The sequence below is a fragment of the Puniceibacterium sp. IMCC21224 genome, assembly GCF_001038505.1.
Classification (GTDB): Bacteria; Pseudomonadota; Alphaproteobacteria; order Rhodobacterales; family Rhodobacteraceae; genus Puniceibacterium.
Genome location: NZ_LDPY01000001.1, coordinates 4,017,361 through 4,072,999 on the forward strand (window position 1 = coordinate 4,017,361; position 55,639 = coordinate 4,072,999).

54 protein-coding genes and 8 pseudogenes (2 of these 62 running past the window's edge) are annotated in these 55,639 nt (G+C 61.1%); 30 read left to right on the forward strand and 32 right to left on the reverse strand.

Annotation, left to right across the window (positions count from 1 at the left end; genetic code table 11):
- The 6 genes from araD to IMCC21224_RS18810 all read right to left on the reverse strand — a co-directional run.
- Positions 1 to 361, reverse strand: the beginning of a protein-coding gene (gene araD / locus IMCC21224_RS18785) for an L-arabinonate dehydratase (protein ID WP_047996651.1). Its footprint begins 1,382 nt before the window's first position; only the first 361 of its 1,743 coding nucleotides appear in the window; it begins with the start codon at positions 359 to 361; its stop codon lies beyond the left edge, outside the window.
- Position 362: 1 nt separating this feature from the next.
- Positions 363 to 1,142 carry an HpcH/HpaI aldolase/citrate lyase family protein gene (locus tag IMCC21224_RS18790; protein WP_047996652.1) on the reverse strand — a complete coding sequence of 260 codons (780 nt, stop codon included), beginning with the start codon at positions 1,140 to 1,142 and terminating at the stop codon, positions 363 to 365.
- The gene (locus IMCC21224_RS18795; RefSeq protein WP_047996653.1) at positions 1,139 to 2,641 is read right to left on the reverse strand and encodes a tripartite tricarboxylate transporter permease; all 1,503 of its coding nucleotides are present in this window, start codon (positions 2,639 to 2,641) and stop codon (positions 1,139 to 1,141) included. Before IMCC21224_RS18795 ends, IMCC21224_RS18790 begins: the two co-directional genes overlap by 4 nt.
- 15 nt (positions 2,642 to 2,656) lie before the next feature.
- Positions 2,657 to 3,142, reverse strand: a complete 486-nt coding sequence (locus IMCC21224_RS18800) for a tripartite tricarboxylate transporter TctB family protein (protein WP_197089224.1) — start codon at positions 3,140 to 3,142, stop codon at positions 2,657 to 2,659.
- 61 nt (positions 3,143 to 3,203) lie between these two features.
- A complete protein-coding gene (locus tag IMCC21224_RS18805; protein WP_047996655.1) occupies positions 3,204 to 4,148 on the reverse strand; it encodes a tripartite tricarboxylate transporter substrate binding protein in 945 nt (314 codons plus the stop codon).
- A gap of 49 nt (positions 4,149 to 4,197) precedes the next feature.
- Positions 4,198 to 5,433, reverse strand: coding sequence for a mandelate racemase/muconate lactonizing enzyme family protein (locus IMCC21224_RS18810; protein ID WP_047996656.1), 1,236 nt, complete (start codon positions 5,431 to 5,433; stop codon positions 4,198 to 4,200).
- A 178-nt stretch (positions 5,434 to 5,611) separates the two neighbouring features.
- Between IMCC21224_RS18810 and IMCC21224_RS18815 the strand changes: the two genes are divergently transcribed.
- Positions 5,612 to 6,301, forward strand: a complete 690-nt coding sequence (locus tag IMCC21224_RS18815) for a FadR/GntR family transcriptional regulator (protein ID WP_197089225.1) — start codon at positions 5,612 to 5,614, stop codon at positions 6,299 to 6,301.
- A 68-nt stretch (positions 6,302 to 6,369) separates the two neighbouring features.
- On the opposite strand, the pseudogene IMCC21224_RS18820 reads toward IMCC21224_RS18815, so the two are convergent.
- Both IMCC21224_RS18820 and IMCC21224_RS18825 read right to left on the reverse strand, forming a co-directional pair.
- Positions 6,370 to 7,079: pseudogene (locus IMCC21224_RS18820) on the reverse strand (IS6 family transposase).
- A gap of 128 nt (positions 7,080 to 7,207) precedes the next feature.
- Positions 7,208 to 7,570, reverse strand: coding sequence for a hypothetical protein (locus IMCC21224_RS18825; protein ID WP_047996657.1), 363 nt, complete (start codon positions 7,568 to 7,570; stop codon positions 7,208 to 7,210).
- A gap of 29 nt (positions 7,571 to 7,599) precedes the next feature.
- On the opposite strand from IMCC21224_RS18825, the gene IMCC21224_RS28575 reads away from it, so the two are divergent.
- Positions 7,600 to 7,773, forward strand: a complete 174-nt coding sequence (locus IMCC21224_RS28575) for a hypothetical protein (protein ID WP_231582120.1) — start codon at positions 7,600 to 7,602, stop codon at positions 7,771 to 7,773.
- A complete protein-coding gene (locus IMCC21224_RS18830) occupies positions 7,751 to 8,113 on the forward strand; it encodes a hypothetical protein (RefSeq protein ID WP_231582121.1) in 363 nt (120 codons plus the stop codon). Before IMCC21224_RS28575 ends, IMCC21224_RS18830 begins: the two co-directional genes overlap by 23 nt.
- A 699-nt stretch (positions 8,114 to 8,812) precedes the next feature.
- Here the strand turns inward: IMCC21224_RS18830 and IMCC21224_RS18835 are convergent.
- Both IMCC21224_RS18835 and IMCC21224_RS18840 read right to left on the reverse strand, forming a co-directional pair.
- Positions 8,813 to 9,760: a LysR family transcriptional regulator gene (locus tag IMCC21224_RS18835; protein ID WP_047996658.1), complete on the reverse strand. Its 948-nt coding sequence runs from the start codon at positions 9,758 to 9,760 to the stop codon at positions 8,813 to 8,815.
- A gap of 43 nt (positions 9,761 to 9,803) precedes the next feature.
- Positions 9,804 to 10,733, reverse strand: a complete 930-nt coding sequence (locus IMCC21224_RS18840; RefSeq protein WP_047996659.1) for an N-carbamoyl-D-amino-acid hydrolase — start codon at positions 10,731 to 10,733, stop codon at positions 9,804 to 9,806.
- A 547-nt stretch (positions 10,734 to 11,280) separates the two neighbouring features.
- Here IMCC21224_RS18840 and IMCC21224_RS18845 point away from each other — a divergent pair.
- The 5 genes from IMCC21224_RS18845 (at position 11,281) to IMCC21224_RS18865 (ending at position 16,189) form a co-directional block, all read left to right on the forward strand.
- A complete protein-coding gene (locus IMCC21224_RS18845) occupies positions 11,281 to 11,622 on the forward strand; it encodes a DHCW motif cupin fold protein (RefSeq protein ID WP_047996660.1) in 342 nt (113 codons plus the stop codon).
- A 260-nt stretch (positions 11,623 to 11,882) separates the two neighbouring features.
- Entirely contained in the window at positions 11,883 to 13,166 is a 1,284-nt protein-coding gene (locus tag IMCC21224_RS18850) for a TRAP transporter large permease (RefSeq protein WP_047996661.1), read from the forward strand.
- 28 nt (positions 13,167 to 13,194) lie between these two features.
- On the forward strand, positions 13,195 to 14,175 hold the full coding sequence (locus tag IMCC21224_RS18855; protein WP_047996662.1) for a TRAP transporter substrate-binding protein: 981 nt from the start codon (positions 13,195 to 13,197) through the stop codon (positions 14,173 to 14,175).
- 10 nt (positions 14,176 to 14,185) lie between these two features.
- Positions 14,186 to 14,719: a TRAP transporter small permease gene (locus IMCC21224_RS18860; RefSeq protein WP_047996663.1), complete on the forward strand. Its 534-nt coding sequence runs from the start codon at positions 14,186 to 14,188 to the stop codon at positions 14,717 to 14,719.
- Between the two features lie 54 nt (positions 14,720 to 14,773).
- Positions 14,774 to 16,189, forward strand: a complete 1,416-nt coding sequence (locus IMCC21224_RS18865) for an amidohydrolase family protein (protein ID WP_047996664.1) — start codon at positions 14,774 to 14,776, stop codon at positions 16,187 to 16,189.
- 405 nt (positions 16,190 to 16,594) lie between these two features.
- Here the strand turns inward: IMCC21224_RS18865 and IMCC21224_RS18870 are convergent, their stop codons facing one another.
- Positions 16,595 to 16,918 (reverse strand): type II toxin-antitoxin system RelE/ParE family toxin, encoded by a 324-nt coding sequence (locus tag IMCC21224_RS18870; RefSeq protein WP_156178330.1) that lies wholly within the window; start codon positions 16,916 to 16,918, stop codon positions 16,595 to 16,597.
- Between the two features lie 8 nt (positions 16,919 to 16,926).
- A complete protein-coding gene (locus IMCC21224_RS18875) occupies positions 16,927 to 17,196 on the reverse strand; it encodes a type II toxin-antitoxin system prevent-host-death family antitoxin (RefSeq protein ID WP_047996666.1) in 270 nt (89 codons plus the stop codon).
- Between the two features lie 237 nt (positions 17,197 to 17,433).
- On the opposite strand from IMCC21224_RS18875, the gene IMCC21224_RS18880 reads away from it, so the two are divergent.
- Positions 17,434 to 18,135 (forward strand): IS6 family transposase, encoded by a 702-nt coding sequence (locus IMCC21224_RS18880; protein WP_047997273.1) that lies wholly within the window; start codon positions 17,434 to 17,436, stop codon positions 18,133 to 18,135.
- A 156-nt stretch (positions 18,136 to 18,291) separates the two neighbouring features.
- On the opposite strand, the pseudogene IMCC21224_RS18885 reads toward IMCC21224_RS18880, so the two are convergent.
- A pseudogene (locus tag IMCC21224_RS18885) lies at positions 18,292 to 18,978 on the reverse strand (Fic family protein); the annotation flags it as partial.
- A gap of 1 nt (position 18,979) precedes the next feature.
- Here IMCC21224_RS18885 and IMCC21224_RS28580 point away from each other — a divergent pair.
- Positions 18,980 to 19,033, forward strand: a pseudogene (locus IMCC21224_RS28580) (hypothetical protein); the annotation flags it as partial.
- A gap of 47 nt (positions 19,034 to 19,080) precedes the next feature.
- Here IMCC21224_RS28580 and IMCC21224_RS27935 read toward each other — a convergent pair.
- A pseudogene (locus IMCC21224_RS27935) lies at positions 19,081 to 19,215 on the reverse strand (SDR family NAD(P)-dependent oxidoreductase); the annotation flags it as partial.
- Positions 19,216 to 19,235: 20 nt separating this feature from the next.
- Positions 19,236 to 20,438, reverse strand: coding sequence for an aspartate transaminase (locus tag IMCC21224_RS18890; RefSeq protein ID WP_047997274.1), 1,203 nt, complete (start codon positions 20,436 to 20,438; stop codon positions 19,236 to 19,238).
- Positions 20,439 to 20,819: 381 nt separating this feature from the next.
- On the opposite strand from IMCC21224_RS18890, the gene IMCC21224_RS18895 reads away from it, so the two are divergent.
- The 13 genes from IMCC21224_RS18895 to iolB all read left to right on the forward strand — a co-directional run bounded on the left by IMCC21224_RS18895 (position 20,820) and on the right by iolB (position 34,248).
- Complete coding sequence (locus IMCC21224_RS18895; RefSeq protein ID WP_047996668.1) at positions 20,820 to 21,356, forward strand: NAD(P)-dependent oxidoreductase; 537 nt, start codon at positions 20,820 to 20,822, stop codon at positions 21,354 to 21,356.
- A complete protein-coding gene (locus IMCC21224_RS18900; RefSeq protein WP_047996669.1) occupies positions 21,281 to 22,312 on the forward strand; it encodes a LacI family DNA-binding transcriptional regulator in 1,032 nt (343 codons plus the stop codon). Before IMCC21224_RS18895 ends, IMCC21224_RS18900 begins: the two co-directional genes overlap by 76 nt.
- A gap of 160 nt (positions 22,313 to 22,472) precedes the next feature.
- Positions 22,473 to 23,285, forward strand: coding sequence for a TIM barrel protein (locus IMCC21224_RS18905; RefSeq protein WP_047996670.1), 813 nt, complete (start codon positions 22,473 to 22,475; stop codon positions 23,283 to 23,285).
- Positions 23,286 to 23,364: 79 nt separating this feature from the next.
- A complete protein-coding gene (locus IMCC21224_RS18910) occupies positions 23,365 to 24,309 on the forward strand; it encodes a sugar ABC transporter substrate-binding protein (protein WP_047996671.1) in 945 nt (314 codons plus the stop codon).
- Positions 24,310 to 24,395: 86 nt separating this feature from the next.
- On the forward strand, positions 24,396 to 25,481 hold the full coding sequence (locus tag IMCC21224_RS18915; protein ID WP_047996672.1) for an ABC transporter permease: 1,086 nt from the start codon (positions 24,396 to 24,398) through the stop codon (positions 25,479 to 25,481).
- A gap of 11 nt (positions 25,482 to 25,492) precedes the next feature.
- Complete coding sequence (locus tag IMCC21224_RS18920; protein WP_047996673.1) at positions 25,493 to 26,269, forward strand: ATP-binding cassette domain-containing protein; 777 nt, start codon at positions 25,493 to 25,495, stop codon at positions 26,267 to 26,269.
- Between the two features lie 146 nt (positions 26,270 to 26,415).
- Positions 26,416 to 27,408, forward strand: a complete 993-nt coding sequence (iolG, locus tag IMCC21224_RS18925; protein WP_047996674.1) for an inositol 2-dehydrogenase — start codon at positions 26,416 to 26,418, stop codon at positions 27,406 to 27,408.
- 59 nt (positions 27,409 to 27,467) lie between these two features.
- Positions 27,468 to 28,589 (forward strand): Gfo/Idh/MocA family protein, encoded by a 1,122-nt coding sequence (locus tag IMCC21224_RS18930; protein WP_047996675.1) that lies wholly within the window; start codon positions 27,468 to 27,470, stop codon positions 28,587 to 28,589.
- The gene (iolC, locus tag IMCC21224_RS18935; RefSeq protein ID WP_047996676.1) at positions 28,586 to 30,490 is read left to right on the forward strand and encodes a 5-dehydro-2-deoxygluconokinase; all 1,905 of its coding nucleotides are present in this window, start codon (positions 28,586 to 28,588) and stop codon (positions 30,488 to 30,490) included. Before IMCC21224_RS18930 ends, iolC begins: the two co-directional genes overlap by 4 nt.
- Positions 30,487 to 32,319 carry a 3D-(3,5/4)-trihydroxycyclohexane-1,2-dione acylhydrolase (decyclizing) gene (gene iolD, locus IMCC21224_RS18940; protein WP_047996677.1) on the forward strand — a complete coding sequence of 611 codons (1,833 nt, stop codon included), beginning with the start codon at positions 30,487 to 30,489 and terminating at the stop codon, positions 32,317 to 32,319. Before iolC ends, iolD begins: the two co-directional genes overlap by 4 nt.
- 11 nt (positions 32,320 to 32,330) lie before the next feature.
- A complete protein-coding gene (iolE, locus tag IMCC21224_RS18945) occupies positions 32,331 to 33,236 on the forward strand; it encodes a myo-inosose-2 dehydratase (RefSeq protein WP_047996678.1) in 906 nt (301 codons plus the stop codon).
- 3 nt (positions 33,237 to 33,239) lie between these two features.
- The gene (locus IMCC21224_RS18950) at positions 33,240 to 33,449 is read left to right on the forward strand and encodes a hypothetical protein (protein WP_047996679.1); all 210 of its coding nucleotides are present in this window, start codon (positions 33,240 to 33,242) and stop codon (positions 33,447 to 33,449) included.
- On the forward strand, positions 33,442 to 34,248 hold the full coding sequence (gene iolB, locus IMCC21224_RS18955) for a 5-deoxy-glucuronate isomerase (protein ID WP_047996680.1): 807 nt from the start codon (positions 33,442 to 33,444) through the stop codon (positions 34,246 to 34,248). Before IMCC21224_RS18950 ends, iolB begins: the two co-directional genes overlap by 8 nt.
- Positions 34,249 to 34,260: 12 nt before the next feature.
- On the opposite strand, the gene IMCC21224_RS18960 is transcribed toward iolB, so the two are convergent.
- Positions 34,261 to 35,292: a LacI family DNA-binding transcriptional regulator gene (locus IMCC21224_RS18960; RefSeq protein ID WP_047997275.1), complete on the reverse strand. Its 1,032-nt coding sequence runs from the start codon at positions 35,290 to 35,292 to the stop codon at positions 34,261 to 34,263.
- 138 nt (positions 35,293 to 35,430) lie between these two features.
- Between IMCC21224_RS18960 and IMCC21224_RS18965 the strand changes: the two genes are divergently transcribed.
- Together IMCC21224_RS18965 and IMCC21224_RS18970 are read left to right on the forward strand one after the other, a co-directional pair.
- Positions 35,431 to 36,543, forward strand: coding sequence for a fatty acid desaturase family protein (locus tag IMCC21224_RS18965; RefSeq protein WP_047996681.1), 1,113 nt, complete (start codon positions 35,431 to 35,433; stop codon positions 36,541 to 36,543).
- A gap of 13 nt (positions 36,544 to 36,556) precedes the next feature.
- The gene (locus IMCC21224_RS18970; RefSeq protein WP_047996682.1) at positions 36,557 to 36,868 is read left to right on the forward strand and encodes a MocE family 2Fe-2S type ferredoxin; all 312 of its coding nucleotides are present in this window, start codon (positions 36,557 to 36,559) and stop codon (positions 36,866 to 36,868) included.
- Positions 36,869 to 37,019: 151 nt separating this feature from the next.
- Here the strand turns inward: IMCC21224_RS18970 and purU are convergent, their stop codons facing one another.
- The 11 genes from purU to IMCC21224_RS19025 form a co-directional block, all read right to left on the reverse strand.
- Positions 37,020 to 37,904: a formyltetrahydrofolate deformylase gene (purU, locus tag IMCC21224_RS18975; RefSeq protein ID WP_047996683.1), complete on the reverse strand. Its 885-nt coding sequence runs from the start codon at positions 37,902 to 37,904 to the stop codon at positions 37,020 to 37,022.
- Between the two features lie 125 nt (positions 37,905 to 38,029).
- The gene (locus tag IMCC21224_RS18980; RefSeq protein ID WP_047996684.1) at positions 38,030 to 39,055 is read right to left on the reverse strand and encodes a Gfo/Idh/MocA family protein; all 1,026 of its coding nucleotides are present in this window, start codon (positions 39,053 to 39,055) and stop codon (positions 38,030 to 38,032) included.
- A 5-nt stretch (positions 39,056 to 39,060) separates the two neighbouring features.
- A complete protein-coding gene (locus IMCC21224_RS18985; RefSeq protein ID WP_047996685.1) occupies positions 39,061 to 39,879 on the reverse strand; it encodes a 3-methyl-2-oxobutanoate hydroxymethyltransferase in 819 nt (272 codons plus the stop codon).
- A gap of 26 nt (positions 39,880 to 39,905) precedes the next feature.
- Positions 39,906 to 41,090 carry an NAD(P)/FAD-dependent oxidoreductase gene (locus IMCC21224_RS18990; protein ID WP_047996686.1) on the reverse strand — a complete coding sequence of 395 codons (1,185 nt, stop codon included), beginning with the start codon at positions 41,088 to 41,090 and terminating at the stop codon, positions 39,906 to 39,908.
- Position 41,091: 1 nt separating this feature from the next.
- Positions 41,092 to 41,403, reverse strand: a complete 312-nt coding sequence (locus IMCC21224_RS18995) for a MocE family 2Fe-2S type ferredoxin (protein ID WP_047996687.1) — start codon at positions 41,401 to 41,403, stop codon at positions 41,092 to 41,094.
- Between the two features lie 12 nt (positions 41,404 to 41,415).
- Positions 41,416 to 42,375 (reverse strand): sugar phosphate isomerase/epimerase, encoded by a 960-nt coding sequence (locus IMCC21224_RS19000; protein WP_047996688.1) that lies wholly within the window; start codon positions 42,373 to 42,375, stop codon positions 41,416 to 41,418.
- Positions 42,372 to 43,376 carry a Gfo/Idh/MocA family oxidoreductase gene (locus IMCC21224_RS19005; protein WP_047996689.1) on the reverse strand — a complete coding sequence of 335 codons (1,005 nt, stop codon included), beginning with the start codon at positions 43,374 to 43,376 and terminating at the stop codon, positions 42,372 to 42,374. Before IMCC21224_RS19005 ends, IMCC21224_RS19000 begins: the two co-directional genes overlap by 4 nt.
- A 102-nt stretch (positions 43,377 to 43,478) precedes the next feature.
- Positions 43,479 to 44,297 (reverse strand): ATP-binding cassette domain-containing protein, encoded by an 819-nt coding sequence (locus tag IMCC21224_RS19010; RefSeq protein ID WP_047996690.1) that lies wholly within the window; start codon positions 44,295 to 44,297, stop codon positions 43,479 to 43,481.
- Positions 44,298 to 44,307: 10 nt separating this feature from the next.
- Positions 44,308 to 45,303: an ABC transporter permease gene (locus IMCC21224_RS19015; RefSeq protein WP_047996691.1), complete on the reverse strand. Its 996-nt coding sequence runs from the start codon at positions 45,301 to 45,303 to the stop codon at positions 44,308 to 44,310.
- 106 nt (positions 45,304 to 45,409) lie between these two features.
- Positions 45,410 to 46,375 (reverse strand): substrate-binding domain-containing protein, encoded by a 966-nt coding sequence (locus IMCC21224_RS19020; RefSeq protein ID WP_047996692.1) that lies wholly within the window; start codon positions 46,373 to 46,375, stop codon positions 45,410 to 45,412.
- 156 nt (positions 46,376 to 46,531) lie between these two features.
- Positions 46,532 to 47,554, reverse strand: a complete 1,023-nt coding sequence (locus IMCC21224_RS19025) for a sterol desaturase family protein (RefSeq protein WP_047996693.1) — start codon at positions 47,552 to 47,554, stop codon at positions 46,532 to 46,534.
- A 217-nt stretch (positions 47,555 to 47,771) separates the two neighbouring features.
- Here IMCC21224_RS19025 and IMCC21224_RS19030 point away from each other — a divergent pair, with 217 nt between their 5' ends.
- The 3 genes from IMCC21224_RS19030 to IMCC21224_RS19040 all read left to right on the forward strand — a co-directional run bounded on the left by IMCC21224_RS19030 (position 47,772) and on the right by IMCC21224_RS19040 (position 50,600).
- Positions 47,772 to 48,809, forward strand: a complete 1,038-nt coding sequence (locus IMCC21224_RS19030) for a LacI family DNA-binding transcriptional regulator (RefSeq protein WP_197089227.1) — start codon at positions 47,772 to 47,774, stop codon at positions 48,807 to 48,809.
- 133 nt (positions 48,810 to 48,942) lie between these two features.
- On the forward strand, positions 48,943 to 49,917 hold the full coding sequence (locus tag IMCC21224_RS19035; protein WP_047997276.1) for an aldo/keto reductase: 975 nt from the start codon (positions 48,943 to 48,945) through the stop codon (positions 49,915 to 49,917).
- The gene (locus IMCC21224_RS19040; protein WP_053079043.1) at positions 49,914 to 50,600 is read left to right on the forward strand and encodes a creatininase family protein; all 687 of its coding nucleotides are present in this window, start codon (positions 49,914 to 49,916) and stop codon (positions 50,598 to 50,600) included. The genes IMCC21224_RS19035 and IMCC21224_RS19040 overlap by 4 nt, the downstream gene beginning before the upstream one ends.
- Positions 50,601 to 50,896: 296 nt before the next feature.
- Here the strand turns inward: IMCC21224_RS19040 and IMCC21224_RS19045 are convergent.
- Together IMCC21224_RS19045 and IMCC21224_RS28585 are read right to left on the reverse strand one after the other, a co-directional pair.
- Positions 50,897 to 51,561 (reverse strand): annotated as a pseudogene (locus IMCC21224_RS19045) (IS6 family transposase).
- Positions 51,562 to 51,671: 110 nt separating this feature from the next.
- A pseudogene (locus IMCC21224_RS28585) lies at positions 51,672 to 51,794 on the reverse strand (SMC-Scp complex subunit ScpB); the annotation flags it as partial.
- Between the two features lie 4 nt (positions 51,795 to 51,798).
- Here IMCC21224_RS28585 and IMCC21224_RS19050 point away from each other — a divergent pair.
- Positions 51,799 to 52,489 (forward strand): annotated as a pseudogene (locus tag IMCC21224_RS19050) (integrase core domain-containing protein); the annotation flags it as partial.
- Positions 52,490 to 52,615: 126 nt separating this feature from the next.
- On the opposite strand, the gene IMCC21224_RS27270 reads toward IMCC21224_RS19050, so the two are convergent.
- Complete coding sequence (locus IMCC21224_RS27270) at positions 52,616 to 52,804, reverse strand: hypothetical protein (protein ID WP_197089228.1); 189 nt, start codon at positions 52,802 to 52,804, stop codon at positions 52,616 to 52,618.
- Between the two features lie 360 nt (positions 52,805 to 53,164).
- On the opposite strand from IMCC21224_RS27270, the pseudogene IMCC21224_RS19060 reads away from it, so the two are divergent.
- Positions 53,165 to 54,250 (forward strand): annotated as a pseudogene (locus tag IMCC21224_RS19060) (IS3 family transposase).
- A 348-nt stretch (positions 54,251 to 54,598) separates the two neighbouring features.
- Here IMCC21224_RS19060 and IMCC21224_RS19065 read toward each other — a convergent pair.
- Positions 54,599 to 55,594, reverse strand: coding sequence for a hypothetical protein (locus tag IMCC21224_RS19065; protein ID WP_047996696.1), 996 nt, complete (start codon positions 55,592 to 55,594; stop codon positions 54,599 to 54,601).
- Between the two features lie 5 nt (positions 55,595 to 55,599).
- Positions 55,600 to 55,639, reverse strand: partial view of a hypothetical protein gene (locus IMCC21224_RS19070; RefSeq protein WP_047996697.1) — the final stretch only. It continues 512 nt past the right edge of the window; only the last 40 of its 552 coding nucleotides appear in the window; its start codon lies beyond the right edge, outside the window; the stop codon is at positions 55,600 to 55,602.

The window sequence follows — 55,639 nt, forward strand, 5'->3', positions numbered from 1 at the left end:
CGTCGAAGGGATGCGACCGGATCATCTCTTCGGTCTCCATCGCCAGCATGTTGCGGTAAAGCATGGAGGTCGGTTTAGTAAAACTTTCGTCTACCGACAGCGATGGCATCTCGACGGCGAAGCCCCCGGCCTGAAAGACGCCGCGTTTCACATCCTGTGCGCGTTCGCGGAAATGACCATGGCAGGAATTGATTTCGGACCAGGTGTTGAGAATGCCGATCAAGGGCCGACCGCGAAATTCATCCTCGGAATACCCAAGCTGCATCATGCGCGAACGGTGCCCGAAACTGCGCAGGTCGTCCGGCCCGAACCACCGTGCGCTGCGAAGATCATCGGGGCTCTTGCGTGTCGTGTCGTTCATCTCAGTCCCTCGTCTGTTGATCTTCGTTCTGCACGGCGCGTAGCATCTGGTCCATCGACTGGGCGAGCAGCCAGGCGTCGCCCGCGACCGCGACGAATTCGATCCCTTCGGCATGATAGCGGCGCGCTGCCGCCTCGCCGTAGCCAAGGATGCCGACTGGCTTGCCCGCTGTATGCACAGCAGTAACCGCGCGCAGGATCTGGGCCTGCACGTCTTCATGGCCCACGTTGCCCACATGCCCCATCGACGAGGCGAGATCGCCCGGCCCGATAAAGATCGCATCGATCCCTTCTACCGCCGCGATGGCGGGAATCTGATCGATGGCTTCAGGGGTTTCGACCTGCACGATCACGCACAACTCGTTTTCGTATGTTTCAAGGTAATCGGCCTGCCGCCCATAGCCATTCGCCCGGATCGTTCCGGAATGGCCGCGCACACCCTTGGGGGGGTAGCGTGTCCACGACACCGCCTCGGCCGCCATTTCTGCGGTCTGGATCATAGGAAACATCAGGGTACGCGCCCCGATGTCGAGCAGACGCTTCGTGATCACCTGGTCCGAAAACGGCGGGCGGACCACCGGTTCTGCACAGCCCCCGCGCGCCGCGCGCAGCTGGTCGGCCATCATCGACAGATCGTTGGGCGCGTGTTCCATGTCCAGCAGAATCCAGTCGGCCCCGCTATGTGCTGCGATCTCGGTCACCGTGGGCGAACACAGCGACAGCCACAGGCCCGGGCAGCGCCGACCTGCCGCCAGATCGGCCTTGAAACGATTCCCTTTCATGATGCTTTTCCTTTCAGGCGCCGACGGTCCTGGCGTTGTTGTATGAAGATGTAGCCAAGAAACAGCACTGCGAGTCCCAGCAGGGTGGCGCTGATCGGGCGCAGCAGGAACTGCGTCCAGTCGCCGTCAAAGATCAGCATCCCGCGCCGCAGGTTGGATTCAGTCAAGGTGCCAAGGATCAGGCCCAGTATCACGGGCGCGGTGCCGAACCCGTACCGGTTAAGAAAGAAGCCAAGCAAACCGAAGACGAACATCAGCCAGAGTTCGAAGATCGAACCATTCACGCCGTAAACTCCGATCACGCAGAACATCAGGATCAGTGGCATCAGCATTCGCGGCGGGACTTTGAGGATGCGCACGAAAAGCCGGATGCCCAGAAGCTGCATGGTGAACATCGCGATATTGGCCAGAATGAAGGCGAAGAAGATGCCATAGACGATTTCAGCCTGCTGATCGAAGAGCGCGGGGCCGGGCCGTACGCCCTGGATGGTTAGACCGCCCATCAGCACGGCGGTGGCGACTTCACCTGGTACGCCCAGTGTCAGCATGGGTATCAGCGCACCGCCTGCGGTGGCATTGTTGGAACTTTCGGACGCGATGAGTCCCTCGGGATGACCGGTGCCGAACTTTTCCGGTGTCTTCGACATGCGTCGCGCCTGATCGTATGACAGGAAGGAAGAGATCGATCCGCCCGCGCCCGGGATTGCGCCCACGATCACGCCAATGATGGTGGACGAGGCGACAACGCGCCACGCGCGCGCCAGGATGCCCCAATGCGGACGGGCATTTTCGAAATTCTGCGTGATGATCACCTTGGGGTCCGCGCCCATGCGTTTTACCACGTCATCAAGAACCTGTGACACGGCGAAAAGGCCGATCAGTGCAGGCAGCAGATTGATTCCGCTTATAAGTGCGGGCTGACCTGCGGTGAACCGCATCACGCCGGTCATGGGATCGGCCCCAACCGTGGCCAGCACGAGGCCCAGAAGCCCGGCCACGGCCCCCCGCAACATCGAACCCGACGATACTGACGCAATGATGACAAGTCCAAAGACCCCGAGAGAGAAGAACTCTGCCGGGCCGAATTCCAGCGCAAAGCTGGCAATTGGAGGGGCGAGCAGGATCAGAAGCGCCGCCCCGATCACGCCGCCCACGAAGGAGGCCGAGATCGACAGGCCCAGGGCCTTGCCCGCCTCTCCGTTGCGCGCCATTGGGAAACCGTCAAGCGTCGTGCAGACAGAAGACGGCGTGCCGGGGATGTTGAGCAGGATCGCCGGGATCGCGCCACCCGCGATGGCGCCGCAGAATGCCCCCAGAAGCATGCCAATGCCGGTAAGTGTGCCCATCCCGAAGGTGAGCGGAATCAATAGCGCAATGGCCATGGCCGCAGTCAGGCCGGGCAGCGATCCCATCACCAGGCCCAGAAACGTGCCGCCGAGGATCGCGAGAAGAACGTTGATATCGGCGACAAGGCTGATGGCGTCGAAGAGGACCGTCATCGGTGCATCCTTTGCTCAGGGAAAGATCAGGCCAAACCCGTAGGTGAAGACCGCGTAGGTGAGCCCCGAACCCGCCAGCGCGAGCACGAGGGCCGAGACAGACAGGCGTCGCCATCCGGCGGCGTCGGCGGGGCGGTCAATCAGCCAACTGCACGACAGCACTGCGACAAAAAGGAAGATCATCGTGGATGCCAGAAAACCCAGCGGTTCCAGCAGCACGATATACCCCAGAAGCAGCGCGCAGGTGGCGGTGACGCCCAGCGTTTCGGCCATGCCGATGTTGTCCGTGCCATCGCTTGGGTCGCGCAGCGCGCGCAGATCGTTTAAGAGCACCGCCAGCAGGAACAGGATCGCGAGGATCATGACGCCCGCCGGAAAATCGCCGGGCCCGACCTGTCCGGGGCCAAAGGCCTCGGGCAGCGATATGGCCTCCATCAGGCCCCAGGCCATCGTCGCAAGAAGCACAAGGTCGAAGACGATCCGCCCCGAAATCAGTCTCATGGGATCTCCAGACTTGATAGGAAAAGACCCCCGCAGCATGGGCGACGAGGGCTTGCAGGGATTACTGTTTTGCGACCGATCGCGTCAGCGGCAGAAAGAGATCGGACCCGTCCTGAACGAACTGCTCAAGCCCTTCGCCGTAGAGCGGCGCAAGCTCGACGCCGAGGTTCTGGACCGCTTTCTGGAAACCTTCGTCCTGGATAGCCTTTTGCAGCGCGGTTTCCCATGCGGCGATCACCGCGGGATCGACGCCCGCCGGTGCGGCAATGCCGCGCCATTGGTCCCCAGTTACCTTAACGCCCAGGTCCGAAAAGACGGGAACGTCGGGCAAGAGAGAGCTGGTGCCGGTGGCGGCTACGGGGATGAGTCCGCCCTCACCCTCGATCGCCGATACGACGTCGGAGGGTGACAGAACGACCCCGTCGATATGCCCGCCAAGCGCGGCTGCCGTCGCTTCGGAACCACCGCCATAAGGTACGAAACTTACCTGAACCCCCAGCGCGTCGGCGATGGCCATCGTCATGATGTGCGAGGACGACCCGACGCCCGCAAAGCCGAGCGTCACTTTGTTTTCCTTGGCGTAGTCCACAAAGGACTGCAGATCCGACCAGTTGTCGGACTGGCCGAGCGTGAGGACGTAAGGTTCGGTCACGAGGCGCGCGATGTAGTCGAAATCATCGACTTCGAAGGCCACGTTGCCCATGCCCACCAGCGTGTAAAAGGCATTGTTGGGGATCGTGACTGTGTAGCCGTCGGGATCGGCGGTGAGGGTCTGCGCAAGGCCGACAGCCCCTCCGCCACCGGCGACGTTGCGCACGGCGACATCGGTGCCGAACGCCGCTTCCAGTGGGCCTTCAAGTGCGCGCACGAAATTATCTGTCCCGCCGCCCGCGCCGTAGGGCACGATGATGGTGATGGTGTCGCTTGGGAAGTTCTCCTGCGCGGCAAGCGGTGCGGTCAGTGCGCCGAATACCAGAACGGCAGTTGCCGTAGTTAGCTTGAGCATGGTGTATCTCCTCCTCGAGATGTAAAAAACAGTCTTAGCGCCGGGGCGCTCAGTCGCAGGTTCGCCCGCTGACGCGCCGTGTCAGATCGCTTCGTGACAGGACCGTGTCGTTCAGCCCGGCGCCAAGACCCGGACCGTCCAGCGAATGGATGTGGCCGTCGACCACCTTGGGGACGTCGGTCATGACCTCCCGGTAGAACCCGTCGAGATGGGAGCGCACGGTTTCTGCCATCAGTGCGTTCGGCATCGCCGCCATGAGCTGCAGGTTGGCCAGAAGCGTCACCGGACCGGTGCAGTCGTGCGGTGCGATGGTGCGGTCGTGGGCCAGGGCCAGATGCGCGATGCGTTGTCCTTCGGTCAGACCGCCGATCCAGGCCATGTCGAAATTGGCCACGTCTATAGTGCCGCGCCCGAACATGTCGCGGTACCAGGGCAAGGAGCCAAGGTTCTCTGACCCCGCGAGTCGGGTTCCGGAGGCAGCAGCATAGCGGGCAAGGTCGTCGCCATTGTCGAGCTTGATCGGGTCTTCCTGCCAGAAGATGCCGTAATCCTCAGTGGCGCGGGCGATTTCGAGCGCGGCGGGCAGTTGCCAGAGGCCGTGATACTCGATCATGATGTCCATCGCGTCGCCGGCTTCGTTGCGGATCTGTTCGATCCCCCACAACGCGTCCTTCATCTGCGCGGCCGAAATCGTCTGGCCGCGGCTTTCGCGGGCGTGGACATCAAAAGGCCAGATCTTCATGGCCGTTATCCCCTCGTCCAGCAGCTCGCGCGCAAGCCTTGCGGGTTCGAACACCTGCATCAAGAGGTCTTCGCTCCGCGAGATGTTGGTGGGCGAGGGATCAGCGCGGCTATAGATCTGGCTATCGTATCCGGTGCGAACCTGATTGTTGTAGTTCGAGTTGGCGCAGGTGTTGTAAAGGCGCAGCCGGTCATGGACCTTGCCACCCAGAAGCGTCGTGATCGACTGTCCGAGCGACTGCCCCCACAGATCCCACAGCGCGATATCTACCGCTGAATTGCCACGGATCTCGACCGAGCGGGTGGGGAAGCCCTGAAAACGGTTGCCGACCTCGTGACGCAGCGCGTGTGAAATGGCAGTGCGCGCCATCGGGTCGCGACCAATCACGGCAGGCGCGCACGTCTCGTGGATATAGGCCACGACGGCCTGCGGATTGCGAAACGTCTCTCCCAGGCCGATCAGCCCCTCATCCGTGTGAAGACGCACCCAGACGAGATTGCTGAACTCCTCGATCTGGATTGTTTCGAGTCCGATTATGCGCATGGCGTGCCTTCCCCCCCTCGTCTTTGCAGCGGTGCCGCGACACAAACCTATTTGTTACTATTAGTCAATATGGGTAATGCGCATTGTCCGATGGTTCCATTCTGTCCGGAGATTTGCCTTGATTTCCAGTGATCTCTGTTCGATGGTACTCAAATCAATATTTACATGTCTGGTCAAAATGCTTCAGGATCTGCCGTCCCATGCCCACGCTATGCTGTCCGATATGCTCGACGCGCCGGAATGGACGTCTGGCGGCAAGCTTCCACCCGAAACGGAGCTTGCCGTCCGTGTCGGAGTCTCCCGTCCGGTTTTGCGCAAGGCGATCGCGCGACTGCGCGAGGAAGGGCGAATCATTTCCCGGCGCGGTTCGGGCAATTTCGTGCAGCCCCGGGTGATAATCGGCACACCGGATGTCGAATTTCGCACGCTGTCGATTCAGACCGTCCACGACATGAAACACTGCATGCGATTTCGACAGATCGTCGAGATTGCGGCGGCCGAGGATGCTGCCCGGATCGCGGACCCTGTGGCGATCGAAGCGGTGGCTGCGGCGAACGCGGCGCTGGCGGCCAATGTGGACACGAGTATCTTCGACGCCGATTTCGCGTTCCATATGGCCATCGCGAACGCCTCGAAGAATGCCTATTATCAAGTTGCGCTCGGCACACTGCGCAACCAGATCGCGCTGGGAATCGAATTCGGCCGAAAACTGCGCGGCGTGTCGCCAAACGAGGTATCCCGGCGCGTCGTCGACGAGCACGAGGAAATCATCGCGGCCCTGCGCACCGGCGATGTGAGCCGCGTGCGGGGCGCGACCGAAAAGCACCTGGCGCAGGGCATAAAGCGACTGTTCGGCGAGGATGGCTGAGGTGGAGTAGTTCAGGCGGCATTGTCAGGTTGTTTTTGTCGGCTGCGCAGGTGCCGACCGGTATCGCTTCAAGCGGTCAGTTTATCGGCATATTCCTTCCATTGAAGAAATCCCGCGGTCCGCTTGTGGCGATAGGTGGTAGCGGTGATCTAGAGGCGGCCGGGCGGAACAGGTTTACGGTTTCGTCGTGGACGGCTAGAAATCTCTGGGCTTGGCGGGCTGATTTGAAACGCCCTTGTATCTGCTCTCGTTTCCGCGTCCGCTTGTGCGACCCTTCGATACGATTCATTAGACCTTTGTGCGCCCGGTGATCCGCGTCCAAAGCGAGCTTACGCAAGGCGGCTCCGTAGCTGCGAAGTTTGTCCGTTACAATGACCCTCGGCACGCCCCAACGTGCAATAAACCTTGAAATGAACCGCATGGCGGCACGGGTATTTCGGCGCGGTTGAACCAGAATGGCGAGCGGTTCACCGTTACTATCCACCGCACGCCAAAGCCAATGCTTCACACCTCGGATCGAAATCACCACTTCATCCAAGTGCCATTTTTCGACGGATTTCCCACGCGCAGCCCTGACCTGCTTTGCAATCTGAAGTCCGAATGCTCCGACCCGGGCCCGGACGGTTTCGTAATTCACGATTACACCTCGCGCGGCGAGCAAATCTTCAACGTCTTGCAGGCGAAGGGCAAAGCGGTGATCCGCCCAAACCGCATAGGAAATGATAGAAAGCGGGAAGCGATAGCCCTTAAGACGGGGCTGAAAAATCTGGCTGATCATGATCACGCGCTAAGCATCTTCGAGATGCCCGCAGCCCGCGCAACAACTTGACGATACCAGCCGCTGATGTCCGCCACAGCTAATCATTCGCTCAGCGCGCATAATCTGACGCGCTTCTGGCAGCCAATTCAAGCATGCTCCCCAATAATCGAGCGAGTTGTCTGCACGGCTGAAGCCAGCGCCGCCGGATTTCCATTTCCGATGCCAAGTTGCGCGAGATCCAGCGCAAGCTGCGACCACAAAGAGTGACCAGCACCAGCCGCCGCGCGGGCAGCGCGCCCACGCGATTGGGAACCACTGGCCTGTTTAAACTGCCGGTTAACACCTCTCGTTACGTGTGAAGGATCTTCTTTCGCCATCCCAGCCGCCTTCAAATTCCTCATCTGACCCGCATGCAGCACCTTCAGCGCTGGGTCGTCGAAATACTTGATCCGCCGCGCCCGGATCGGCATCTGTGCGTCGATCACGAGGACCACTTCGTCAAGATCCATGCGCCGGACCTGATCCTCTGTCAGGAGCGGTGTGTCCTCAGTTCGCTCAGAGACGCTATGGCCCGGAAAGGGGGAGTGGGAAAACCACGCTCTCGCGCGCCTTGATCAGCGCGGCCGTTGCCGCCGGTCGCAGAGTGCTTTTGGTCGATACAGACAGCACGAGGATCCTTGGAGCCTGTCATGCTGTCGACCTCGGATTTTGACGTCGGCGCGCAGACTGCCGATTGGTTCGTGATCCTGAAAACCCGGGTTGACGATCCGAGCAATCTCCCGCGTCACCACGTCGTTCTGAACATGGTCGACCCTAAATCCACCAAGGCTGACGCGGCTCAGATCAAGGAGGCGCTCACCCGGTTTCCTTTGATCGAGACCGTGATGATGCGCCGCAACACGTACAAAGAGATGGATCAGAAAGGGCTTCTTCATGCTCTGGCGCTGGAAAAGCAGTCCGATCCCAACCCGCTGATGCGCCCGCATGTTCGTCATGTCGTCGAGGCCCTCGAGGAGGCAACCGACATACTCAATAACATTCTGGCGGCGTGAGGGCAGTCGATTGCAAAAGAAAATCCCGACCATCACGAGAGCTGATCCAACCTACTCCGCAGCGCTCCGACAGGGCGGCCGGGATATTCCGGAAAGGGGAGAGGTTGAATCCGGACCTGTGACTCCGAAACCCGCAACCGTAGCTGAGCCGGAGATACGAACCATTGATACCCAGATCGAAACGGCGGAGGTACCAAATACAGTCAACTCGGAAAGCACTGGCCGCAGTCCAGCTCCAAAACCTTCCGCGCTACCTCGGACCAAGAGCCCGACCCGGAAGATCGGCATCAGGGTCAATGCCCTCGAACGGCAGGAAGCGGCATTGCAGGCCTGTGGCGTCGAGCCCGCACGTCGCTGGCTGTCGAAGCCGCCACCCTCAGCTCATTTGCCTCGAGTGTCAGACTGCGGAATTTTACTCCGCGACGGTCAGATCATCCGACCGATTCCATGGGTATTTTGTCTCCGGGATTCACAGTTGGCGCGGCGGCGCTTTTGGCATGATGACGACAAGCACGAGATTGTCACATCGGTGTGGATTGGCGGTGCGAGAGTAACCTAAGTCGCGCTGCGTCATGAGATTTGACGACAACAGATTTTTGCATAGCGGCATGAGCGAAAGAAAAAGGGGCCTTTGGCCCCCTGCAAACCAGGCGGCGGTTTTGCGGCTGGCAGGACGCGCGCGATGTCCGCCCCCTCGCCTCAGCCCGAATGTTCCTGCAAGGGGTGTTGCGCGGCATGTCCAAGGGCCAGTTGGCGGCGGAGCTCCTCCATGAACGTCAGCAGCAGGCCGGAATGCGGCACGCCCTTGCGTGTCAGGATCTGCGCGCGCACCTCGCAGGCCGGGCTGAATGGGCGTGTGACGAGCCCGCGGCACAGATAGGGTTCGGCGGAGTAAGGGTCCACGACTGTCATCCCCATGCCTTCCGCCACCAGCGCCGCCGCGGTCTGGCAATAGCGTACCTCGACCCCCGGGCGGTAAGTCCCCCCCCCGAGCGCAAAGCCCCGCGATACCAGCCGACCGAGTTGTGAGGCCTGATCGATCCCGACAATGGGAGTGCCAGACAACATTTTGGCTGTGACGAAGGGTTCAGCTGCAAGCGGATCGTGTTCCTGCATCAGAACAACCATCTGACTGCGTGCCAGAAGTTCGGAATTGACCGTCTCGGGCCGTTCATTGTTCAGCACGAGGCCGATGTCAGCCAGTCCCATCTGCACCGCATCCAGCACGTTTTCCAGACGCCGCACATCATAGCTGACCGTCACATCGGGCCGTGCGGCGTTGAAACTACGCAGTGCCCGGGGTCCAAGAGAGTACCCCAGTGGTGGCGTCGAGATGACGCGCAAGCGTCCAATCTGCCCCGAACGCAAGTTTTGGGCCCGCGTCGAAAACGATCGCAGGATGCCGAAGAGCGGACGGATCTCTTCAAACAGATCCCGCGCCTCAAGTGTCGGGGACAGCCGCCGCCCGGTTCGCTCAAACAGGGAAAGGCCCAGCTGATTTTCCAGCTGCCGCAACCCGGTCGAAACAGCCGGCTGGGATATCCCGAGAAACTCTGCAGTCTCAACGGTGGTCGCACATTGCATCATCCCCGCGAAAATTTCGAGCAAGCGCAGCGAGACATCCGGCAGATCGCCGTTGCGCGTCATGGCGGACCCACGCTGGGGCCGCCGCCTGTGACCGGGCTATAATTCATTCCGTAGGCTCCTTTACACCCGTCTGAGACGCGATCAGCCCATAGTGTTCGATCCGCCGATGGGCGTCAAAGTTGAAGACCGTGGACTTGCCGAAAGCGCAGGTGTCAAAATCCGCTTCGGCCACGATCAGTTCATCCCCTTCGCCTTGCGCCTTTGCAATCACGAATCCGTCCGGGTCAACGATGATGGATCCGGCGAACATGTGGTTGCCGTCTTCCAGACCGCACTTTGCGACCGCGATGGCGTAGGTGGAATTCTGGTAGGCCCCGGAACACACCGACAGTTCGTGGTGATACATGCGCCGCTCGACCCCCTCGATCTTGGATAGGTTGTTCTGTGACGGGGTGTTGTAGCCGATGGAGACCAACTGTACGCCCTTCAGACCCATCACTCGCCAGCTTTCCGGCCAGCGGCGATCATTGCAGATCGACATGCCCATGATGATGCCCTGGCTGCGCACGACGTTGAAGCCCGTGTCGCCGGGCAGGAAATAGCGCTTCTCAAGATGTTGGTGGCTGCGTTCGGGCTCGTACTCGGCATGGCCCGGCAGGTGGGTCTTGCGATAGCTCAGCACAATCTCGCCATCCGGGGACACGATGACCGAGGTGTTGAAATGCTCTCCCTTCGGCGTCAACTCGCAGTAGCCGAAGGTAAATCCCATGCGATAGTCCCGCGCCCGGTCGAACAGGGGCTGCACTGTGGCGTTCGGCATCTCCGTCTCGAACCAATGGTCGAACTCAGCACGGTTCTTGACATAAAAGCGCGGGAAGAACGTGGTCAGCGTCATCTCCGGATAGGCGATGAACGTGACACCTTTGGCGTGGGCGTCGTCCATCAGAGCGATCATGCGGGCGACGACATGCTCACGGGGCTCGTCCTTCTGGATCCCGCCAATCTGGGCGCCCGCTATAATCATTTTGGTCATTTGGCTTCCTTTTCAGTGCCGTTTACGGTGAAATGACGCGGTGAACGAGAAATCACGGACATCAGCGGCGCGGCATTGCGAGCTATTGAGTAAGGCATCCCACCGCTAGCGCAGTCGGGCCAGATCACGCCGACGGATGGTAGATTACATTCGTTTGCACGAAGCCGGGCCATTGTCATGGCGCAGCTCCCGGTCCGTAGTTGATCTGCGTGGCTGATGAATTTCTAGTATAAATCAGGATCAAAAATCGACTAGATGTATCACCAAATTATATACATTGGGGCCGTGTTTGATACGAGTGTCCAGTAGTTCTGCTTGCTTGAAAGCCTGACAATTCCCAACCATCCGCACCGCTCTGACGGCGCTCCGGCGCAGTGAAAATGCGCGCATCCGCCGTCCTTCCATCCTGGGAAGTGCCTTTTCCATCCGCGCACTTTGCGCAAGAACGCGGCAGGGGCGTCCCACCCATGGATTTGTTCCCGGAATCGCAAAACCCCTGCAATGCGTACCTACACAACGCCTTGCCACACCTCAGCGGAGATACAGAATGAAAATGCCCCCTTTCCCGATCGAACTGATCGATTGGAACACCGTCGAACCAGAACGCCACCCGGGCGAAGCGGGTCATGCCGAATGGCGCGTCAAGTCCTTCGGCGAGGGCGACAGCCGCATCCGCGTACGCATTGTCGACTACAGCCCCGGCTACATCAGCGATCACTGGTGTCTGAAGGGCCATGTCATCTACTGCCTTGAGGGCGGGATGGACACGTATCTGAAGGACGGCCGCGTCCTCAGCCTGCGCCCGGGCATGAGCTATCAGGTCGGCGACAATGCCGAGGCGCATGCCTCGCGCACCGCAACCGGGGTGAAGTTGTTCATCGTCGACTGAGCGGGGTGGTTAGACGGGCCAAAGGACCAGTCCTGCCGCGTCTACGATCAATTTTTGATCACTTCCTGAAATCTGACCCATAGCAAGACAGGCGGCTCCTCTCGTCCGGCAGGCCCCAATCCGACACTAAGTATTTATAAAACAACGATATTCCGAGATAAAGTATACGATTTTCTTATATTCGTACAACTAATATTCGATTTTCATTAGGTAGCCGGTCTTTCAGATCTGAAAAGCACCGCCTCAGCAGGGATTCCCTCGTGCCAGTTTCCATTGTCCTCGTCTTCACAGCCGTCGCCCTTGCAGCAGGGACAGCAATAGCCTACCTGATCGGCGCTTCGGCCATTCTGACTTTCTGGGCGGTAGACAAGGCGCAGTACATGGCGGTCCTGCCCCAGCGCCTGTTCAGCCAGCTGGACAGCTTCGCATTTCTGGCAATGCCCCTGTTCATTCTTGCGGGCGATCTGATGAATCGCGGCGGCGTGGCCAGCGCGCTGATCGACCTCAGCATGTCAGTCTTCGGTCGGTTGAAAGGCGGACTCGGCCACGTGAATGTCGTCACCTCGGTCTTCTTCGCGGGTGTCTCAGGTTCGGCCACCGCAGATGCCGCCGCACTCGGCAACTCACTCGTGCCAGAGATGGAGCGGCGCGGCTACACCCGCGAATACGCCTCGGCGATCACCGGCGCGTCGTCAATCATCGGGCCGATCATACCGCCGTCGTCGATCATGATCTTTTACGGCGCCCTGATGGGGACCAATGTGACTGCACTATTTGCGGCGGGCATCCTGCCGGGGTTGTTGCTTGCTGCCGTTCTGATGGCGATGAATACCTATTTTGCTTACCGCGACGACCATCCTGGCGGCACCGGTATGGAACTGCCATCTTTCCTCCCCTCCCTCATTCGCGCCGTTCCGGCGCTGATGCTGCCGCTGATCATCCTCGGCGGAACGCTCTTCGGCTTCATGACCCCGGCCGAAGCCGCCGCTGTTGCCGTGCTGGCCGCGATCCTCGTCGGACTGCTCTACGGCCGTCTGACGCTGGCGGATCTCAGGGCGTCCCTGATCCGGACCGGCGTCATGCTGGGCGGTCTGTTCATCCTGCTCTGCGCCATCTCGACGTTCTCCTATATCGCGGCACTTCTACAATGGCCGCAGGCGATCCAGAGCTTGGTCGAAGGCTGGGGACTCGGCCCCCTTGGCTATCTGATGCTGATCAACGTGATCTTCCTTGGCGCCGGCATGGCGATGGACGTCAAGGCCGCCGTGGCGCTGTTCGCCCCGATCTTCGTTCCCCCCGCGCTGGCAATGGGGGCGGACCCCGTCCACCTCGCCGTCGTCATCTGCTTCAACATCACCACCGGCCTTTTATCGCCGCCTCTGGGTGCCGTTCTGCTGATCCTGTCGACGGTGGTGAAACTTGACTACTGGACGCTGATCCGCGCCACGTTGCCCTTCCTTGCGGCGGAAATCATGCTGCTGATCGTCCTCACCTACGTTCCGAATATTTCACTGTTCCTGCCGCATCTGCTCGGCCTGAACTGACCCTCTTCTCAACCCAAGGAGCCTCCTCATGAAAGCCGTTTCGATCCTCGCCGTCAGCGCGTTGACCCTGTCCATCGCCGTCGCCGCCCAGGCCGCCGACATCAAGATTGCCTTCAATTCGGTCGACGACCCCGCAAGCAGCGGTGAGGCGACCTTTGCCCACGCTTTTGCCGACGCGCTGGAAGGCACCGATTTCAAGGTCGATCTCTATCCCTCCGAGACTCTCGGCAAGGAAAAAGAGCGCCTCGACCAGGTCTCTACCGGCCTGCTGGAGATTAACCTCTCGGCGATCTCTACCGCCTATGCTGTCTCCCCCGCGCTGAAGGGCATCACCTTGCCGTTCTACTTCGACAGCAACGCACAGCTTGACGCGATTGTGGCGCAGGGTCCCCTGATGGAAACGATCAACGCTCCGCTTCTGGCGATGGGCGTGAACATGGTCGGCATCAACTTTATCGGCACACCGATGGGCATCCACAACGCGAAGAAGGATGTCGCCACTGTTGCCGATCTGGCAGATCTGCGCTTTCGCGCCCTCAACCCCGAGCAGCTGGACCTGATGGAGGCGCTCGGCTCAAACGGTACGATCATCGCCTGGGCCGAGGTCGCGAATGCCATCCAGACCGGTGTGGCAGACGGCTATTTCAACCCGCCCAGTTCGGCCATCCGCGGCGGTCACACAGGTTTTCTGACCCATTACACGCCGGCCGACCTGTTCCCTTCGACACGTGCGATCCTGATGTCGGATGACTGGTACAATGGTCTGTCGGACGACGAGAAGTCACAGATTGACGAAGCCATCAAAGCAGGCCTCGACGCGAACCGCGCCTGGCTGGCGGACTGGACCACCGGCGTCGCAGCAGTGCAGACCGAGCTGGGCGTGACCATCACCCCGCTGGCCGCAGGCGAGCGCGACAAGATGAAGGCACTGGCAGAACCGCTCTGGGCCACCACCCTGACCGCTGATCAGCTGGCGCTTTGGCAAGATGCCAAGGCAAGTGTTGAATAACGGAGGTATCATGGCGTCGGTCCGTTCCATCGTCTTGGGCGCCAGCCGCGCCCTTGACCGCGTGGCAAGCGTGGTGACTTGCACTGCGATCGTCCTTTTGACGGTGGTTGTCCTGCTGCAGGTCGTGGCGCGCTATGTCTTTCACCAGCCCCCCGCCTGGACAGAGGAACTGGCGCGCTACGCGATGATCTGGGCCGGTCTGATCGGCGCCACCATGGCGTTCAAACGCCGCTTTGACCCGGCGCTGGTCAATGGCGTCAAGAACGCGCCGACGTGGGTCCAGGTCGGTGCCGAAGCGATCCGCTCGCTGGTGGTGCTGATCTATCTGGTTCCGGTGTTTCTGTTCTGCTTTGTGGGGCCGGGAATGAACGTCGCGCGAGGTTTCCTGCTGCGCCATTCTCACACCATGGCCGAAGCGTTGCCCTTCAGCACCGTCTGGGTCGCCATCGCGGTGCCGATCATGATCGTGGTGATCTTCGTGCATCTGTCGGCCCGCTGGGCTGGGGATGACACCGGCGTCGAGCCGATCGAAGCGCCGGACTGACTGACACTGGTCGGGGCGGTTCCGCCCCGGCATCCCCTTCATGGAAAGACAGCAATGACCTACGACCTGATCCTGCGCGGCGGCCATGTCTGCGATCCGCGCTCTGGCGTGAACCGTGTCGCCGACGTCGCCTTTTCCAACGGCAAGGTGGCCGAGGTCGCTCCCGACATCCTCACCCCAGGCAAGAGAGAAGAAGATGTCACTGGCCTGCATGTCCTTCCCGGCCTGATCGACAGTCATGTCCATGTGTCTGGCTGGATGGGCGGGGCGGCGGGGCACAGGATGCTTGCACTGGCCGGTGTGACCACGGCGCTGGACATGGCCGGCCCCATCGAAAGCGTGATGCAGATTGCCGCCAGTACCGGCACCGGCCTGACGCTGGCCTGTATCGACTATGTCCGCCCCGGCCATACGGTCGACACGACGAATCCGCAGATGGCCGAGTTGCGCGACGTTCTGGCCCGTGCCCGCCGCTCAGGGGCCGTTGGCCTGAAGGTGCTGGGCGGGCATTTCCCGCTGACCTCCGAGGCCTCGGCTCGCGTGATTGAGCTTTGCGGGACTGAGGGCGCCCATGTCGCCTTTCATGCCGGCACGCTGGACACCCCGCAGAACCTGCATGGATTGCGCGAGGCTTGCGCGCTTGCCGGTGGCCATCCCCTGCACATGCCGCACGTCAACTCCTATTCCCGCGGCTTCGAGGGCCCCGCGATCGAGGAAGCCTATGAAGCCACGCAGATCCTTGCCAGATATCCCAACATCTGGTCGGAAAGCTATCTGGCGCCGATCAACGGAAATTCCGCCAAATGCGCCAATGGTATCCCCGAAAGCGTGGCCACTCAGCGCAATCTGATCGCGGGCGGATACGAGGCGACCCTACAGGGTCTCGAACAGGCACTGCGCGATGGCTGGGGCCATATCCACCTGCTGGAAAACGGCGTAACTCGTCTTGCCACTGGCGACGTGGCCGTACAAGCGTGGCGCGACGCCGAAACTGATATCGGGATGAGCTACTATGTCAATCCGGCTGTCTGTTCGATCAACCTGGCACTGCTGAAACGTCCGGACGGACAGTTCCCGATCGATGCGCTGGCCACCGACGGCGGCGGCCTTCCCCGCAACGATCTGTGCGAGCGTGGTTTGGCCCTGGTGCACCTGAACGGTCTGACCCTGTCGGATTTTGTGCACAAGACCTCGACAGAGCCCGCCCGCATGATGGGCCTGTCGGCGCGCAAGGGGCATCTGGCACCGGGCGCAGATGCAGATGTCACCGTGATCGATCTGGAACGTCGCAAACCTTTGCTCAGCTATGGCCACGGTCGCGCCATCCTGCGCCACGGTCAGGTTGTGGGACAGGGCACGACGATGATCGTCCCGCCCGAAGGTATTGCCGCCGCGCAGGCACTGGGACTGGACACGATCATCGCCGTTCCCGGCAGCTTCCATCCCGTGCATGCGCCGACCGGCAGCTGATCACGACGCACACACGGCATCGTCCGAATGGTAGAGATGGGGAACAGAAAAATGTGTGGCGGGGCCGCATTGCACGGGTGGTCTGCACCGTTTCGTTTCCGTTCACTCAGCCACCTGCAACCGCTTTTTCGTCCCGCCTCATCGTCCATAGGCCCTGTCCAACCGGGATCATCGGACAGAGGGCTGTGGTCACGTTAACTTGAATTCCTCTTCGGGCAAAAACCATCACGCACATTGGCCTTCACGGCGCACAGCAGACGGCTTTGGGTCCAAAGGTGGTCATGGGGTAGGGGGGCTGATCCTTGGTCGGTACCCGGGCATAGCGTACCAGGGGCATGAAACCGGGACATTTGCAATTAAATCTATAGCAATAAACGACCCATTGCGCCCGTACGGGAGGTTTCCCTATTCCTCCGAACGCCAAATCAGGGCATCATCATTGAGCCCAGTTTCGGCAATCTGCTGGTTGATGTTCATGCGACCGTCGAAGACGAACAGCACCCAAGCGGTCCTATCATGCAGGGTGTAGAAGATGTTGTGTCGACGTTGGAAGATCAGCCGTCGGATGCCACGTGCAGCGTGCCAAACATGGCCTATTTCCGGGTTCTCACCGATAGCATCGCGGATAAACCGGTCGATGTCGCGCTGAAACGCATCAGCCAGCTGCTCCGAATAGAGCCGGTCATAGTCCCAGATTGCCCAGAGACAGTCCTCTGCCGTCTCAGTCAAAACGACTTTCATGCTTCAGAAGCACGCACCCGGAAACGTGAAAGGCGCTGCTCAAGTGCAGCATCGGTCATTTTCACCACGCGACCAGCAGCTACATCGGCCAAACCCGCTGCAATGCCCCGCTCGATCCGCAAGGACACGAGTTCTTCCCAGTCAGCAACCGAGACGGTGACAGCGACAGGCCGGTCCTTCTTGGTCAGCAGCACAGGCTCTCGCTGTGCTGCATCGAGGAACCGGCCGAACTCTTTGCTGGCAGTTGTGGCAGACATGGTTTTCATGGTGGGCCCCTCAGACTCTTGTTGCTGTTCCGGATTATACGGATTTTCCGGGACAAGGGAAGTCGCGTTCCGCGATTACAGACCCGCAGCTTTGGTCAGGTTCACCCGGAACCGATCTCGACGGCGTTGATAGCGACGGGTCATTTCGGCAGAGGCGTGACCAAGGTGTTTCTGGGGGGTTGTCACATTAACGGGCCTGAGGTTGCTGGTTTATTGATCTGGGCGTAGGCGGTGTCGATGCAGACACAGAAGATCAGCTACAAGCGCCACCGCTCTCCGCCTCAGATCATTGCTCATGTTGTCTGGCTCTACGCCCGGTTCAACTTGAGCCTGCGCGAGGTCGAGGAGCTGATGCTGGAACGTGGCGTGGACGTTTCGTATGAAACGATCCGGCGCTGGACCGTCAAGTTCGGCCCCCTGATCGCCCACGTTCTACGGCGACGGCAGCCTCGTCCTGGTGATGTCTGGCATCTGGACGAGGTCGTCGTGAAGATCGCGGGCCGGTCATGCTGGCTCTGGCGCGCCGTCGACCAACACGGAGTCGTTCTTGAGGAAATCCTTCGATCGAGGCGAGACAAGCGCGCCGCAAAGCGGATTTTGATCAAGCTGATGAAACGTTGGAGCTTCGTGCCAAAAAGGATCATTACGGACAAATTGCGATCCTATGGTGCCGCAAAACGTGCGGTCGCGCCTGGCCTTGATCATTGGTCCCACAAGGGCCTCAACAACCGCGCTGAAAACAGCCATCTGCCATTTCGAAAACGAGAGCGAGCAAAGCAGGGCTTCCGATCACCGGGCGGCTTGCAGCGTTTCGTCTCCATGCAGTCCGCAACCCGCAATCATTTCTCTGTCCCAGCCCGCCGTCGTTCCGCCCTCACTATTCGCTACCACCGGCTCGAAGCTTTCAAGATGTGGAAATCCGCGGCGAATGTCGCTTGATATACCATCGGTACCACGACTTGCCGAATGCGCGAGTTAACGTGTCAACACCCTTCGAGGCAGTATAATTTACATAAATAACCTTACGCGAAATTTGGTAATATTTTGTTTCGAAATGATAAAGTATCATAACTGAGCCCCTTTTGTGCTCAGGGTTCACTCCGCTCTCGCCTCACCCAAGTTCAACCAATAGCGCGTGTGCCGCCGCTCACCTGTTCGTTTGAGCGCACCCTTCTCGACCAGGTCCTGCAAATCCCGGGTCGCGGTCGCGCGCGAGGTGCCGGTGATCTTGAGATAATTATCGGCGCTGAGCCCGCCTTTGAACCCGGCGGGCCCTTCCCTAAATATACGTGAAATCGCTTTGTCCTGGCGCTCGTTGAACTGTCCGCGGTGGCGGTCATAAAACTGCGCCTTGCTGATAAAGAACCCGACCCGGTCGAGCGTGACCTGCTGGGCCTTCAGCACAATCTCGGCGAACCAGACCAGCCACCCGGTCACGTCCAGCGTCTTTTGATGGAATTCGAGCTGGTCGTAATAGGCCTTGCGTTCTTTTTCGATGGTAAAGGCAAGCGATATCAGGCTCGGTTGGCCAATGTTCTGCGCCAGCGACTTTTCAGCCAGGGCGCGGCCCAACCGGCCATTGCCGTCCTCGAACGGATGGATACTTTCAAAGTAAAGGTGGCCCAGCCCCGCGCGTGTCAAGGCGGGGCGCGGTGTTGCGCCGCCGGGTCCGGTCGTGTTGAACCAGTCAACATAACGCTCCATCTCGGGCGCGACCTGATCCGAAGGCGGCGCTTCAAAATGGATCGTCGGTCGGTCAAGGCGGCCAGAGACGATTTGCATTATGGATCTGTTTGATCAAAAAGACAGCCGAGATGAGCTTGGGCTCGGATCAGTCAGGGACGCACTGTCAGACCTTCTATTTTCAGGAACAAGTACAATTCAAACACGGTTAGCGTCACGACCGTTGAGCACCACCGCTGCACCCGCCCGGGCAAGCCCGCGGGCCAGCGTCAGCCCGATGCCTTGCGACGATCCCGTGACCAGCGCCCGGCGCCCGGCGCCCGGACAGCCGAACATGCTTTCGATGACAGAGGCCATCAGTGCAGCGCCTTGCAGGCGACTTCGATGCGGTCACAGCCGTCGTTGAGGATCTTCATTGAGGTGGCGGTAGAGATGCGGAAATGCGGTTCCATCCCGTAAGCCGCCCCGTGGATCGACGCCACCCCGGCGCTTTCAAGCAAATAGATCACAAAATCCAGATCGTTGCCGATGGTCTTGCCCTCGGGCGTCGTCTTGCCAATCATTCCCGAACAGTTGGGATAAAGGTAAAAGGCGCCGTCTGGCTTAACGCAGCTCAGCCCGTCGATGGCGTTCAGCCGCTTCCAGATATGCTCGCAGCGTTCGCGGTAAACCTCGACCGTGGCCTCAACGCTCGACTGGTCACCGGTCAGCGCCGCCGCCGCCTGGCTGATCGAGGACGGGCAGGACGAGGACTGCGACTGCAGCTTGTTGATCGCGTCGATCAACACCTTTGGCCCGGACGCATAGCCGATCCGCCAGCCTGTCATCGCGTAGGACTTGGACACCCCGTTCACCACCAGCGCCCGCCCCGCCAGCTTGGGCACAGCCGAGACGATGGAGCAGACCGGAAAATCCGCATAGCAGATCCGGTCATAGATCTCGTCGCAAAGCACAAAGATCTGCGGGTGGCGTTTGAGCACTTCACCCAGTGCCTTCAACTCGTCGGCGGTGTAGGCCACGCCCGTCGGGTTGGACGGAGAGTTGAGCACCACCCAGCGCGTGGCCGATGTGATCGCCGCTTCCAAAGCTGCGGGAGAGAGCTTGAACCTGGCCTCTTCCCCGCAGGGCACAATCACTGGTGTGCCACCATTGGCGATGACCATATCCGGGTAGGACACCCAGTAGGGCGCCGGGATGATCACCTCGTCACCCGCTTCCACGGTGGCGGTCAGCGCAAGGAACAGGATCTGCTTGGCACCGCCGCCGACACAAATCGCGTCCAGCGCGCAATCGATGCCCAGACGGCTGGAATAATCGTGTTGGATTGCCTTGCGCAGCGCTATTGTGCCGTTGACCGGAGTGTATTTGGTGTCACCCGCGCGGATAGCGTCAATAGCGACGGTCTTGATGCTGTCGGGCGTGTCGAAATCCGGCTCACCCACGGTGAGATCGACGATGTCGCGCCCTTCAGCTTTCAGATCCCGCGCCTTCTGAGCAGCAGCCGTACTCGGAGAAATCTTGATATCTGTGACACGGCGGGCAAGTTTGACGGTGCTCACGGGAACCTCCATTGGTAGATTGTCATGCAGGGTTATCTGCCAAAGAGATTAGCGACAGCCCGCACTGATCCCCTACGCCCGAGTTGATCTGGGGCCGTAACAAAAACCGATGGGATCAGAGAGGTCCGGTCAGATCCAAGGATCGTCCGGTCTTACTTGTTCGCAGGCACCAGTGGGAGGTGTTTGCGAGAGGCTGCCCGATGCTCAGCGATCCCGTTTCCCAAAGTTCAGAAAGCCTTGAGCGTGTTTATGCAGCCAGATCGCCGCACCGGGCATGTTGATGACGCTGGGCATCCCGGCCAACACCGCGACCGCCGTGCTGACAGGGCCTTTCTGATCCAGAGTCACACACCGGGTCGCGCGCTCTGAACCCAGCAGGCAATGCTGACCTACTCGATCATCATCGGTTTCGTGATGATAGACATCGTGATGGCTTCATTGCATTGGGTGGCGCTTGACGAACTGTACAGGCAGGCCGACTTCATCTCGCTCAACTGTGCGCTGGCGCCCGTAACCCGTGGCCTGATCAACCGGCACAGTATCGCCAAGATGAAGGACACCGCCGGTGCCGTGATCTCTGCACGTAGCGGGATCATTGGCCAGACGGCGCTTTACAAGGCGCTGACAATCGGCACGCTCGGGGCCGCAGGTAGCGAGGTCGATCCCGAAATCCCGATGCGGAAACTCGAAAACATGGCCTTTTCGCTGCTCCTGACCCGGATCGGCCCTCAAGGTGGAACCTGTCAACATATCAAACCCCAATGTGACATACGCTGTCGCAACCACAGTGCGTCAATGATAGTTTCATGTCACTATGGTCAAAAGCATTCATGGAGACGGACATGGCCGGCAGACCAACAATCAAGGATGTTGCCCGTGAGGCGGGTGTCAGCGCCACGACCGTCGATCGGGCCCTGAATGGGCGCTCTATCGTTAGGGAAGATACTCTGCGCAAGATCGCGGATGCCGCACACCGGATCGGCTATCACGGCAAGGGGATCTTTCAGAGCAGGCTGGAAAAGCCGCTGCCCGAGGTGCGGCTCGGGTTCATCCTGCTGAAGAAAACCCAGGAGTTCTACAAGAACTTTGAACGGGAAATTCATCACGCCATCGCCGAACGGCGCGATGTCAGGGCCACAGCCGACATCCGGTTTTCCTCGTCGCAATCACCGCAGGAATTCGCGGAACTGCTCGCGTCGCTTGGTCGGACCTGTGATGCAGTCGCTTGTACGGCGGTCAATGACCAGAGACTCAATCAGGTGGTTCAGGATCTGAGGGACCGGAACGTGATTGTGATCTCTATCCTCAACGACTTTGCCCAGGGCATACGGCACAGCTATCTGGGCCTTAATAATATGAAGATCGGGCGCCTTGCCGCCTGGATGATCACCAGGACGGTGCATGACCCCGGCAAGCTTGCGGTCTTTGTCGGCGGCAACCGCTGGCACGGTCACGATCTTCGCGAGGTCGGCTTTCGGTCCCTGGTGCGCGAAACCGGACGGGGGTTCACCGTGCTTGATACACTGGTGAATCTGGAAACCCGCCAGGTCACCTACGAAGCAACGCTGGATCTGTTGCACCGGCATCCGGACCTCAAGGGGCTCTATGTCGCCGGTGGGGGTATGGAAGGCGCCATTGCCGCGCTGCGCGAAGTCCACGACCGGCCCAAGGTCGCGCTGGTGGTGAACGAGGTCACGGCAGAAAGCCGCAACGCCCTGATCGACGGATACGTGGTCATGGCAATTTCGACACCGCTGCCGGAACTGTGTCGCAAGTTGGTGGACCTCATGGTCAGGTCCACCAATGGCGAGGAAGACAGCGCCTCGGGACAACATTTTCTGGAACCGAAAATTGTCCTTCCTGAACTTCTGTAATGATGCAATTACGTCATTTAGTCTGCTTGATTACGTCATCAATGGCAGAAAGTGACTCTCTGTGAATTGACCGAATCCTCATCATGGACGCATGGTGGCTGCGCAACCCGTGAGCATATGACGAACAAAGACGTCAGTGCTTCGCGGCCGGAGGAACATCATGCAGACGGCACTGAACCATATGACAACACCCCGACTGGGGTACGCGGACTTTCTTGATCTTGCCGCCCGGCTGGGCTGCGTCGGGGTCGAGGTGCGCAACGACATTGCGCGCCCGTTGTTCGATGGCATGGACGCCGCCGACGCCGGCAAGCTGGTCACCGACAAGGGCCTGCGTCTGGTCGGGCTAAGCCAGGTCTACCCCTTCAACACCTGGGACACCGAGCGTGAGGCCGCCGTTCGGACGCTGATCGCCACGGCGCAGAAATGCGGTGCGGAAACCATCAGCCTGATCCCGCGCAATGACGGCACCCAGACAGCTGACGGCGAACGCCAGGCAAATCTGCGCACCGCGATGACCGCCATTCTGCCGATGCTGCAGGACGCGGGCCTTGTCGCGCTGGTTGAACCCTTGGGCTTTGGCCGTTCTTCTCTGCGGTCCAAGACTGAACTGGTCGAGGCGATCACCGAGATTGGTGGCGAACACTTCAAGCTGGTGCATGACACCTTTCACCACACGCTGGCCGGTGGCGGCCCGATCTTTCCCGGCCATACCGGAATCATCCATATCTCGGGCGTGGTCGATCCAGCCCTGGGGGTGGATCAGATGGAAGACGAACACCGCGTGCTTGTCGATGCCAGCGACCGACTGGGCAACACTGACCAGATCGCTGCGCTGCTGGCCGCCGGGTATCAGGGGCCGGTTTCCTACGAGTGCTTCTCGCCGCAAACCCATGCGCTAACTGATCCGTATACCGCGATCAAACGCTCTTTCGATTTCATTTCCTCGCAGCTTCGGGAGAAAGCCGCCTGAGGGTGTGATTTTTGCCCCGTTTTTCAGGGGCTTCCGGAGTAAATGAAGGTGCGCCGGACACCACTTAGGGAGGACTCCAATGAAAAAGACCATTATCGCCGCAGGCCTTGTCTCGCTTTTGTCGAGCACGGCCATGGCCGAAAACGTCGGCGTGTCGATGGCGTTGTTCGACGATAACTTTCTGACCGTTCTGCGCAACGGCATTCAAGATCTGGCTGACGGCATGGATAACGTCGATGTCCAGATCGAAGACGCCCAGAACGATGTGGCCAAGCAGCTTGACCAGATCAACAACTTCGTCGCCTCGGGCGTCGATGCGATCATCGTCAACCCGGTCGACACCTCGGCGACCGAGGCGATGACGCAGGCCGCCACCTCGGCGGGCGTGCCGCTGGTGTTTGTGAACCGCCAGCCGATCAACGTCGACATGCTGCCCGACAATCAAGCCTTTGTCGCGTCGAACGAAGTCGATTCCGGCACTCTGGAAACCATCGAGGTCTGCGACCTGCTGAAGGCTGCGGGCAAGGACGAAGCCAACATCTATGTGATGATGGGCGAGTTGTCGAACCAGGCGGCCGTGCAACGCACGGCGGACATTCACGACGTGATGGCGGCAGGCAAGTGCGCCGTGACGCTCAACATTATCGACGAGCAGACCGCCAACTGGTCACGTGACGAAGCGCAGGATCTGATGACCAACTGGCTGTCCACCGGCGAAGCATTCGATGCCGTCATTTCCAACAATGACGAGATGGCGATCGGCGCGATCCAGGCCATGAAGGCCGGTGGGATCGACATGGATGTGGTGATTGTGGCCGGGATCGACGCCACACAGGACGCCCTGCAGGCAATGCAGGCCGGCGACCTTGACGTCACCGTGTTCCAGAACGCTGCGGCTCAGGGCTCTGGCGCGCTGGACGCCGCGCTGAAACTGGCCCGCGGCGAAGATGTCGAACGGAAAGTCTATGTCCCGTTCGAACTCGTGACCCCGGACAACATCGGCGACTACATGTCCCAGAACTGATCTGTTTCAGCACACGGGCCAGAGCGGCGCGACCGCATCGCTCTGGCTGATTTCGGACTTTGTGCCGGACTGCGGGGGAGGGACCAATGGCAGATCAGACTACCCACGGGGTCGGAGGACTGACCTTCGACGCCAGGAAACGGGCCTGGCCCAACGAGATGAACGTATTCATCGCGTTGATCGTCATCACCCTGATCTTCGAGGCGCTCGGCGCCATGATGATGGGTCAGAGCTTTCTGTTCGACACCAACGACCGTTTCGCGACCATCTTCAACGAGGCGCGTCTCAAGATCATCATCCTTCAGGTGGCGATCATCGGCATCATCGCCATCGGCTCGACCCAGGTGATCATATCCGGCGGGATTGATCTTTCGCCGGGGTCCATCGTCGGCGTCACGGCGATGATCGCCATGAGCTTTGCGCAGACCGCGCTGGTCAACGGCAACCCCAATCCCAAGGCCATCTTCAGCGAAACCTGGATGGATCTGCCCGTGATCATCCCTATTGTCGTGGCGCTGATCATCGGCATGGCGGCGGGAATGACCAATGGCCTGCTGATCGCCTACACCCGGATTCCGCCGTTCATCGCCACCTTGGGCATGATGGTCGCGGCCCGTGGTGCGGCCAAGTGGTGGTCCAAAGGCAACCCGATCTCCTTCCCGACCGACCAGTTCGCCAAGATCGGCAACGGCATGAGCGGCTGGGCCCCGGTGCTGATCTTTGTCGGGCTCGCTATCCTGTTCCACCTGATCCTGAAATACACCGTCTACGGCAAGCACACCTATGCCATCGGATCGAACGAAGATGCGGCGCGTATGTCCGGCATCAAGGTCGCGCGTCACAAGGTGCTGGTCTACACCATTGCCGGGATGCTGGCGGGTCTGTCGGCCATCGTGCTGGCCTCAAAGAACCTGACGGCGCAGGCCGGTATGGGTGTGATGTACGAACTTGACGCCATCGCAATGACCGTCATCGGGGGCATCTCGCTGGCCGGTGGGCGCGGTTCTCTGGTCGGGACGGTACTGGGGGCGCTGATCTTTGGTGTCATCATCTCGGGTTTCACCTTCCTGCGGCTCGACGCCTATTATCAGGAAATGGTGAAGGGTTTCATCATCGTAGCGGCCGTGGTCCTCGACCAATGGCGTCAGCGCCGCGCCGTTTCGCGGTCATAAAGGAGGGCACCATGAGCGATATCATTCTCGAAACCCGCGACCTGACGAAACACTATGGCGGCGTGCACGCGCTGCAGGGGGCCAACTTTGTCCTGCGCAGGGGCGAACACGTTGCGATTATGGGCGACAACGGGGCTGGCAAGTCGACCTTTGTGCGCCAGATCACCGGCGTCGAAAAACGCACCCGCGGTGAAGTCATCTTTGACGGCAAGCCGGTGCATTTCGAATCCCCGATGGATGCCCGCGAAGCCGGCATCGAGACGGTATTCCAGACGCTCGCGCTGGCGGATGAACTGGACGTGCCGGACAACCTGTTCCTGGGGCGCGAACTGATCCGCTTCAATCTCGGGCCGTTCTCGATCCTCGATTACAAGGCGATGCGGGAACGCACGATGCAGGCGCTGGAAAAGACCGGGGTCAAGATCCCCAACATCCGCAACACCATCCGCAACATGTCCGGCGGTCAGCGTCAGTGCGTCGCCATTGCCCGCACCGCCACCTTCCACTCCAAGCTGACCATCATGGACGAACCGACCGCCGCCCTGGGCGTGCAGGAAACCGCGCAGGTCGAAAACATTGTCCGCACCCTGAAAGCCGCAGGTGAGCCGCTGATCCTGATCAGCCACAACATGCGGCAGGTCTTTGATTTGGTGGATCGCGTGGTGGTATTCCGGCGTGGCCGAATCTGCGCCAACCTCGATATCAAGAACGAGAAAATCAGCGGCGAAGATGTCGTGGCCTATATCACCGGGGCCAAGACACAGGCCGAATACGAAGATGCCGCCTGACGGCTAAGACAGGGCCGCCCGCGAACAGATCGCAGGTCCTGCAACTGCCGCTGGCCGATGGCTCCTCCCCCATCGGCCAGCACCCTTCAGAACACCCCGGCGAATGGAGCAGCCTGCGCATTCGCCCCTTCAGACATGAGGTCAAGATGACTGTACGTTTTGCAATTCTCGGCGCTGGCCGCATCGGTCAGGTCCACGCCCGCGCCGTCGCCTCTACCATCGGGGCGACTCTGGTCGCCATTGCGGACCCGATGGCGGACGCGGCCAAAAAGGTGGCCGACCAATATGGCTGCGACATCCGAACCATCGACGAAATCGCGCAAAGCGATGATGTCGACGCCGTGGCGATCTGCACCCCGACCGACACCCATGCCAATCTGATCGAACAGTTCGCCAAGGTCGGCAAAGCGGTGTTCTGCGAAAAACCCGTCGATCTGAGCGTCGCGCGGGTGAAGGAATGCCTCAAGGTCGTCGAGGCCGAGGGCGCCACGCTGATGGTCGGCTTTCAGCGCCGGTTCGATCCCGATTTCATGGCTCTGAAAAAAACCATCGACGACGGTGTCATCGGCGCGGTCGAAATGATCACTGTCACCAGCCGCGATCCCGGCGCCCCGCCTGCTGACTATATCAAGCGTTCTGGCGGCATCTTTCGCGACATGACGATCCACGACTTTGACGTTGCCCGCTGGCTGCTGGGCGAAGAGGTGGCGACGGTGCAGGCCTCGGCCTCGGTGCTGACCGACCCGGCAATTCGGGAGTTGGGCGATTATGACAGCATCAACGTCATCCTGACGACAGCCACCGGCAAGCAGTGCACCATCACCAACACCCGCCGCGCCACCTATGGTTATGACCAGCGGATCGAGGTGCACGGCTCCAAGGGCTCGGTTTCGGCCGAAAACCATCGTGAGGCAAATATCGAGGTGGCGACCGGTGTCGGCTATACTCGCCCGCCGCTGCTAAACTTTTTCATGTCCCGCTACACCGCCGCCTATGCCAATGAAATCGCCGCTTTTGTCGATGCTGTGGCCAATGGCGCCGCAACCCCGACCACCGGGGCCGACGGGCTGAAGGCGCTGGAACTCGCCGATGCGGCGTTGAAATCCGCCGAAACCGGCGCGGCGGTGCAGCTCTCCTGAACCGGCCCGCGATCGGCCTGTGATCGGCCCACCACATCGACATTTAAGAAGGCACGACCATGCAAGAACAGTCTAAATCCCTTGGTGTCGCCCTGATCGGCACAGGCTTCATGGGGAGATGTCACGCCCTTGCCTGGCGTTCGGTGGCCGCAGTCTTTGGTGGGCCGCATCCGCGCCTGGAATACCTCTGTGACGACACAGCCGAAAAGGCGGCGAGCTTTGCGGCGCAGTTCGGCTTTGCGCGCGGCACGACCGACTGGCAGGCCGCCATCAACGATCCGCTGGTGGATGTGGTGTCGATCACCACGCCGAACGGGCTGCATCGCCCGATGGCCGAGGCGGCGCTGCGCGCGGGCAAACATGTCTGGCTGGAAAAGCCGATGGCCCTTACCCTGAGCGATGCGCAGGCGATGGCCGATCTGGCGGCGCAGCACCCCGGTCAGGTCACGATTCTGGGCTACAACTACACCCGCAGCCCGGCGTTTCAGGCAGCGGTGCAGATGATCCGCCGCGGTGACATCGGGCAGCCGCACAGCTTTCGCGGGGTTTATGACGAAGACTATTGCGCCGACCCTGCCCTGCCCTGGACCTGGCGGATGACGCAGGAAAATGGCGGACTTGGTGCGCTTGGCGATCTGGGGGTGCATCTGGTCAGCCATATGCTGCCGCTGATGGGGGACGTGACCGAAGTGACCGGCATGACCCATATCGCGATCCCGAAACGCCGCTCGGACGACGGCGACAAGCCGGTCGAAAATGAGGACAGCGCCATCGCGCTGCTGCGCTTTGCCTCTGGCGCGCAGGGGCAGTTTTCCACCTCGCGCGTGGCGCGCGGGCGTAAATGCCGTCTGCAATGGGAGGTCCACGGCACTCTCGGAACACTGGTGTTCGATCAGGAAAACATGAACGAGCTCTGGGTGCATCGGAATGGCGAGGCGGGATTTACCCGCCATCTCACCGGGCCGGATCAGCCGGACTTCGCCGCCTTTTGCCCGGCTCCCGGCCACAACTTCGGGTTTAACGAACAAAAGGTCATCGAAGCCCGCGACCTGTGCCGGACGATTCAGGGCGGCACACCCTGCAGCCCGGATTTTGCAGAGGGCCTGAAAATCGAAAAAATCGTGCATGCGGTTGCGACGTCTGGCGGCCGTCCCGTGCAAATCGAGGAGGAGGCCGCATGAAACAGCTGGATCTGATCACCATCGGCCGCAGTTCCGTCGATCTTTACGGCACGCAGGTTGGCGGGCGGCTCGAGGACATGCGGTCCTTTGACAAATATATCGGCGGCAGCCCGACCAACATCGCCTGCGGCACCGCGCGGCTTGGGCTGAAATCGGCCCTCATCACCGGGGTCGGTGACGAACACATGGGCCGTTTCATCATCGAGGAACTGGTCCGCGAAGGTGTGGACACCCGCGGCGTCAAAACCGATCCCGACCGGCTGACCGCGCTGGTGCTGCTGGGCATCCGCGATCAGGACCAGTTTCCGCTGATCTTCTATCGCGAAAACTGTGCCGACATGGGGCTGACGGTCGAAGACATCGACGAAGGTTTCATCACCCAGGCGCGGGCGGTCGTGGCCACCGGCACCCATCTCAGCAACCCGGAGGTCGCCGCCGCGACCATCAAGGCGCTGAGCATCGCGAGTGACAATGGGATGCAGACCGCGCTCGACATCGACTATCGCCCCAATCTCTGGGGTGTTGCGGGCCACGGCGAGGGCGAAAGCCGCTTTGTGGAAAGCGCCGAAGTGACGGCCAAACTACAGGCAACGCTGCATTATTTCGACCTGATCGTCGGCACCGAAGAAGAGTTCCATATCGCGGGCGGCACCACTGACACCATCGCGGCACTGGGGGCGGTGCGGGCGGTATCGTGCGCCACGCTGGTCTGCAAGCGGGGCGCGGCGGGGGCTGTCGCCTTCACCGGTGCCATTCCCGACACGCTGGACGCGGGCGAGGCCGGCCCCGGCTTTCCCATCGAGGTGTTCAACGTGCTCGGCGCGGGCGACGGTTTCATGTCGGGCCTGCTCAAAGGCTGGCTTGACGGTGAGGACTGGCCGACCGCCCTGAAATACGCCAATGCCTGCGGTGCCTTCGCAGTTAGCCGCCACGGCTGTACCCCAGCCTATCCCAGCTGGGCCGAGCTGAATTACTTCTTTGAACGCGGCATCCAGCGCCCCGATCTGCGCAATGACGCCGCGCTTGAGCAGGTGCATTGGGCCACCAACCGGCCTCTCGACTGGCCCGAGGTGCGGGTCTTTGCCTATGACCACCGCGCTCAACTGGAAGAGTTGGACGGCGCGACGCCGGAAAAGATTGGCCGGTTCAAAGAGCTGTGCCTTGCCGCGACCGGGCAGGTCGCAGACAACAGGCCCGGCTACGGTCTGCTGTGCGACGGGCGTCTGGGGCGCGATGCGCTGTACAAGGCGGCGGGCACCGGGTTGTGGATCGGGCGGCCGGTGGAATGGCCCGGCTCACGCCCCCTGCGTCTTGAACCCGAGATCGGCGCGGATTTTGGCGGGCTGGCGCAATGGCCCCGTGATCAGGTGGTCAAGGTGCTGTGCTACTGCCATCCTGATGACGATGCCGCAACATGGGCGGATCAGGAATCGACAATCCTGCGCCTGTTCGCCGCCTGCCGCCGCAACCAGCTGGAATTCCTGCTCGAAGTCATTCCGTCCCGGGTCGGCCCCATCTCGGATGACACCACCGCCCGGATCATCCAGCGGTTCTATGACCTCGGGGTCCGCCCCGACTGGTGGAAACTGGAACCGATGCTCACCGATGCCGCGTGGGAGATTACCTGCGAGACGATCAACCGCAACGATCCTAACACCCGCGGCATCGTCATTCTGGGTCTCGGGGAATCCGAGGAGCGTCTGGCCAAAAGCTTTGCCGTTGCCGCACGCTATCCGCTGGTCAAGGGCTTTGCCGTGGGCCGCACGATCTTTGCCGAAAGCGCGGCGGCGTGGATGACGGGCACACTGAACGACGCGGATGCAATCGCCGCCATGGCCGGGAATTTCGCCCGTCTCTGTGCAATCTGGGACAGCGCCCGCGCTTTGGAGGAAACACGATGACCAGAACAATCCGACTGACCGCGGCGCAGGCCATGGTGCGCTATGTCGCGGCGCAAAAGAACGAGGACGGCGATGCGATCATTGCCGGCTGCTGGGCCATCTTCGGGCATGGCAATGTCGCCGGGCTGGGCGAGGCGTTGTATCACGCAAAGGACAGCCTGCCGACATGGCGCGGCCACAACGAACAGACGATGGCCCATGCGGCCATTGCCTATGCCAAGCAATCCGGACGCAAGCGGGCAATGATGGTGTCGTCCTCGATCGGGCCGGGTGCGCTCAATATGGTGACGGCGGCGGCGCTGGCGCATGTAAACCGTCTGCCGGTGCTGTTGGTCCCCGGCGACATCTTTGCCAATCGCGGCCCCGACCCGGTGCTGCAACAGATCGAGGATTTCGGCGACGGCACGGTCAGCGCAAACGACTGTTTCAGGCCCGTCAGCCGCTATTTCGACCGCATCACCCGCCCCGAACAGCTGCTGACCGCCCTGCCCCGCGCCTTTCGCACCATGACCGATCCGGCAGACTGTGGCCCGGTGACGCTGGCTTTCTGTCAGGACGTGCAGGCCGAGGCCTTCGACTATCCCGAAAGCTTCTTTGAACCGCAGGTCTGGCGCCGGCGGCGCATCCGCCCGGACGAGGGCGAACTCGCACGGGTCGTCAGCGCAATCAGGGCAGCGAGAAATCCGGTGATCGTGGCCGGTGGCGGTGTGCATTACTCCGGCGCCTGCAATGCCCTCAGAGCGTTCGCCACAGCACATAACATCCCGGTCACCGAAACCCAGGCGGGTAAATCCGCCCTGCCCTGGGACGATCCGATGAACCTTGGCCCGATCGGCGTCACCGGGGGCGAACCGGCCAACCGCATCTGCGCCCAGGCCGATCTGGTGCTTGGCGTCGGCACACGCTTTCAGGATTTCACCACTGGCTCCTGGGGGCTGTTCGCCAATCCCGCGCGGCGTCTGGTCAGCCTGAACGTCGCCGCCTATGACGCCGCCAAACATGGCGCAGAGCCATTGATGGCCGACGCCCTCAAGGGTCTGGAGCAACTGACCGCCGGGCTTGGCACCCACCGGGCACCGGCGCAGTCCCACGGGTTGAAAGCCGACTGGTTCGGCAAGGTCGACCCGCTGACCGATGCCCCCGAAAGCGGCAATCAGCCGCCCACCGACATGCAGGTGATCGGTGCCGTGCAGCGCGCGGCGAACAAGGACACCGTTGTCATGTGCGCGGCCGGCACCATGCCAGGCGAGCTGCACAAGCTGTGGAAGGCTGGACGGCCCGGCAGCTATCACATGGAATACGGTTTCAGCTGCATGGGGTACGAGATCGCCGGCGCCATGGGTATCAAGATGGCCGAGCCCGAGCGTGACGTTGTCTGCTTTACCGGCGACGGCACCTATATGATGGCGAATTCGGAACTGGCGACGGCGGCGATGATGGGCCTCAGCTTTACTGTGGTTGTCACCGACAACCGGGGCTATGGCTGCATCAACCGGCTCCAGATGGGCACCGGCAGCGCCGAGTTCAACAACCTGCTGGATCACGCGATCCACGAAACCCCATCCCGGATCGACTTTGCCGCCCACGCCGCCGCATTGGGGGCCAGATCGGTCAAGGTCACCTCGATCGCCGAAATGGAACAGGCCCTGGCGCAACGCAGCACTATCAAAGGCCCCTATGTCATCGTGATCGACACCGACCCCTACCCCAGCACGCCGCATGGCAGCACCTGGTGGGACGTCGCCGTGCCCGAGGTCAGCCAGCGCGCCGAGGTCAATACGGCCCGCGCGGTTTATGTGGAAAACAAGAAAACGCAGCGCGCGGATTAAGGACAAAACCCATGGGCGTGAAAATCGGAATATCTCCTATCGCGTGGCAGAACGACGATCTGCCGGACCTGACGGCAAACTACTCGATGGAGCAATGCCTGCGCGAGGCGCGCGAGATCGGCTATACCGGCGTCGAACGCGGACGCCGGATGCCGCAGGACACCGAAGGTCTGGGCCGCTACCTTGACGCGAACAACATCGCGCTCTGCGGGGGCTGGTGCTCGGGCAACCTGATGGTCAATTCGGTGGCGGATGAAATCGCCGCGATCCGTCAGCAGGTGGATCAGTTTGTGGCACTGAAATCGCCCTGTCTGGTCTATGCTGAGTGCTCCAACACTGTGCAGGGCGACATCGCAACCCCTGTCAACAACCGCCCGAAACTCGGCCGCGACGCCGTGACGGGTTATGCCGCCAAGCTGTCCGAGGTGGCCAAGTGGATGGCGGATCAGGGCATGGTGCTGGCCTATCACCACCACATGGGTTCGATGATCGAGGATCAGGACGACATCGACTGGCTGATGGAGGGGTCCTCGCCCGAGGTCACTCTGCTGTTTGATACCGGGCACCTTCACTTTGGCGGCGCTGATGTCCTGGGCACCCTGCGCAAGTGGGGTGACCGCGTGCAGCATGTGCATTACAAGGACGTGCGCGCCGATGTGACCACCCGCATCCGCGCCGAAAACAAAAGCTTTCTTGATGCGGTGATCGCAGGGGCCTTTACCGTGCCGGGTGATCCGCAGGGCTGCATCGACTTTGCTGCGGTTACAAATGAACTCGCCGCCATGAGCTATGACGGCTGGATCGTCGTCGAGGCGGAACAGGACCCGGCCAAAGCGCGGCCTTACGAATATTCGAAACTCGGCTATGATCACATTGCTGACCTCTGCGGCAAGGCGGGTCTGAAAATCGAAAGCTGACGGATGAAACTGTTTGACCTGCGCCAGCCGTTTTTCCTGCCGCTCTGGCGACGGGTTGCGACCCTTGCCGTCGCCGGAGGCTGGGCCGTTGTCGAACTGGTCAGCGGCAGCCCCGGCTGGGCCGCGCTGTTCGCCGCGCTCGCAATCTATTGTGCCTATGAGTTTTTCGTCGCCTTCAACCCTGATGACTACAAGGACCCAACCGATGACTGACTTGCTGCGCAAACCCTTTGGCACCCACGGCAAGGTGCATGACATCACGGCGCAGAATGCCGGCTGGCGCTATGTCGGCTTTGGCCTCTACCACCTGCGTGCGGGCGAAACGGCATCAGAGGCGACGGGCGACCGCGAGGTCATTCTGGTCATGGTCCAGGGCAAGGCAGCGCTGACCGCCGCCGGGCAGGACTGGGGCGTGCTGGGTGATCGGATGGACGTCTTTGAAAAGACGCCGCCGCACTGCCTCTACCTTCCCAACAGCAGCGACTGGCGCGCCACCGCCGAAACCGACTGTGTGATCGCCGTCTGCTCTGCCCCCGGCAAAGGCGGCCATGCGGCGCGGCGGATCGGGCCGGACGGCATCAGCCTGACCACCCGCGGCAAGGGCACCAACACCCGCCACATCAACAATATCGCGATGGAAAACGAAGACTATTGCGACAGCCTGCTGGTGACTGAGGTCTTTACGCCGGCCGGTCACTGGTCGTCCTATCCCAGCCACCGCCATGACGAGGACGACTTTCCCCGCATCACCTATCTGGAAGAGACCTATTATCACCGCCTGAATCCGGCCAGCGGCTTTGGCATCCAGCGGGTCTATACCGACGATCTGCAACTGAACGAAACCATGGCCGTCGCGGATGGCGATGTGGTTCTGGTGCCGCGCGGCCACCACCCCTGCGGCGCCCCCTACGGGTTCGAGATGTATTACCTCAACGTCATGGCCGGGCCCCTGCGCAAATGGCGCTTTGTCGCCGCCCCCGAGGTGGCCTGGATCATGCAGCGGGATGCCTGACACGCCGGCTTCCTAGAACGACTCGGGCACAAACAACTGCGGCGTCAGAAAGTGCTGCCCGGCGCTCGCCGCCCTGCCCTCGCGCGCGGCGGTGATCATCAACTCCACCAGATCGCGGCACAACTCTTCGAGCGGCGTCGCGATCACCATGGTCACGTAACGCTCGCTCAGGGCCTTGCGGCTGTCGGCGGTCAGTTCGTTTACGACCAGCGCCACCTTGCCGGGCGGGCGCACCTCGCGCAGCGCCGCAATCGCGCCTTCCATGCCGCCACCCGCCACATAGATGCCGCGCAGGTCGGGGTGGCGATTCAAAAGCTCAAGCGTCGCCTCATAGGTCACCTGCCGGGTTTCCAGGTTCACCACCGCATCCAGCATCCGGAACTCCGGCGCAAATTCGCGGATGTAACTTTGAAACCCGGTCTCGCGCAGCAGATGCCCGTGCCAGCGGTTGCCGCCGACAAAAACAGCAAGCTTGCCCGGATCGCGGACCTGCGTGACAATCATCCACGCCGCGATGCGCCCGACCTTGACGTTGTTCAGGCCCAGATAGTTCTGTCGCACACCCTGGGCAAAGTCGTTCAGCAGCGCAAAAACCGGAGTCCCCGCCTCGCTCAGGTCCGAAACGATGTCAGACAGGGTGGGATGGTTGATCGCCGATGTCGCGATCACATCGCTATTGCGGGCAACCTCGCGGATTTCGCGTGCAAAATCGTCGGGGGCCTGTGACGGGGCAAAGCGCAGCACAACGCGGCCCCGGATATCCGTACGCTGCGCCACGGCGCGTTGCAGCGCGCGGGCAAAATTCTGATAGAACTCCTGCGCGCCCTTGTGCAGCACAAAGCCAAAGCGCACCAGCGGCCGGTCCGCCTCGGTCTGCCGCGCCGCCAGCACGCGGGTCGGATAACCGATGCGTTCGGCGGCCTCCAGCACCCGCTGAAGCGTTTCGCGCCGCACATTGGGACGGCCGTTCAGAACCCGGTCGACCGTGGCGACACCGACGCCCGCCGCCGTTGCCAGATCCTTGAGGGTGAGTCGTTCCGCCATGCCGCGCCCTGATGTTATTTCATCAACAAGAGCCGCCATTTTTGATGTATTCTGATGTGATTTCAAGCCGGAACATCGGCGAATCCCGACAACACTGATACAGCCGTCGCAAGCCATTGCAGCCAACGGGAGACGAACATGACCCAGCGCGACTATTCCTTGCTCGGACCGGATGCCGAGCGCGCCGTGGAAACCGGTCTGGCCGCTGCCGACTGGTATCACACGGAAATTCCCCGCAAGGAAATCAAGTCGCTGATGAAGCGCGACGACTGGCCAGCGATCGGCGATACCATTCTCTTGTTCTGGCTGATGATCGTTTTTGCCGCCGAGGGAATCGCGCTCTGGCCGTCCCTGTGGGCGGTACCGTTCTGGCTGGCGTACGGCGTCCTCTACGGTTCGGCCATGGACAGCCGCTGGCACGAATGCGGTCACGGCACGCCGTTCCGTACCGGAAAATACAACGACTGGCTTTATCAGATCGCCTCGTTCTGTATGGTCCGCAATCCGGTCTCGTGGCGGTGGAGCCATGCGCGACACCACACCGACACGGTCATCGTCGGGCGCGATCCCGAAATCGTTGCCATGCGCCCGCCCGCGCTATTTCGCATCTTCATCAATCTCTTTGGCGTTATTGATGCGGTCCAGGGCTGGACGCGGATGCTGCTGAACGCCTCGGGCAAGCTCGACCCCGAGGAAGCCACCTATATCCCTGAATCCGAACACCCCAAGGTCATCCGCGTGGCCCGAATCTGGGTGGCGATCTATGCCGTCACCCTGACGCTTGCCGTGGCGATGCAGTCGATCCTGCCGCTGATGGTGATCGGTCTGCCCCGGCTGTACGGTGCCTGGCACCACGTGATGACCGGCGTGCTGCAACACGCCGGTCTGGCCGAAAACGTGATCGACCACCGGCTCAACAGCCGCACCGTTTACATGAACCCGCTCAGCCGCTTCATCTACTGGAACATGAACTACCACGTCGAACATCACATGTTCCCGATGGTGCCCTATCACCGCCTGCCCGAGCTGCACGCGATGATCGGACACGATCTGCCCGCCGCCAGCCCGTCGATCTGGGCTGCCTACCGCGAGGTGTTGCCGGTCCTGCGCCGCCAGTTGGCCTACCATGACGATTTTCTGATTCGGACCCTGCCCGACACCGCGCGTCCCTACCGCGCCGACCTGCACAAGGGCGCCCTTGGCCACAGCAGCGCCGACGCATCTGCATCAAACGCCGTTCCGGCAGAATAAGGAGAGATAGACCATGGCAAACTGGATCGACGCCTGCGCCGCAGACGATATCGAGGAAGAGGACGTGATCCGTTTCGATCACGAGGGGCGCACCTTTGCCATCTACCGCTCGCCCGATGACAGCTATTTCTGCACCGACGGGTTGTGCAGCCACGAACAGGTGCATCTGGCGGACGGGCTGGTGATGGATCACACCATCGAATGCCCGAAGCACAACGGCCAGTTCGATTACCGCTCGGGCGAGGCGCTGCGCGCGCCGGTCTGCGTGAACCTTGCCACCTACCCGGTGAAGATCGAAGGCGACCGCGTCCTGATCGAGATCTAGACGCCGCACCATGCCGCAAACACTGCCGCCCCGCGCCAGCATCTTCTGGCTCGGGGCGGTTTTTTGTGACGTGCGTGCCGTCCGTGGCGTTCAGACACCCATCCCGGACAGGATGGCGACCCCAGAAATCGGGAGCCGCCGCGACGGCAAATCACCCCATCCGTTCAGAGGCAAAGGAGCCGGGCGAAGGCGGAAACACCACCGTCTTGTTGCCGTTGATGCAGACCCGGCGATGGATATGCGCATGGATCGCGCGCGACAGCACCTGCGCCTCGACATCGCGCCCAAGCGAGATGTAGTCGTCAGCGGATTGCGCATGGGTCACCCGGATGGTGTCCTGCTCGATGATCGGGCCCTCGTCCAGATCCGCCGTCACATAGTGCGAGGTTGCACCAATCAGTTTCACCCCCCTCTCGAACGCCTGCTGGTAGGGCTTGGCCCCCTTGAATGACGGCAGAAAGGAATGGTGGATGTTGATGATCCGCCCCGACATCTTGCGGCACATCTCATCCGACAGGATCTGCATGTAGCGCGCCAGAACGATCAACTCGGCGCCGGTTTCCTCGACCACCTGCAGGATCCGTGCCTCGGCCTCGGGTTTGTTGGCCTTTGTCACCTTGATGCAGTGAAACGGGATGTCGTGGTTCACCACCAGTTTCTGATAGTCCATGTGGTTGCTGATCACCGCAACAATGTCGATCTGCAGGGCCCCGATACGCCAACGGTAGAGCAGGTCGTTCAGGCAATGCCCAAAGCGCGAGACCATGATCACCACCTTTGGCCGCTCTGCCTCGTCTAGGAATTCCGCCTCCATGTCAAAGGCCGCGGCGGTGGCCTGAAATCCGTCCGTCAGATCACTCAGGCTGCGGCCCTCTTCGGATTGGAAACTCACGCGCATAAAGAAATTGCCGGTGTTGGCATCGTCAAATTGAGCGCTGTCGGTGATGTTGCAGCCGTTTTCGGCCAGATATCTGGAAATCGCGGCAACGATGCCGCGCCGAGAGATGCACCGGACGCGCAGGGCGAAACTGGTCATTTTTGTCTCCGTTTCCCGCGCCGCAGGGTCAGCGGGCGCGGGCTGTTGCTATGGCTGATGCCCTGTCGAATGGTCCGGCGCTCAGCATGTTATGAGTCTTTTGGCTCGGGTCCGGCGCGGGCCGGTCAAAGGGAAACCGAACGCCCACTCTGCGCACTCTCGCGTGCAGCATCAAGGATGGCGAGCGTGCGGATGCCGTCTTCGGCAGTCACGGGCGGCGGTGTTGCGGTCCGCACCGCGGCTTCAAAGGCTTCGTAATAATCGTGATAGCGGCCCTGCTCTGACGGGATGCGCTGCGCACCCGCTGCTGAGAAAAGCGTGCCCCAACTGGCTTTGGGCTCAAATCCCCAGCCGGTCAGGTCCCGGGCCGGGCGCCGACCCGCCATGACCGATGCGGCCTGCACATCCGTGCCGTGGCTGACAAACGCCCCCTTGTCACCATAGGCGCGCAATTCGCGCAGAGTGACATGGTTGAGCTTGCTGGCCGAGATATGGCCATGCGCGCCGTTTTCGAACCGCAGGGTTATGACAAAGCCCGCATCGGTCCGCCCCTCGGGCAGATCCACAAAATCAAGCTGGGCATCGACCGTGCTGACCGGCCCCAAAAGCCAGGTCATCTGATCCACCAGATGGCTGCCAAGGTCGCGCAACAGCCCACCTGTCGGCCCGGCCTCCAGAGTAGATGCTTCGTCATAATCCATCCGGTTGTGGATGCGCCAGATCTGTCCCAGCCGGTCGTCGCGGATAACCTTGGCCAAAGTCTGAAGATCAGCATCATAGCGCCGGTTCTGAAACACACCCAGCGTCACACCCTTTGCCCGCGCGGCATCCGCCAGATTGCGCGCACCAGCGGCGTCCGGCGCAAAGGGTTTGTCGGCGACAATGTGCAAGCCGGCGGCAATGGCTTCCAGCACCAGATCGCGCCGCGTTTCAGGCGGGGTGGTGATGGTGACGGCGTCACAGACCCGGGCCGCGATCATCTCGGTCAGGCTGGAAAAAACCGGCACGCCGGGCCAGTCCTGCCTGACGGCCGCCACCGTTTTGGGTGCGCGCGCGACGATCCCCGCAAGCGTGCATTGGCGCGCCGCGTCAATGAAAGGCGTGTGAAAATACCGCCCGCCCGCCCCGTATCCGACGACACCGATCCGCATGGCCCTTATCCTTTTGCTGCTTCAAGAAAGGCATCAAATTCGGCGTCCTTGATGGACACGGTATGACCGGCCTCGGGATAGCCGCCGGTTTCGACATCCGCCCTGAAGTCCTTGAACGCCGCGATGCGTTCATTTTGCAGGCGTTCCAGTTCGGGGGCTAGATTGCGATAAACCTTGCCGTGGCGCGGCTTGTGGTTCTTGCCATAGCCGCAGACATCCTCGGTAAAGAGGTACTGCGCATCGGCGTATTTGCCGGCACCCATCCCCAGCATGACAAGCGGGGAATTTTCGCTGAGGTACTTCGCCACGCGGTCCGGCACGACTTCCAGTTCGGCGGCAAACACCCCGATGGAGTGCATCTTTTGCGCATGACGCCACAGCGCCAGCGCCTCGTCCGACGTCTTGCCCACAGCCCGCCAGCCGGTCCAGGTGATATAGGACGGGATCAGCCCGATATGGCCGACAACCGGGATGTGATTATCACAAAGCGCCTTTTGAATGTCGTAAGAGGCGGCGCAGTAGAACGCATCGCCACCCAGCGCGGAATAGTGGAACGCCGCGCGCAGATAATCCTCGGCGGTGGCCAGCGGCCGGCCCTCGAATCTGCCCGATCCGCCGTAGGGCAGACCCACCTGCACAAAGCAGTCCCCGGCGGCGGCGCGCATCGCGGCATCGAAATAGCGCGCCTCGATCGACAGCATGTGGATGCCCGCCGCATGGGCGGCGGCGGCTTCGTCGGGGGTCGAGACGAACAGCATCGAGATCTTTTCGCCCTTCTTCTTCATCGCGCGAATGTCTTCGACGTGCGGACGCTTGTGGTACATGCCCATGATCTTTTCCAAAGGTTAAGTCACGCCTTCAACAGGCGTTTGAGGGGGGTTGACGCATCCGCCAGACTGCCGGGGTCAACCGGAGTGGCGCGCTCGATCAGCTTTTCAAAAATCTTGATGTCTTTCGCGATCGCATTGCCGGGTCCGACCCCCGCCGCGGCGGAAACGCCCCCTGATAGGTCGCACTGGAACACGATATGAGTATCGTCAGAGGTGTCGCGTCTGTGGATGGGTGCGGACAGGTCGAACAGACCCGCGACCTGAAGCGTCAGGTCAAACTGATCCGACCAGAACCATGGGGCTTTTGCAAAGTCATCCCCTGCTCCCAGCATGGCCGCCGCCGCATGGGCGCCCTGATCCTGCGCGGCCTTCCAGCTTTCCAGCCGGACCCGGTTGCCGCGCCAGTCAAAGTTGCAGCAATCCCCCGCAGCATAGATATCAGGGGCCGAGGTGCGGAACGCGGGATCGACGACAACGCCGTTGTCACAGTGCAGACCCGCGGCTTGGGCGAGTTCGACATTCGGAACCGCCCCGACCCCGGCAATCACGATATCGAATGCCAGTGCGGTGCCGTCCGTAAGGGTGATCGTCATTGCGCAGGCCCGCAAGACACCTGTGCCGGTACGGATCCGCACGCCTTCGCGTTCGTGGCGCGCGTGAACAACAGCGGCAATTTCGGGCGGCACGGCGCGCCCAAGAATGCGCGGCGCCGCCTCGATGACGCTGACCTCGGCCCCGGCCCGGCGCGCCGTGGCCGCCAGTTCCAGACCGATGAATCCGCCGCCGACGATCCCGATCCGGGCCCCCGCCGTGAACTGCGACAGGATACGCCGCGCATCGCTATCGGTCCTCAGCGTCGCGCAGCCCTCCATACCGGGGAACAGGCGCGGCCGCGCCCCGGTCGCGATCAGCAGCCGGTCATAGGCAAGCGACGTGCCATCCTCGAACCCAACCTTCTTGCCCTCTACGTCAATGCCGACCACCTGCGCCCCCAGCTTCAGGTCAATATCAGCCGCTGCATACGCCTCCTTGGCCCGGATTTCCCGCGCCGCGCCGGTCAGATCCTTGGACAGCGGCGGGCGCTCATAGGGCAAAGCCTGCTCCGCGCCGATTAGGGTGACCGATCCATCATACCCCAGCTCGCGCAGAGTGAACGCCGCGCGAACGCCGCATTCCCCTGCCCCAATGATGACACTGCCCGCCATCTCAGAGCTGAACCATCACGCGGCCAGCCTCGACCCGTGTGGGATAGGTGTGCAGGTTTTCGCACGCCGGGGGGGTTTCGACCTCACCATTGGTGAAATCGAAGATCGAGGCATGTTTTGGGCACTCGATTGTGTTTTCCACCACCAGACCGTCAGCCAGATGCACATTCTCGTGGGTACACAGCCCGTCGGTGCAGAAATACGCATCCGCATCATTGCGATAGATCGCAAAGGTCCGGCCTCCGTGATCGAAGCGGATCACGTCTTCTGCGTCGATGTCATCGCTGGCACAGGCGTCGATCCATTCGGCCATGTCACGTTCCTTTCAAATATCCTGTGGTGAGTAGTCGGCGGGGGCTGCGGGCATGACGCCCTGCAGCAGCGCCAAGGATTTTTCCAGCCCTTCGAGACTGTTGAGCAGCACATCCTCATGCTCGATGCTGAGCCAGCCGTCGTATCCGGCCATTTTCAGCCGGTAACAGAACTGCCGCCACCATTCCTCGCCGTGGCCGAACCCCAGCGTGATGTATGACCAGCTGCGCGCCGGAATATCCATCAGCGAGCCGGTCTCGAGCAGCGATGTCACCGCCTGCACTGGCGGGTTCAGCATCGTGTCCTTGGCATGAACATGATAGATCGCCGGACCCAGAGCTTCGGCCGCGGCCAGCGGGTCGGCCCCCATCCAGAACAGGTGTGACGGGTCGAGATTGGCGCCGATCACCTGCCCGACCGCGTCGCGCAGTTTCAGCAGCGAGGGCACGTTGTAGACGCATTGATTGCCGTGCAGTTCCAGCGCGATCCGTTCGACGCCATGCTCCTGCGCGAGGGCGGTGATGTCAGTCCAGAACGGCAGCAGCTTTTGCTCCCATTGGTAGCGCAGCATCGCCTGCGTCTCTGGCGGCCAGCTTGAGACCACCCAGTTGGGCATCGTATCGCCCACTGCCCCGGCGGGCAGGCCCGACATGGTGCAGACCGTCCTGACCCCCATTTCGCCCGCAACGCGAATGGTGTTCTTCAACCCCTCGCCCTGCGCCGGATCGGTGGGGTGCAAGGGGTTGCCGTTGGCATTGAGGCTGATAATCTCAAGCCCGCGATCCGCAAAGGCGGCCAAGTAAGCCTTTTGCGCCGTCGCATTGCCCAGCATTGCCGCCAGATCGAAATGCGGAGCGGTGGACCAGCCACAGGTGTTGACTTCGACGCCGCTGACCCCCATGCGCTGCGCATGGTCGAGCATGCCGTGCAGGCCCAGCCCGCCAAGGCTGTCGGACACGAACCCCAGCTTCATGCGTAAAACTCCGGTTTCGCGATCATCTCGACCGGGCACTTGCGGCCCACGTTCAGTGCCTTAACGCCTGCCTCGGCCACTATGGCGGCGCAGTATCCGTCCCAGCAGTCTGCGCCGATCTCGGGGAACTGCCCGGTGCGCACAAATTGCACAAAGGCGCGGTTCTGCCGCCGGTAGGCTTCGGCATAGCGTCCGCGCCAGTCGGGCTCGTAGGCGGTTGCGCTGGTCAGGGCGGCATCCTGCCGGGTATAGGCGACAGGGTTCATGGCGATACTGCCCTGTTCGCCCACCAGTTCGGCACGGACGTCATAGCCATAGGCGGCGTTGTTGTTGATCTCGATGGTCACAAGCTGCCCGTCGGTAGTTTCAAGCGTCATCACGACAGGTGCGACACGCGCATCCGAACGCCGGGGCTGGGCGGCCGAGATTGTGGCGTATTCGCAGCCCAGAACGTGGCGCACCACGTCGAATTCATGCGGCGCGGAATTGGTGATCGCCATCGCGCCGGTGAAATCGGCAGCGGGCGTTTCCACATTGCGGTGAAAGTTGTGCATTATCAGCGCCCGACCCAGCGAGCCAGCCGCCAGCGCCTGCTTCATCTCGGCATAGGACTGATCATAGCGCCGCATGAATCCCAGCTGAACAAACCTTTCCCCCGCCGCCTGTTCGGCTGCCATCACCGCCAGACAGGCGTCAGAAGACTGCGACAGCGGCTTTTCGCAAAGCACCCTCTTGCCCGCGCGGATGCAGGCCAGGGACAGCGGTGCATGGGTGAAATCCGGGCTGGCCACGATCACCGCATCCACGTCATCGCGCGCGATCACCGCTTCGGGATCACTCGTGACGCCCTGCGCACCAAAGGCATCCGCCACGGATGTGACCCGAGTTGCATCCCTGTCGCAGATCACCTGAAGGCTCGCGCCGGGCAGGTCTTCGGCCACGATCCTTGCGTGATCCGCGCCCATGGCCCCTGCGCCGATGATGGCAATTCTGATGTTCATGTCCGAAACACTCGCTGAATAAAAAAGGAGGGCAGCTTACCAGGTGACGGCTGCCAGGGAAGGACTGTCCAGCACAAGTGGCTGCCCCCCAGAAACCGCCACCTAGGGAGAGGGAGGTGGCGGGTTGTCGGAATGGGCCTGCGCATAGCCTTCGATCTGCGCTTCGAGATCGGCCATGGTTTCGCCGCCGGCCATGAGGTCAGTGATTTCTTCGCGGCTGCGTTCACCCTTGCGGAAATCGGCGGCGATGGCGCCCCTGATCAGCACGGCAAAGTGGTCCCCCACCGCCATCGCGTGCATGACCTGATGGGTGATAAAGACCACTGCCAGCCCGCGCTTCTTGGCTTCGTTCACGATCCGCAGGACGTGGGCGGCCTGCTTGACCCCCAGTGCCGCAGTTGGTTCGTCCAGGATCAGCACACGGGCGCCGAAATGCACCGCGCGGGCAATGGCCAGCGACTGGCGCTCGCCGCCCGACAGCCCGCCAATCAGCCGGTCACCGTCATCGACGCGGGTGATGCCGAACTCCTGCACCGCCTTCACCGCGATCGCGTTGGCGGTCTTGCGGTCATAGACTTTGAACGGCCCCCAGCCTTTGGTCGGCTCGACCCCGACAAAAAAGCTGCGTCCGATGCTCATCAGCGGGAAGGTTCCGCCAAACTGATGCACCGTGGCGATGCCCATTTCCTGCGCGGCGCGGGGGCCGTCAAAGGTTACCTCTTCTCCATCCATCAGGATCGTGCCACGGGTCGGTTTGTGAACGCCCGCCAGCGTCTTGATCAGCGTCGATTTGCCGGCGCCGTTGTCGCCCAGCAGGCAAAGCACTTCGCCCTCCTTCACCTTGAGCGAGATTTGGTGCAGCACGTCGATCGGGCCAAAGGATTTGTCCACATCGCGCAGTTCCAGAACGGTCTTGGTCATGATGTGCCCCTCATTTCTTTTTTGGCGCATAGGACAGCGCCATGGTGCGGAAGGTGTTGTTCATCAGGACTGCGACCAGAAGCATTACGCCGATGATCAGGCTCGACCAGTTGCGATCAAAGCTGGTAAAATAGATGCCCTGATTGACCACCGCAAAGGTAATGGTGCCAAAGACGATGCCGACCACCGACCCGAAGCCGCCGGTCAGAACCACGCCGCCCACCACAACCGAGATGATCACGTTGAAGATATAGGACATCCCCGCCGACACCTGCGCCGAGTTGAACAGCAGCGCCTGGCACATGCCGACAAATGACGCGCTGGTGGCGGAGAGGATGAACAGGATGATGGTCAGCCGCGTCGTCGGAATGCCGGCGTTGCGCGCGCTTTCGCGGTCGCCGCCCATGGCGAAGATCCAGTTGCCGTATTTCGAGTAGTGGATGTAGAAAATATAGACCGCAGTCAGCAGCATCCACCACAGAATGATCACCTGATAGGTGCCGCCGATGAACTGCCCGAAGATCGCCTTGTAAAAGGCCGGGGCCTTGATGGCGACGCTGGTGGTGCCGGTGATCAGAACCGACAGGCCCAGCACCATGCCCGCGACCGCAAACAGCGTGCCAAGCGTGACGATCAGCGACGGCACTGCGGTGCGCACCACAAGCAGGCCGTTGATGGTGCCGACCACGACGCCAAAGCCAAGCACGGCAAGGATCGAAACCCACATCGGGAAATCGTAATGGCCGGACATGATGGCGACGATCATCGAACCGGCAGGAATCATCGACCCGATTGAGATATCAAGCTCCCCGGCGATCATCAGCAGGCCGACGGGGATCGCGATGATGCCGATGTTGGCCGCGACGTTCAGCCAGCTTGCGATGCCCGCAGGTTTCAGGAAATTGACGCCGCCGAAGATCAGAAAGAAAAGCACGACGGCGATCATTCCCAGAAAGGCCCCTGATTCCGGGCGGCGCAGGAGATTGCCAATTGACAAGGTGTTCATGAATTCCGTCCTCAGTTTGACGCTGTGGCCCCTGTGCCGGACCAATGTCCGCGGGACCGGGTGGTTTGACCCGTGACATCTGCCGCGGGCCGTTCCGGATTGCGGCTTAGCGGTAGCCTTGCTCGCCACCCTTCAGCGTGGCTTCGATGTTGGACGCGTCCACGATCCCCGGCCCCGTCAGCAGCGGGGAGGTCGCCATCGCAAGCCCGTAGTTCACATAGCCATCCGACAGGGTCACCGCGAGGAAGCCCTGCAACCAGGGCTGCTGGTCGATGGCAAACAGCTGCTCTCCGTCGCGAATGCGCTCAAGCCCTGAAACGTTCATGTCGAACGACCCCATCTGGACCGTTTCGGACTTTCCGGCCTGCTGCATGCCGATAAAGGCGCTGTCGGCGTCGCCGGACGAGATGGCAAAGACACCATCGATGGTTTCGTCGCCCAGCAGCGTCGCCTTGATCGCCTCGGCCACAGCCGTCGGATCGCCAAAGGCGCTCGAGGGCAGCGGCAACTGTTCCGCCTTGAGACCTGCTTCGGCCATGCCGTCGGCAATGCCCCGGCAGCGGTCTTCAAGGTTGCCGGCACCCGGCACCGTGTTGACGCAGATCACATGTTTGGCGCCATGTTCGGCAAAGTAACGCCCGCCCGCCAGACCTGCGGGGTATTCCTCGTTGCCGATGTAGTTGATCGCGCCCAACTCCTTGGCCTTGTCACCGCCGCCGGCATTGTACAGCATTACCGGGATACCGGCGGCCTTGGCCGACAGGATCGCCTCGTCCTCGGACCCCGGCACCCAGTTCGGCACGGCGATGATGTCCACCCCCTGGCTGATCGCGGTCCGCACAAGGTTCGCCGCGTCACCGCCGATGTTGTCATAAGTTTGAAGCTGCAGGTAGTTCACCGTGCCGCCGTGGGCCTCGACCACCAGCGTGGCATCGTCGATGCCCTTCTTGATCTTGGCAAAAAAAGCGTCGTCCGCCTTGCCGCCGATGATGGCGATGTCCGCCGCCGGGGCCGCTGTTGCACAAAGCGCGGCCACCGCGACGCCTGCCATAAGTCCCTTGAGATGTGTCATGTTCTCTCCTCCCATTTCCGTCCGTGGACGGGTTTGTGCCAATTCTGGCAGTCATCTCGCGGGGTGCGGATGCCTCGGCACCCCGATCTGGCTTGGCCGACTCTTTCCAGGGGATCTCCTCAGCCCCGCCTGAACAGTTTTTCCTCCGACGCGGGCCTATTCGGCCGGTGTGGCCCCTTTTCCGCTGTTGAGCTTGGCCTTTTTCCGGCGAAAGCGTTCCTGCATCGCCCGGTCGCCGTCTTTCGACCCGTCGTGCCAGGTGCCCATCCAGCGATCGAGGGGCATCATGCCGTCGGCATAGTTCACCTCGAAATACTTGTGGTGCAGGTAGTGGGCATAGGCATGGGTATCGAATGCGCCCTCGGCCCCGGTCTCGATCTTGTCAAAGCCGATGTGCCCGACCACGGCGCCTGTGCCTGCAATGTTCAGATGATAGATCGCCAGCAGCGGGTGGGACGGCAGGATCAGGTGCACGAGGCTGCCCGACCAGTAGAGCAGATGCTCGATCGGGTGCATCGACAGCGATGACCAGGGCGACGGGTTGACCGAATTGTGGTGCACCGAATGGATCCACTTGTAGAGCACCGGGATATGGATCAGCCGGTGAATGCAGTAAAAGTGGAATTCGTGCAGGATCGGCAGCACCAGGCCAAAGCAGACCAGCCAGACAGGATGTTCGGCAAAGGTTGCCCAGGGGCCCCAGCCATTGGCCCAGGCCCAAAGCAGCAAGACCTCGTAGGCGGTCCAGATCGGCAGGCCGGTCCCGAAGGTGCGGATGATGTTGTCGATGTTCTGGCTCTTGAACATGAACACGTCAGAGGGGTGCTCGGACGGGAACTTGCCGTTGTATTTGAAGTGGGTGCCCTGCTCGCGCTTCATGTAGAGCCGCAGCTCAAGCGAGCCGTAGAACAGCAGCACAATTGCCGAATTGCGTACCAGCAGATACAGCGCCCAGCCCCAGTTCAGGTTCACCAGCGTTTCGTGCGCTGGCGTCAGCAGAAACCAGAACACTGCGGCGACCGCAAAGAACAGCGCATTCCACGGCAGAAAATAGCTCGGCAGCCAGCGCAGGAACTTGAGAGGCCGCACCGGCCACACAAAGACCGGGGCGTTCTCGATGGCGTCATTCGGGCGCCAGTTGCCGCGCTTGTCCCGCGTGCCTGCTGTTGAATCGTCCATTGCACTCCTCCCCCAGACGGGTCTGGCCCCGCCTCTTTTCCGGTCCAGTCCCTTGCAATCCCGCCGGAAACGTCGGGCCCTGAAGTGGCCCGGTGTCAGTCCGGCGTGTTGACGGCACAATGGCCGCTGATGCCCCCCACCGCACCTCCGGAACTGATTGATTTACATCAGAGGCCGTGAAATGGTCTTTGGGAAAGGCCAGTCGAAGGGGCAGAACATGGCAGGACCGACCACGCCGCGCCCGAAACTCAAGGACGTCGCCCGCATTGCCGGCGTCGGCACCGCCACCGTGGACCGGGTGCTGAACGAACGTGGCAACGTCAGCGAAGAGGTCCGCCGCAAGGTGATCGAGACAGCCCGCGCCATCGGCCTGCGCCGTCAGTTGCCTCCCTCCTACAAGCCCCTGATCCGCATCAACCTGATCCTCGCCCGTCCGGAATTGCCGTTGCTTACGCGGATGGCAGTAGAGTTTCGCAACCTCGCAAAGTCCATTGACCGCCGTGTAAGCCTGCACATCACGACCCTGCCCGACGAGGCTGCGGAAACCGTAGCCGCCGCCCTGCGCGTCACGGACTGCGACGCCGTCGTCGTCTATGCGCCGAATCACATCGTAATCCGCGACGCCATCGACGATCTCCACGCGCGCGGCATTCCGGTGGTCTCAATCATCTCTGACCTGTCCGGGTCGAAACAACTGGCCTATGCCGGCACGAATCACCATGCCGCCGGTCGCACCACCGGCTTTTTCGTTGCGCAGATGAGTCCGCAGGCCGGGCCGGTGGTCGTTCTGTGCAGCCACTTGGGGTTTCAGCCACACGCAGAACGCATTGCGGGGTTTCGCGAATACCTTTTGGAGCACGCCCCGCATCTGACTATTGCGCGCATCGTCGAAGGGCTTGACGACCGCGTCCGCTCGCGCGCGCGTCTGGAGGCCGCGTTCCGCGAACTTCCGCAGGTTCTGGCAATATACAACGTCGGCGGCGCCAATCTTGGCGTGCGCGCCGCGATAGAGGCCAATATCCTTGCAAAGCGCCCCTTGTTCGTCGGCCACGAACTGACCGAACATACCACCCGAATGCTGCGCGAAGGTCTCATGACCCTGACCCTGGACCAGAATCCGCGCCTGCAGGCGCAATTCTCACTTGATGTCCTGATGGACCATTTCGGCTACCAAGGGCGTCCGGTCGCGCGCCCCTACACCTCTAACGTCCCCATCGTGCTTTATGGCCCGGAAAACATTCCCCCGACTGACTGATGGTTTCGCATCAGCGAAGAGCATGAGTCCCCCTGGTTCAGGCGCTAGACTGCGCAGCACGCGGCGAGCGCCAAAACCCATGGCGCGGGAACAGGGAGGCGCAGATGCAGGATTTCGCAACACGCAGAGCGGCGTGAGGTATCGCACATTTGGCCGGACGGGATGGCAGGTCTCGGAAATCGGGTTCGGCGGCTGGCAGATCGGCGGTGGCTGGGGTGCGGTGGATGACGATGCCTCGGTTCGCACGCTGCTGCATGCCTTTGAGCGGGGCATCAACTTTGTCGACACGGCCCAGCTTTATGGCGCCGGTCACTCCGAAACCGTGATCGGGCGAGCGCTGAAGCTTTGGCGCGGCAACAAGATCTACGTTGCCACCAAGGCCCAGCCGACGGTCTGGCCCGATCCCGACGACGACGCGCCCGCTTTTCGCGGTCGTTTCCCCGACTGGCACCTGCGCGAAAACGTCGAAAATTCGCTGCGCCGCCTTGGGGTCGAACGGCTGGATCTGTTCCAACTGCACAGCTGGGGGCCGTTCGGGCACCGCGAGCTCGACTGGCTGGAAACCCTGAACGACCTGCGCTGTGAGGGAAAGATCGACCAGATCGGCGTCTCGCTGCGCGACAACCGCCCAGACGAAGGCATGAACCTTGCCCGGCTTGGTCTGGTCGCGTCGCAACAGGTGATTTTCAACATTTTTGAGCAGCAGCCCCGCGATGCGCTGTTCCCCACCGCCCAGTCCAGCGGCACGGCAATCATCGCGCGGGTGCCGCTGGACAGCGGTTCTCTCGTCGGCCACTGGACGTCGGACAGCTATGCCGCCTGGGAAGACGGCTCGCAGCAGCATCAGATGTTCCGCGGCGCCCGCTTTGCCGAGACCCTGTCGCGCGTCGAGGCGATCAAGTCCGAGATCGGTGATGCCTTCCCGACCCTGGCCGAGGCCGCGATGCGCTATGTCCTGTCACACGATGCAGTGAGCCTGCTGATTCCGGGGATGAAAACACCGCAGGAGGTTGACATGAACGTCGCCTATTCCGACGGCGCGCGTTTGCCGGACGATCTGATCGCGCGGCTGGAACCACACGCATGGGTCAGGAACTTCTACCGATGACACGCCAGATAGAACGCCTTCGCCCACACCAGATCCGCGCCCAGCTTGCAGAACGTCCTGTCGTCTGGATGCCGCTCGGGACTATTGAGTGGCACTGCGAACATCTGCCCGTCGGGCTAGATGCACTCACCGCGCATGGCCTGTGCCTACGCGCAGCCGAGCGGGGTGGTGGGTTGGTGATGCCGCCGCTGTATTTCGGCACAGGCGGCGGTCACGGCGGCTATCCCTGGACCATCATGATGCAGGGTGCCTCCGAGATCGAGGCCATACTGACCCGGACCGCAGAACGGCTGGGTGCGATGGAGGTCGAGCGGCTGATCCTTGTCAGCGGCCATTTTGCCGATGAGCAGCTTGAGATGCTCGACCGGTTTTCTGAAACCTGGAACGCCGTCGGCACCGGGCCCCGCATCATCGCAACGGCGGTCAACCGCTGTCCCGGTGCCGACATGGCCCCGGATCACGCCGGCGCCTTCGAGACGCTTCTGATGCACGCCCTGGCGGCAGAATTGGTTGATCTGTCCCGCCTGCCCCGCCTCGATCAGGCACCTGACGCCTTTGACAGGCACGACCCGCAAAGCCCCGTCTGGGGCGTGATCGGCACCGATCCCCGCACCGTGGACCTGAGCGAGGGCGAAAGACTGATGGACCGCCTGACCGACTGGCTGACCCTTCAGGCGCTGTAGCCTTCGCGGGCATTGTCAGCGTGTCTTGTGCTGACACGATCCGCAACCGCGTCCCCCCTCCCCGGTCGCAGGCTTTGCCGCGCTCAATGAAATGTCAGCCCCAGGCGGCAATCGTGGCCGCCCGGTTTTGGCTGGCGTTTTGAAGCTGTCGGCCGAGGCGGAGAACAGCGTAGAGGCCCCCAGACGATGAAGACGCCGCTGAAAGGCTTGAGTGGCATTGCCAACTTAACGGCACTGACCTGTAACGGTCCCCAGGGGTGATTTTCTCAGGCGGGCATTTCGAGCGAATAACCGTGCTACAAGTCGAAGGCATCGGACCTTGCGTGGCGGCATGCGACGGTGGAGAGGCGGTAGCGGCGGGGTTTGAACATCGCGTTGATTTGATCGTGGGCCGCGAGGAACCTTTGCGTCTGTCGGATCGATTTGAACCGGCCCGTGACCTTCTCTCGTTTGCGGGTCGGCCGATGCGAACCCTCGATGCGGTTGTTGAGCCCTTTGTGTGCCCGATGATTTTCTTCAGGCGCAAGGGTCCGGATCGGTTTGATGTAACTGCTCAATTTGTCCGTCACGACGACACGCGGTTTGCCAAAGTGGGCGATCCGCCGCGTAAGGAAACGCTTGGCAGCTTTGGCGTTTCGGCGCGGCTGCACAAGGATATCCAGCAGGTCCCCGTTCGCATCCACTGCTTCACGCCGTTGATCGGAATGACGAATTCGTCTAGATGCCATTTGTCTGCAGCAGTGGGACGGTCACGCTTGATGCAATCGGCGAAATGCGGGCCAAATCGGTTCACCCACTTGCGCACGGTTTCCCGGCTGACGGTTACACCGCGTTCAGCCAGCAGATCCTCTACGTCCGCCGTACTGAGCGCGAAGCGATGATAAGCCCTTACAGCATAGGCCACGACTTCACGGGGGAAACGATAGCCCTTCAGACGCGGCATCTCAGCTGGTATCCTCATGACAAAACGCTAGTCGCGCTAAGGTGCGGTAGAAAGTTGGCAATGCCTTCGAAACTATGGGTCGAAAACAATGCTCTCACAGAGCCTTAGGGCCCAACAACATCGGCAGGTTACCCGAAGTCGACTTGTGGTGCTTCGCCCACAACCCCAGCATCCACCAGCTGCTCCCGATCGGGAAGGTCGCGAAGGCTCTCCAACCCGAACGCGACGAGAAACCGCTCGGTCGTCACGAAGGGGATTGCCAACTTCAAAACCCCCCTGAAGGCGCTGGAGGCGAAAGTCGCGGCAGAGGGCGGCATCCTGACCGAGGCACAGGTGCAGGCCCTTGAGAAGAAAAAGCACGATGACGAGGCTTGTGGTGAGATCGACACCGCTCACCCCGGCTATCTGGGGTCACAGGACACCTTTTATGTGGGCACGCTCAAGGGTGTGGGCCGGGTCTATCAGCAGACCTATGTCGATACCTGTTCCAAGGTCGCGCATGCCAAACTCTACACCACCAAAACGCCGATCACGGCGGCAGACCTGCTCAACGACCGGGTGCTGCCATTCCACGAGGAACACGACCTGCCGGTGCTGCGGATCATGACGGATCGGGGCACGGAATATTGCGGGCGCGTGGACAAGCACGACTTCCAGTTGTTCCTGGCAACCAATGATATTGATCACACCAAGACCAAGGTGAAATCGCCCCAGACGAACGGCCAACTGCGAGCGGTTCCACAAGACGATCCTGCAGGAGTTCTATCAGGCACCGTTCCGCAAAAAGCTATACGACAGCATCGCGGCGCTTCAGGCCGATCTGGATCAATGGCTGCATCCCTACAACCACGAGCGCACGCATCAAGGCAAAATGTGTTGCGGCAGAACGCCCATCGAAACTATGCTCGACGGGAAAGAAATCTGGCAGGAAAAGTTCGTGCACTGAACTTGGCCTGACAGACTCCGTCGAAAAAACGGCCAACTGTCATATCACATCTGAACCACTACGCTTTATGGGCCAGTCGTGCGTCAATGCAGATTATCGGGAGGCCCCGCTTCTCCAACTCGCGGGTCAGCCAAATCGATAGAATGCCACTCTCGTGGACAATACGTTCAGCATCTGGCGCGTGGATACTAAAAAAGCGGTAATCTGATCCGGATCAGACGGGACTTCACCGCGTGCGATAACGGCACCGTCCGCTTCAACAACACAGATCGAAACGGATTTGACGGATACATCGAGTCCTACATAAGATGACATGGTCGCTCTCCTCTACGGCTAAAGATTTGTGAGGCCAGTATACTTGTAAGCGTCGGTGACAAAGTCGGCCACGGTAGTGGCGGGATGAGCCTGCTGCGGGCGGTGTAAAAGTCGTCCACTTTTGCCCTTTCTGGTGACAGGGAGGGCGGGGGTATTTTCACCGTGGAACTTTACAGGAAAGTCCGTCTTGCTTGTCGAGACGGCAGGAGTGCGCGAGCGGCGGCACTACATTTCGGGATTTCGCGCGACAGCGCGAGGAAGATGTTGAGCTTCTCGGTGCCCCCGGGTGGGGTAATCCCCCCCGAAAGTAAGGGGCTGCGGAAGTAGAATTTTCTCGGCAAGATGAACGAGGAGATTCAGATGAAGACGACAAGATACAGGAACCCCAGATCCTTGCGATACTGCGCCAAGCTGAAGGCGGTGTGCCGGTGGCTGAGCTTTGCCGTGAACATGGGATGAGCTCAGCGTCCTTCTACAAATGGCGGGCAAAGTATGGCGGCATGGATGCGTCCATGGTCAGCCAGATGAAGGCCATGGAGGAAGAAAACCGTAGGCTGAAGCGGATGTATGCGGAACTGAGCATGCAAGCTGACTTGCTGAAGGAAGCCCTTGCAAAAAAGTGACCGGGCCATCTCAACGCCGCGAGATGGCCGAGAATGCAGTGGCGCGACGTGGGGCAAGCATCGCTCTGGCTTGCCGGACCTTCGGCGTCAGTGAGACCTGCTATCGTTATGGCCCAAAGCTGCGTGCCGAGAATGAAGAGATCGCCGATCTACTGACCGGGCTGACGGACGCCCGGAAGACCTGGGGGTTTGGGCTGTGTTTCCTGCACCTGCGCAACGTCAAAGGTCATCCGTGGAACCACAAACGCGTTTACCACATCTACTGCGAGTTGGAACTGAACCTGCGGATCAAACCCCGCAAGCGGTTGAAGCGGGACAAACCTGACGCGCTGGCGGTGCCTGATGCGCCAAATGTGACCTGGTCAATGGACTTCATGGCGGATCGGCTTGGCGATGGCCGGGCATTCCGGCTGCTGAACGTGCTGGATGACTTCAATCGCGAAGGCCTGGGCATCGAAGTGGATTTTTCCCTACCCGCTGAACGGGTCATTCGCAGTTTGGATAGGATCATCGAGTGGCGCGGCAAACCCGGGACGATAAGAGTAGATAACGGCCCAGAATACATCAGTGGCAAGCTGCTGATCTGGGCTGAGAAACGGGCATCACGCTCCAGCACATCCAACCCGGTCAGCCGCAGCAGAACGCCTACATCGAGCGTTACAACCGCACCGTCCGACATGAATGGCTGGACCAATACATCATCGAAACTATCGAGGAGGCCCAAGATCACGCCACACAATGGCTCTGGACTTACAACAACGACCGCCCGAACATGGCCATCGGCGGCATCACACCCGCCCAGAAACTGAAAATGGCCGCGTAAGTTCTACGAATGCACCACGTTAAAAATGGGGGGATTACCGGTCGGCGGAAGCATCCGCTTCAGCACAGCAGCCTTTCGCTCCGGTGAATATCCCACGTCATCGTCCTATCCCGCCCACCTGAAAAATAGAGGAAAAGTAGAGCCGCGGACAACTTCCCTGACACGGGGGGCTTGCAACATCAAAAACAAGCAGCATAATCAATCATGCAACCGAACCAGAGCCTCCAATGCTCAAGCCCCTCTGATGTCCCATTTTATATGACGACGGACATCAGAAGGCTGCGCCCAGATCAATGGTTTCTGACGCTAGGACTTGCCCGTCTATTTGTCGGATCTGACTACCGAAATTCACAATGGGATGTCGCGCAGCAGTTTCGAGATCTCCTTACGCGTTGTGTCGGATGAGATCTGCGGCAGACGTTCGCGAAGGGTCCGGCGAATCCTAAGTCCCTGCGGTTTCAACCGGCCCTCGAAGCATTGCGCGCGAAGGGTACAGATCGCGTGATCAAACACCGTTTCATCGTTTTCGAAGTTCAGGAGATCCGCGATATGCTCGATGGCTGCTTCGGACAGTGAAAGCTCTTCAAGCCTTGTCGCCCGGTCGGGCATGTCGTCGCCCGGCACGATGGGAGCCTTGTATGCAAGATAGCCTAGGGCGGTGAGCGCATTGATGCGGATTTCGGGTTCCGGATCATCCAACAGGTTCAGCAAGTTCGCTTCGACATCTGACCTGGGATCAGTCTTGTACAACTTTGCGGTAGCGGATCCGATGGCGATGTCGTCATCCAGGTAGCGGATCTCGTCGTACCAGTAACGGCGCTTCATTTCCTCGATCTCGGCTTCGTTGAACTGTACGTGGTCGCCGATTTTCAGTGAGGCGTCTCCGTGGTACACGAAAACCGACCATTTACAGGCGCGCCAGCCATGAGAACCCGGCTGCTGCACGGTGGTCCAGATCCGTGAGGCCGCGAAATCGTCGGTCAGAGCGACCGTGGCGAGATAGGCTTGGGCCGGGTCGGTGTACCAGCGCAAGGGTCTTGGCGTGTCCTCCAATGCAGGGGCGTAGAGATGCATCTCGGTCGCCTCCACCATCTCGGGCCAGGCAACCGAAGACGCGGCATATGCCTTTAATCCGTCTTGTTCCGCGCCCGCCCCGGACGCATAGACCACATCGTCGACGTCCTGGTGCGCGATCCAGGTGTGGCGACCGGTGCCGACCAGCACTTCGACGATGTCATCGGTTGCGACACGGCCTTCGGCCGCGGAAATCCCATGTGCCTCGGGGGTTTCGAGGATTGCCTCGATGTCGGCCCAGACCAGCGGTTGTATCGTATCTGTGACCACGGTTTCTAAAGCGTCTTTATCACTTTGGCGGACTTGTCGAAGACT

Bases quoted from the DNA above. Each gene is read 5' to 3' on its own strand.
- IMCC21224_RS18790 (WP_047996652.1), bottom strand. From the start codon at position 1,142: ATGAAAGGGAATCGTTTCAAGGCCGATCTGGCGGCAGGTCGGCGCTGC.
- IMCC21224_RS18795 (WP_047996653.1), bottom strand. From the start codon at position 2,641: ATGACGGTCCTCTTCGACGCCATCAGCCTTGTCGCCGATATCAACGTT.
- IMCC21224_RS18800 (WP_197089224.1), bottom strand. From the start codon at position 3,142: ATGAGACTGATTTCGGGGCGGATCGTCTTCGACCTTGTGCTTCTTGCG.
- IMCC21224_RS18805 (WP_047996655.1), bottom strand. From the start codon at position 4,148: ATGCTCAAGCTAACTACGGCAACTGCCGTTCTGGTATTCGGCGCACTG.
- IMCC21224_RS18810 (WP_047996656.1), bottom strand. From the start codon at position 5,433: ATGCGCATAATCGGACTCGAAACAATCCAGATCGAGGAGTTCAGCAAT.
- IMCC21224_RS18815 (WP_197089225.1), top strand. From the start codon at position 5,612: ATGCTTCAGGATCTGCCGTCCCATGCCCACGCTATGCTGTCCGATATG.
- IMCC21224_RS18825 (WP_047996657.1), bottom strand. From the start codon at position 7,570: ATGGATCTTGACGAAGTGGTCCTCGTGATCGACGCACAGATGCCGATC.
- IMCC21224_RS18830 (WP_231582121.1), top strand. From the start codon at position 7,751: ATGCTGTCGACCTCGGATTTTGACGTCGGCGCGCAGACTGCCGATTGG.
- IMCC21224_RS18835 (WP_047996658.1), bottom strand. From the start codon at position 9,760: ATGACGCGCAACGGCGATCTGCCGGATGTCTCGCTGCGCTTGCTCGAA.
- IMCC21224_RS18840 (WP_047996659.1), bottom strand. From the start codon at position 10,733: ATGACCAAAATGATTATAGCGGGCGCCCAGATTGGCGGGATCCAGAAG.
- IMCC21224_RS18845 (WP_047996660.1), top strand. From the start codon at position 11,281: ATGAAAATGCCCCCTTTCCCGATCGAACTGATCGATTGGAACACCGTC.
- IMCC21224_RS18855 (WP_047996662.1), top strand. From the start codon at position 13,195: ATGAAAGCCGTTTCGATCCTCGCCGTCAGCGCGTTGACCCTGTCCATC.
- IMCC21224_RS18860 (WP_047996663.1), top strand. From the start codon at position 14,186: ATGGCGTCGGTCCGTTCCATCGTCTTGGGCGCCAGCCGCGCCCTTGAC.
- IMCC21224_RS18865 (WP_047996664.1), top strand. From the start codon at position 14,774: ATGACCTACGACCTGATCCTGCGCGGCGGCCATGTCTGCGATCCGCGC.
- IMCC21224_RS18875 (WP_047996666.1), bottom strand. From the start codon at position 17,196: ATGAAAACCATGTCTGCCACAACTGCCAGCAAAGAGTTCGGCCGGTTC.
- IMCC21224_RS18880 (WP_047997273.1), top strand. From the start codon at position 17,434: ATGCAGACACAGAAGATCAGCTACAAGCGCCACCGCTCTCCGCCTCAG.
- IMCC21224_RS18895 (WP_047996668.1), top strand. From the start codon at position 20,820: ATGCTGACCTACTCGATCATCATCGGTTTCGTGATGATAGACATCGTG.
- IMCC21224_RS18900 (WP_047996669.1), top strand. From the start codon at position 21,281: ATGGCCGGCAGACCAACAATCAAGGATGTTGCCCGTGAGGCGGGTGTC.
- IMCC21224_RS18905 (WP_047996670.1), top strand. From the start codon at position 22,473: ATGCAGACGGCACTGAACCATATGACAACACCCCGACTGGGGTACGCG.
- IMCC21224_RS18910 (WP_047996671.1), top strand. From the start codon at position 23,365: ATGAAAAAGACCATTATCGCCGCAGGCCTTGTCTCGCTTTTGTCGAGC.
- IMCC21224_RS18915 (WP_047996672.1), top strand. From the start codon at position 24,396: ATGGCAGATCAGACTACCCACGGGGTCGGAGGACTGACCTTCGACGCC.
- IMCC21224_RS18920 (WP_047996673.1), top strand. From the start codon at position 25,493: ATGAGCGATATCATTCTCGAAACCCGCGACCTGACGAAACACTATGGC.
- iolG (WP_047996674.1), top strand. From the start codon at position 26,416: ATGACTGTACGTTTTGCAATTCTCGGCGCTGGCCGCATCGGTCAGGTC.
- IMCC21224_RS18930 (WP_047996675.1), top strand. From the start codon at position 27,468: ATGCAAGAACAGTCTAAATCCCTTGGTGTCGCCCTGATCGGCACAGGC.
- iolC (WP_047996676.1), top strand. From the start codon at position 28,586: ATGAAACAGCTGGATCTGATCACCATCGGCCGCAGTTCCGTCGATCTT.
- iolD (WP_047996677.1), top strand. From the start codon at position 30,487: ATGACCAGAACAATCCGACTGACCGCGGCGCAGGCCATGGTGCGCTAT.
- iolE (WP_047996678.1), top strand. From the start codon at position 32,331: ATGGGCGTGAAAATCGGAATATCTCCTATCGCGTGGCAGAACGACGAT.
- IMCC21224_RS18950 (WP_047996679.1), top strand. From the start codon at position 33,240: ATGAAACTGTTTGACCTGCGCCAGCCGTTTTTCCTGCCGCTCTGGCGA.
- iolB (WP_047996680.1), top strand. From the start codon at position 33,442: ATGACTGACTTGCTGCGCAAACCCTTTGGCACCCACGGCAAGGTGCAT.
- IMCC21224_RS18960 (WP_047997275.1), bottom strand. From the start codon at position 35,292: ATGGCGGAACGACTCACCCTCAAGGATCTGGCAACGGCGGCGGGCGTC.
- IMCC21224_RS18965 (WP_047996681.1), top strand. From the start codon at position 35,431: ATGACCCAGCGCGACTATTCCTTGCTCGGACCGGATGCCGAGCGCGCC.
- IMCC21224_RS18970 (WP_047996682.1), top strand. From the start codon at position 36,557: ATGGCAAACTGGATCGACGCCTGCGCCGCAGACGATATCGAGGAAGAG.
- purU (WP_047996683.1), bottom strand. From the start codon at position 37,904: ATGACCAGTTTCGCCCTGCGCGTCCGGTGCATCTCTCGGCGCGGCATC.
- IMCC21224_RS18980 (WP_047996684.1), bottom strand. From the start codon at position 39,055: ATGCGGATCGGTGTCGTCGGATACGGGGCGGGCGGGCGGTATTTTCAC.
- IMCC21224_RS18985 (WP_047996685.1), bottom strand. From the start codon at position 39,879: ATGTACCACAAGCGTCCGCACGTCGAAGACATTCGCGCGATGAAGAAG.
- IMCC21224_RS18990 (WP_047996686.1), bottom strand. From the start codon at position 41,090: ATGGCGGGCAGTGTCATCATTGGGGCAGGGGAATGCGGCGTTCGCGCG.
- IMCC21224_RS18995 (WP_047996687.1), bottom strand. From the start codon at position 41,403: ATGGCCGAATGGATCGACGCCTGTGCCAGCGATGACATCGACGCAGAA.
- IMCC21224_RS19000 (WP_047996688.1), bottom strand. From the start codon at position 42,375: ATGAAGCTGGGGTTCGTGTCCGACAGCCTTGGCGGGCTGGGCCTGCAC.
- IMCC21224_RS19005 (WP_047996689.1), bottom strand. From the start codon at position 43,376: ATGAACATCAGAATTGCCATCATCGGCGCAGGGGCCATGGGCGCGGAT.
- IMCC21224_RS19010 (WP_047996690.1), bottom strand. From the start codon at position 44,297: ATGACCAAGACCGTTCTGGAACTGCGCGATGTGGACAAATCCTTTGGC.
- IMCC21224_RS19015 (WP_047996691.1), bottom strand. From the start codon at position 45,303: ATGAACACCTTGTCAATTGGCAATCTCCTGCGCCGCCCGGAATCAGGG.
- IMCC21224_RS19020 (WP_047996692.1), bottom strand. From the start codon at position 46,375: ATGACACATCTCAAGGGACTTATGGCAGGCGTCGCGGTGGCCGCGCTT.
- IMCC21224_RS19025 (WP_047996693.1), bottom strand. From the start codon at position 47,554: ATGGACGATTCAACAGCAGGCACGCGGGACAAGCGCGGCAACTGGCGC.
- IMCC21224_RS19030 (WP_197089227.1), top strand. From the start codon at position 47,772: ATGGCAGGACCGACCACGCCGCGCCCGAAACTCAAGGACGTCGCCCGC.
- IMCC21224_RS19040 (WP_053079043.1), top strand. From the start codon at position 49,914: ATGACACGCCAGATAGAACGCCTTCGCCCACACCAGATCCGCGCCCAG.
- IMCC21224_RS27270 (WP_197089228.1), bottom strand. From the start codon at position 52,804: ATGTCATCTTATGTAGGACTCGATGTATCCGTCAAATCCGTTTCGATC.